Source organism: Streptomyces sp. NPDC057743, from assembly GCF_042798755.1.
Lineage (GTDB): Bacteria > Actinomycetota > Actinomycetes > Streptomycetales > Streptomycetaceae > Streptomyces.
The window spans coordinates 1-56,445 of the sequence record NZ_JBHVJX010000020.1; the positions used below are offsets into that span (position 1 = coordinate 1).

A 56,445-nucleotide genomic window follows, 5' to 3' on the forward strand; every position below is an offset into this window, starting at 1 on the left:
ACCTCGTCCCAGCATGATGCTGGAGACGGGGTATCAACATATCTGGCGTTGACTTTTGGCACGCTGTTGAGTTCTCAAGGAACGGACGCTTCCTTTGGATTCCCTTTCGGGTTTCCGCCGGGCGCTTCCCTTCGGTGTTTCACACTCTATCAGGGCTTTTCCGGCTTCCGGACCACCGCTTTTCTGCAGGCATGCAGAAGCGCATGATTCGAGAATCAGGATCATGACTCTGAGGAGTGCCGCCCACTCAGTTGGTTACGCCGAAGCGCTTCCTGGCTGTCTGGGGCAGGGCCCAGACATTACAGGGGTGGTGTGGGCGAGGCAAATCGATTCCGTGCGGGTGTGGGGTACCGGTGGGGTCGCCGCGGGCAGCAACCGGGCTCTGTCATGCGGAACCGTCAGTTCTTATGACTTACGCTTCTCAACGGTGCGCCGCCCGGGACAGGCAGTGGCGGCGGCCTGATGAATCTTCACCCCTGGGAGGTTTCCCATGACCACCGTGACGTCCCCTCTTGCAGGACGCGCCATCGGGCTGGCGGCAGTGCCGGACCCGGTCTTCTCCGGCGCGATGGTGGGTCCCGGTACCGCCATCGACCCCGTGCGTGAGCCGTCGGAGGCGGTTTCGCCCGTGGACGGCGTCATCGTTTCGCTGCACCCGCATGCGTTCGTCGTCGTGGACGGCGAGGGGCACGGCGTGCTGACGCACCTTGGTATCGACACCGTGCAGCTCAACGGCGAGGGCTTCGAGCTGCTGGTGAACAAGGGCGACACCGTGGCCCGTGGGCAGGCGGTCGTGCGCTGGAACCCGGCCGCGGTCGAGGAGGCCGGTAAGTCGCCGGTGTGCCCGGTCGTCGCGTTGGAGGCCACCGCGGACTCGCTCGGCGAAGTGCGCGAGGACGGCGAGATCAAGGCGGGCGACGCGCTCTTCTCCTGGCAGTAGGAGCCGGGCGCCGTTGCGAGGCGGCAGGTACGACATCCACCGCGGCGGCCGGGCCCGCCGCAAAACCGGAGACGGGTGACATGGAGACAACGCTGCGGGGCGTCGGGGTGAGCCACGGCGTGGCCATCGGCGAGGTGCGGCACATGGGGACGGCGGTGCTGGAGCCGCCGGCCAAGCAGATTCCGGCGGAGGAGGCGGAGCGTGAACAGGGGCGCGCCCGTCAGGCCGTGGAAGCTGTGGCTGCCGACCTGATCGCGCGGGGCAACCTGGCCGGTGGGGAGGCCCAGCACGTGCTGGAGGCCCAGGCCATGATGGCGCAGGACCCCGAGCTGATGGCCGATGTCGAGCGGCGGATCGCCGTGGGCAGCACGGCCGAGCGGGCGGTGTACGACGCGTTCGCCGCGTACCGGGCGCTGCTGGCCGGGGCGGGCGAGTACCTGGCGGGGCGGGTGGCCGACCTCGATGACGTGCGGAACCGGATCGTGGCGCGGCTGTTGGGCGTGCCGATGCCGGGCGTGCCGGACAGTGACGAGCCGTATGTGCTGATCGCGCGGGACCTGGCGCCGGCGGACACCGCGCTGCTGGACCCGGCACTGGTGCTCGGTTTCGTGACCGAGGAGGGCGGGCCGACCAGCCACAGCGCGATCCTTGCGCGGGCGCTGGGGGTGCCGGCCGTGGTGGCGATGCCGGGTGCCGGTGAGCTCGTCGAGGGCACCGTGATCGCGGTGGACGGCAGCACCGGTGAGGTCTTCGTCGATCCCAGTGCAGAGAAGCGGGCCGAGTTGACGCAGGCCGCCGAGGCGCGGAAGGCGGCGCTGGCGGCGTCGTCCGGTCCGGGCGCGACGTCCGACGGGCACAAGGTGCCGCTGCTGGCGAACGTCGGCGGGCCGGCGGATGTGCCGGCGGCGGTGGAGGCCGGCGCGGAGGGCGTCGGGCTGTTCCGTACGGAGTTCCTGTTCCTGGACGACAGTCAGCGGGCGCCGTCGGAGGAGAAGCAGGTCGAGGCGTATCGGGAGGTGCTGGCGGCGTTCCCGGAGGGGCGCGTGGTGGTCCGCGTGCTGGATGCCGGGGCGGACAAGCCGCTGGACTTTCTGACGCCGGCGGACGAGCCGAACCCTGCGCTGGGCGTGCGGGGGTTGCGGACGCTGCTGGACCACCCCGAGGTGCTGCGGACGCAGCTTTCGGCGCTGGCGAAGGCCGCCGAGGGGCTGCCGGTCTACCTTGAGGTCATGGCGCCGATGGTGGCGGACCGGATCGATGCGAAGGCGTTCGCGGATGCCTGCCGGGAGGCCGGGCTGCAGGCGAAGTTCGGCGCGATGGTGGAGATTCCGTCGGCGGCGCTGCGGGCGCGGTCGATCCTCCAGGAGGTGGAGTTCCTGTCGCTGGGCACCAACGACCTGGCGCAGTACACCTTCGCGGCGGACCGTCAGGTGGGCGCGGTGTCGCGGCTTCAAGACCCTTGGCAGCCGGCGCTGTTGGACCTCGTGGCGGCCTCGGCCGAGGCGGCGAAGGCCGAGGGCAAGAGCTGTGGGGTGTGCGGTGAGGCGGCCTCCGATCCGCTGTTGGCGTGCGTGTTGACGGGGCTCGGGGTGACCAGCCTGTCGATGGGTGCGGCGTCGCTTCCGTATGTGCGGGCGACGCTGGCCAAGCACACGCTGGCGCAGTGCGAGCGGGCGGCGGCCGCGGCGCGGGCCGCGGACACCGCGGCGGATGCCCGGGCGGCCGCGCAGGCGGTGCTCTCCGGGGAGTGATCCGGGCGGCGCGCGGCGCCGTGTGAGGTGTTTGGGGACGGCCGTCCCGCCGGTGTGGCGGGGCGGCCGTTTCCTGTGTGGGGGCCCGGCCGGGTCAGGGGTGGCAGTGCGGGGCGGGTGGGGGTGGCAGGGGCAGGCCGGGGGCGTGGTCGACGCCGGGCTCGGGCGGGATGAGGTCGTCGGTTTCGGGGTCGGTGCAGTAGGCGTCGAAGATTTCGGCGGCGGTGATGGGGGCGGGCCAGGCGTCGCGCAGGCGCCAGCCGCGGACGGTGGCGGGGGTAGTGGGGTCGCCCGTGGGGGTGTCGGTGGTGGGGGTGTCGGTGGTGGGGGTGGTGCGGCAGACGAGGGCGCCGGTGTCGGGGCTGGCCAGGGCGGCGGCGAGGACGGTGCAGAAGACGAGCGTCTCGGATTCGGGGAGTTGGGGTGGGCGGCCGGGTGGGGCGGTGGTGACCTGGAGGTAGGCGCGGAGGGGGCCGGTGGTGTCGGGGAGGGTGCAGACGAGGTGGTGGGTGCCCTCCCCCAGGGCCGTCAGGAGGTGTTGGAGGGCGGTGGTGGCGCGGGTGAAGGCGGCGTGGGCGAGGTCCTGGCCGCAGGTGGTACAGCGGCCGGCGCGGGCCAGGAGGGCGGTGGCGCGGTCCCAGGACGCCTGGCGGGCGGCCTCCTCGGTGAGTAACGGCAGGAGGTGGTCGAGCGGGGCGCCGTCGTAGGGGATGGTGGCGCCGGTGCAGGCGACGGCGGCGGTGTAGCGGCTGCGGCTGCCGGGGTCGTCGGGGTCGAGGCCGTGGTCGGCGCAGTAGCGGGCGTAGGCGGCCGGGTCGAAGAGGCAGAGGGTGGTGTGCACGCCCTGGGCGGCGAGGGTGCGCAGCAGGACCTCCAACTGGCGGAGGTAGCCGCGGTGATCGTCGAACGGGAAGGTGCGGTAGCGGCGCATGGCGGCGAAGGCGCGGGCGTCGGCCAAGACGGCGGCGGTGCTGGGGAGTTCGCGGCGCAGCGGGTGGTTGGCGGGGTGGGGCGTGGGTCGGGTGGTGGGCGTCATGGCTTCCCCCTGAAGTGGGTGCGCGGCGGGGTACGCCGTGCACGGTCGGTGTGGGTCGTCGAGCAACCTCGTCACCGAGAGTAGTCGGGGGGTCTGACAACGGCGGTCCGGCGCCGGGGCGTTGGGGCCGCCGGCGCCGGGGCGCGGTCAGGTGGCGCGGTCGGCGGCGATCCGCTCGTAGAAGCGGAGGAGTTCGAGGTCGTCGACGGAGCCGGGATTGACGGCCTTTTCGAGGGGGGTGCCGGCGAGGAGGCGCTTTACGGGGACCTCGATGCGCTTGCCGGTGAGGGTGTGCGGGACGCCGGGGGCCTCGATGATCTCGTCGGGGACGTGGCGCGGGGAGAGCTGTTCGCGGATGGTGCGTTTGATGCGGTCGCGCAGGGCGTCGTCCAGGGTTCTGCCCGGGGCGAGGTGGACGAAGAGGGGCATCCAGTAGCCGCCGTCGGGGAGTTCGAGGCCGATGACGAGGGATTCGCGGATCTCGGGGAGGCGCTCGACGACCTCGTAGATGTCGGCGGAACCCATCCGGACGCCCTGGCGGTTGAGGGTGGAGTCGGAGCGGCCGTGGATGATGACGCTGCCGCGGGAGGTGAGGGTGATCCAGTCGCCGTGTCGCCAGACGCCGGGGTACATGTCGAAGTAGCTGTCGTGGTAGCGGGTGCCGTCGGGGTCGTTCCAGAAGCGGGTGGGCATGGACGGCATGGGCTTGGTGACGACGAGTTCGCCGACCTCGTCGGTGACGGGCTTGCCCTGGGGGTCCCATGCCTGGAGGTCGGTGCCCAGGCAGGCGGCCTGGAGTTCGCCGATGTGGACGGGGAGGGTGGGGACGGCGCCGGCGAAGCAGCTGCACACGTCGGTGCCGCCGCTGACGGAGGCGGTCCACAGGTCGGTGTCGGTCTCGGCGAAGGTGTCGTGCAGCCAGCGGAAGCCGTCGGGCGGGAGCGGGGAGCCGGTGGTGGCGACGCAGGTGACGGTGGACAGGTCGAGGTCGCGGGCGGGGTGCAGGCCGGCCTTGCGGCAGGCCATCACGTAGGCGGCGGAGGTGCCGAAGACGGTGGCACGGGTGGCGGCGGCGACCTGCCATTGGGCGCCGACGTCGGGGTGGCCGGGGCTGCCGTCGTAGAGGACGATCGTGGATCCGGCCAGGAGGCCGCCGACCAGGAAGTTCCACATCATCCAGCCGGTGGAGGTGTACCAGAAGAAGCGGTCGTCGGGGCCGAGGTCGCAGTGCAGGCCGGTCTGCTTGAGGTGTTCGAGGAGGATGCCGCCCTGGGACTGGACGATGGCCTTGGGGAGGCCGGTGGTGCCGGAGGAGTACAGGACCCACAGCGGGTGGTCGAACGGGACCTGTTCGAAGGCCGGTTGGGTGTCGTCCGAGGTCAGCTCGGACCAGTTCAGGGCGCCTTCGGGGGCGGGGGTGCCGAGCAGCGGGACGTGGACGACGGCGCGCAGGGTGGGGAGTTCGGCGCGGAGTTCGGCGACGGTGTCGCGGCGGTCGTGTTCCTTGCCGCCGTAGCGGTAGCCGTCGACGGTGAACAGGACGACGGGCTCGACCTGTTGGAAGCGGTCCAGGACGCTGCGGGCGCCGAAGTCGGGGGCGCAGGAGGTCCACACGGCGCCGACCGCGGCGGTGGCGAGGAGGGCGACGACGGCCTCGGGGATGTTGGGGAGGTAGCCGCTGACGCGGTCGCCGGGGCGGACGCCGAGGCGGCGGAGGGCGGCGGCCAGCGAGCCGACCTGGGTGCGGAGTTCGGCCCAGGTGAGGGGGGTGGGCTGCTGGCGCTCGTCGACGTGGAGGAGGGCGGGGGTGTCGGCGCGGGCGGGGTCCTCGGCGGCGCGCAGGGCGTGTTCGGCGTAGTTGAGGGTGGCGCCGGGGAACCAGCGGGCGCCGGGCATGGTGCGGTCGGCGAGGACGGTGTCGTAGGGGGTGGCGAAGCGGACGTCGAACCACTGGGCCACCGCCCCCCAGAAGGTGGGGAGTTGGTCGACGGACCAGCGGTGCAGGGCCGCGTAGCTGGCCGCGGGGTCGCCTGGGGTGGGGGCGGGTGCGCCGTGGTGGGTGGCGGCCCAGGCGTGGAAGCGGGTGACCTGTGCGCCGGCGATCCGGTCCGGGCCGGGCTGCCAGAGGGGTTCCGGTGTCGGCTGGGCGGCGGAGTGCGGTGCGGTGGTCATGATGCGGCTCCTGGCGGTTACGCGTCGTGGGCGTCGGTCGCGCGCCGTGGCGGGGGTCGCCCGGTGGTGCGCGTGATCGGCTGGTTGGGACGATGCCACGTGATCGAGTCGGGCACCAGGGTGGGCTGGTCACATTCGAGGGTGGTGGGGCGCTTCCGGGGTGGGGCGGGCGTTCGGGGATGTGGTGCGGGCGGGATGTGGCCGGTTGGCCGTGGTCAGGTGAACGGCAGTTGAACGGTTCCCCCGCGCGGGGTTGTCGGTGGCAGGCTGACCGGCATGAACGGGCGTGATCTGGTGCGGTCGGTACGGATGGTCAGGGCGGTCGGGCCGGCGCAGGGGCTGCGGGCCGTGCGTGCGGCGTGGCGCCGGAGCAGAGCGGATGCGCGGGCGTTGCCGCGGCGGGGTGCGGAGCGGGCGCGGGTGCCGGGGACGGCCCACGGGGCGGAGCCGTTGCCCGGTGGTGGCGTGATCCACTTCGCGCGGTCGTCGCTGCGGGTGCGGGTGGCGGTGGGCGGCGCGGTGTTCTGCGGGTGGGACGGGGCCTGTCCCGAGCCGTCGTACGCGCTGGCCGGGGCGTGTCCGGAGGTGGATCCGCGGGTGGTGCTGGAGCCGGACACGGAGGGCGGCTGGCGGGTCGTCTCGGAACGGGTGCTGGTGGTGGTGTCGCGGTTCGGTGCGGTGGAGGTGCGGACGCCGGGCGGGGCGATGCTGCGGCGGGAGTTGCCGCCGCGCTGGTGGGACCGGGTGGAGGCGTCCGGGGACGGTGCCAAGGGGGACGGGGCCGAGGGGCTCGGGGGCGAGGGGGCCGCGGGGACGCGGTGGGTGCAGCGGTCGGAGGTGGCGGCGGACGCGCGGTTCTTCGGGCTGGGCGGCCGGTCGGGCGGTCCGCGGCTGCGGGACGGGGTGTACCGGCTGTGGAACACCGATCCGGGCGGCGCGTTCGGGCCGCAGGACGATCCGCTGTATCTGGCGATGCCGGTGCAGTTGGTGGTGGCCGACGCGGGGACGCACCTGGTGTTCCACGACAACTCCTGGGACGGCCGGGTGACGCTGCGCGAGGGCGCGGAGGGCGCCGGTTCCGGGCATGACCGGCCGGGCACCTGTGAAGTGCGGGTGGACGGCGGGCCGTTGCGCTACTGGGTGTTGGCGGGGACGCCGGCGCGGGTGCTCCAGGGATGGACGGCGCTGACGGGTGCGCCGGCGCTGCCGCCCCGTTGGGCGTTGGGGTATCAGCACGCCCGGTGGGGGTTCGGCGGGGCGGACGAGGTGCGGCGGGTGGTGGCCGGCTATCGGGAGCGCGGGTTGCCGCTGTCGGCGGTCCATCTGGACATCGACCACTACGACGGGCATCGGGTGTTCACCGTGGACCGCGAGCGGTTTCCTGATCTTCCGGGGCTGGCCGGGGAGTTGCGGGAGCAGGGGGTGCGCCTGGTGTCGATCGTGGATCCGGCGGTGAAGGCGGAGCCGGGGAACGCGGTGTACGACGGCGGGGCGGCGGTGGACGCCTTCGTGCGGGACGCGCGGGGGCGGGTGGTGCGGGGCGTGGTGTGGCCGGGCGAGTCGGTGTATCCGGACTTCACCGATGCGCGGGTGCGCAAGTGGTGGGGGGCGCTGTATGCGGAGCGGTTGGGGCAGGGGTTCGCGGGGTTCTGGCACGACATGAACGAGCCGGTGTCGTTCGCGGCGTTCGGGGAGGCGACGCTGCCCCGGTCGGCGCGGCACGACCTGGAGGGGCGGGGCGGCGACCACCGGGAGGCGCACAACGTCTACGGGTTGGCGATGGCCCGGGCCGCCTTCGAGGGGCTGTGTGAACTGCGGCCCGGGGAGCGGCCGTTCCTGTTCTCCCGGTCGGGGTGGGCGGGGTTGCAGCGGTACGGGGGCACCTGGTCGGGGGACGTGGCGACCGGGTGGCCGGGGCTGCGGGCGTCGTTGGCGCTGGTGTTGGGGCTGGGGTTGTGCGGGGTGCCGTACAGCGGGCCGGACGTGGGCGGGTTCTCGGGGGTGCCGTCGCCGGAGCTGTATCTGCGGTGGTTCCAACTGGGCGCGTATCTCCCGCTGTTCCGGACGCATTCGGCGTTGTGGGCGGGGCGGCGGGAGCCGTGGGAGTACGGGGAGCAGGTGACGGAGCACGCGGCGGCGGCGCTGCGGGAGCGGGAGCGGTTGCTGCCGTACTTCGTGACGCTGGGGCAGTTGGCGCGGCTGTCGGGGGCGCCGTATGTGCGTCCGGTGTGGTGGGGCGCGCCGCGGGACCGGGCGTTGCGGGACTGCGAGGACGCGTTCCTGTTGGGGGACGCGTTGTTGGTGGCGCCGGTGTTGGAGGCAGGGGCGGTGCGGCGGGCGGTGCGGCTGCCGCGCGGGCGGTGGTACGACACCGCTACCGGGCGGGCGTACGACGGTCCTGGCCGGGTGTGGGTGGCGGCGCCGCTGTCCCGTATTCCGGTGCTGGCGCGGGCCGGTTCGGTGGTGCCCGTGACAGGCGCGGACGGCGGGATGGAGCTGGAGGTGTGGGCGCCGGTGGCCGGGCGGCCGGGCGCGGGGTTGGTGGTGCCGGACTGCGGGGACGGCTGGCGGCGGCCGGAGGTGGCGCGGTTCAGCACGCGGCTGGAGGGCGGCAGGGTGGTCGTCGAGCGGCGGGACGGGCGGCCGGTGGGGTATCCGGTGCGGGTGCGGGGGCTGGACGGGGAGGGAGACGGCTAGGGTCTGTCCGACCCTGACCCATCGGAGGGGCCCTAACGGGGCGGTGGGGCGGGCCCGTTAGGGAGGCGGGGCAGATGGCTTCCCCCGTGCCCGCCGCGCCTGGTAGACGAGGGGCATGCCGAGACTTGCTGCTACGTGGCGCGGCCTGGTCGCCGCTGCCGCCGCCCTGTTGACCGTGGTCGCCGTCCCGTCGAGCGCCCAGGCGGGCGGCGGCGCACCGCCGCCGTCGCCGTCCCACGGCGCCCAGGGTGGCGTGCAGGCCCATGACCCCAAGGCGCCGCCGGAGTTCGTGGCGCTGCGCGATGTCGACCCCACGATCATCCAGGAGATCCGGTACGCCACCCCGCACGATTTCCTGGGCGTGCCGGCGACGGGGTACCGCGAGCCGATGTGCATCCTGACCCGGGACGCGGCGCGGGCGCTGCACCGGGCGCAGCTCTCCTTCCTGCGCCGCGGCTATTCCCTGAAGGTCTATGACTGCTATCGGCCGCAGCGGGCGGTGAACCACTTCGTGGCGTGGGCGAAGGACCTTGCCGACCAGCGGATGAAGGCGGAGTTCTATCCGCGGGTCGACAAGTCGGTGCTGTTCCGGGACGGGTACATCGCGCAGAAGTCCGGGCACAGCCGGGGCAGTACGGTCGATCTGACGCTGGTGCCGCTGCCGGCGCTGCCGACCCGGCCGTATGTGCCCGGGGAGCCGCTGACCTCGTGCTTCGCCCCGAAGTGGGCCCGTTTCCCGGACAATTCGCTGGACATGGGGACCGGCTTCGACTGCTTCGACACCCTCGCGCACACCCTCGATCCGCGGATCCGGGGAAAGCAGCGGGCGCACCGGCTGTTTCTGAAGGCGGGGTTGGAGAAGGCCGGATTCGTCAATTACGCGCCCGAGTGGTGGCATTACACCTTCACGCCGGAGACGTTCCCTGACACCTATTTCGACTTTCCGATCGCGCGGAGTTCACTGACGCGGCATTCGGTGAAGTGACGTTACGTCAAGAACCGTTACCGATCCCCCCGTTGGCACCATGGCCTTCGCACGCTCCGGAAGGATGCGTGAACAGTGCGTGAACGAGGCGCCACGGGTGCCCGCGGGGCGGCATTCTGCTGCTCGTGCCTGCCTGGACCGACCAGCTCCGCTTCGCCTTCCAGCCCGTGGTGAACCTCGCGACCGGCTCGGTCGCCGCGCTGGAGCCGCTCGCCCGCCACGAGGACGGTGAGGTCGATGTGTTGACCTGCGCGCGCCGCGCCCCCGATCTGGACGCCGAGGTGGCCGCGCTCGCCGTCCGGGCCGCGGCGGAGCAGCAGACGCTGCTGCCGCTGCACGTCAATGTGTGCGCCGGGACGGTCGCCCAGCGGCCCGAGTTGATGCCGTTGGGCAAGGCGGTGCGGGACGTGGGGCGGCGGCCGTGGGAGATCACCCTGGATCTGGTCGGCCCGTTCACCGAGGTGCCCGAGCGGGAGCTGCGGGCGGCGGTGGCGGGGCTGCGGGACGAGGGCTACCGGATCTGCGCGGACGGCGTCGGGGACGGCGATCTGCCGCTCCGGCTGCTGGGCGAACTGGCCCCGGATCTGGTCAAGTTGGACCGTTCACTGTGCGTACGGCTGGAGCGCGATCCGGGGCGGCAGGCGGCGGTGGCCGCGATGCGGCAGCTCTGCGAACGGGTGGGCGGGCTGCTGGCGATCGAGGGGGTGGAGACCGAGCGGCAGTACGCGGCGGTGCGGGAGGCCGGGGTGCAGTTGGCGCAGGGGCATCTGTTCGCGCCGCCGTCCCGGCGGGCGACGGCGGAGGTGTATCTGCCGGTCCCGCAGCCGGCGCCGGTGGGTGGCCGGCCGGCGCCGTACCGCCCGCCGTCCGGCCCGCCGGTGGCGCAGTTCCTGCAACCGGCGGCGCTGCTGCCGATGTCGGCGTCGGCGGGCGCGGTGCGCAACCATCTGACCGGCTCCCCCGAGGTGTCGGGGGTGTTGCTGGTGGACGCGGACGGGGTGCCGGTGCGGGCGATCCACCGGGACCGCTTCCTGCTGTCGCTGTCCGGGCGTTACGGGCACGCGCTGTACGCGGACCGGCCGGCGCTGCGGCTGGCGGACCGGCCGCGGACGGTTGGGGTGGACGCCACCGCCTGGCAGGTGCTGGACGTGATCGCGGACGGGGAGCGGGCCCGTACCGGGGACGACGTGGCGGTGGTGGACGAGCGCGGCCGGTGCATCGGGGTGGTGCACCTCGCCGACATCCTGCGGGCGCTGGCCGAGAGCCGGGTGGAGGAGGCGGCCCGGCTCAACCCGCTGACCCGGCTGCCCGGTTCGGACGCGGTCAACGGAGAGGTGGACCGACGGATCGCCGAGGGGCGGGAGTTCGCGCTGAGTTGGCTGGACGTGGACGGGTTCAAGCAGGTCAACGACGGGGCGGGGTTCGCGGCGGGCGACGAGCTGATCCGGGCGGTGGGCCGGACGCTTGCGGAGGTGGCGTTGGCGGAGCCGGCCAGCCGGGTGGGGCACATCGGCGGGGACGACTTCCTGGTGCTGGCCGAGCCGGACGGGCTGGAGCCGTTCGCCGCGGCGCTGTTGGACGTGGCCTGGGCGGCGGGTGCGATGCCGGTGACGCTGTCGCTGGCGACGGTGGTCTGTCCGCCGGGCAGCGTCACCGGTCATGGGGCGGCGGCGGCCGCGCTGGCGCCGTTGAAGAAGGCCGCCAAGGAACTGCCGGGCGCGAGCTGGGTGGTGGGGCGGCCGGGGGCGGAGCGCACCGAGGTGCGGCGCGGGGCGGGCGCGCGGGTGCCGGAGCCGACGGACGCGGCGGACCCGGCGAGCGCGCGACAGGCGGCGGGCGCGGGCAGCGGTGCGGAAACCGGGAGCGGCGCACGGCCTTGACGCTCCCCCACCCGCGGAGAACACTTCCGGTTGCCGGTCGCCGGCTGCCCGTGGGCACCGCCGCGTTCAGGCATGGCACGCACCCTGCACGGAGGACCGGGGCCCGCCCCGGGCAAGGGCGAAGGAGCCGCCATGTACGCCAACGGGGACGTCGTCGTCGGTGAGGTGATCGGCACCGCGGTCCTGGTGCTGTTCGGGTCGGGGGTGTGCGCGGCCGTGACCCTGCACCACTCCAAGGCCAGGGGCGCGGGCTGGGTGGTGGTCGCGTTTGGCTGGGGCCTGGGCGTGTTGGCCGGGGCGTACACCGCGGCGCCGCTGTCCGGTGGGCACCTGAACCCGGCGGTGACGCTGGGCTCGGCGGTGGCCGGCGGCACCCCGTGGGCGCAGGTGCCGCTGTATGTGCTGGCGCAGTTGGTGGGCGCGGTGCTCGGGGCGGTGCTGGCCTGGGCGGTGTACTCCGCGCAGTTCGCCGCCAACGCCGAGCCGGACCTGGCGCAGCCGACGGTGGGGGTCTTCGCCACCGGGCCGGAGGTCCGCCGGCCGGTCGCCAACCTCGTCACCGAGGTCATCGCCACCGCCGCGCTGGTGCTGCCGCTGCTGTTCTTCGGCCAGAACAAGGGCATCGGGGTCGGCCAGCTGCCGGGGGCGCGGGTGGGCGTCTACGGCTCCGGGATCAATGTGCTGCTGGTGGCGCTGCTCGTGGTCGGCATCGGGCTGTCGCTGGGCGGGCCCACCGGGTACGCCATCAACCCCGCCCGCGACCTCGGCCCCCGGCTCGCGCACGCGCTGCTGCCGATCCCCAACAAGGGCCCGTCGGACTGGGGTTACGCCTGGATACCGGTGGCCGGGCCGCTGGTCGGGGCGGTGCTGTCGGGGCTGCTGTACGCGGCGGTGTTCTGACGGTGGGCGGGGGCGCGCCCGGGCCACCGGCCGGGGCGGGCCGCGGGATCGGGCCGGGAGCAGCCAGCGCGTCGGGAGGGACGAGCGATGACCAGCCAGCACACCGCGCCGTCGAGGAGCCGGCGGGGCGCGGCGGACGGCCGCTACGTCGCCGCGATCGACCAGGGCACCACGTCCAGCCGCTGCATCGTCTTCGACCGCTTGGGCGCCGTGGTCGCCGTCGACCAGCGCGAGCACCGGCAGCTCTTCCCCCGACCCGGCTGGGTGGAGCACGACGCCGGCGAGATCTGGGCGAGGGTGCAGGACGTGGTGGCGGGCGCGCTGGCCAAGGCGGGCCTGCGGGCGGACCAGTTGAGCGCGCTGGGCATCACCAACCAGCGGGAGACCACGGTGTTGTGGGACCGGGCCACCGGCGAGCCGGTCCACCACGCCGTGGTGTGGCAGGACACCCGCACCGACCGGCTCTGCGCCGAACTGGGCGGCGCGGACGGGCAGGACCGCTTCCGGGAGACCACCGGGCTGCCGCTGGCGAGCTACTTCTCCGGGCCGAAGGCGGCCTGGCTGCTGGACGCGGTGCCGGGGCTGCGGGCCCGCGCCGAGCGCGGCGAGATCGCGTTCGGCACCATCGACTCCTGGCTGATCTGGAACCTGACCGGCGGCACCGACGGCGGGGTGCACGTCACGGACGTGACCAACGCCAGCCGCACGATGCTGATGGACCTGACCACCCTCCAGTGGGACCCGGCGATCCTGTCGGCGATGCGGATACCGGAGGCGGTGCTGCCGGAGATCCGGTCGTCGGCCGAGGTGTACGGGACGGCGGTGGGTCAACTGGCCGGCGTGCCGGTGGCGTCGGCGCTGGGTGACCAACAGGCGGCGGTCTTCGGGCAGGCGTGCTACGGCGTCGGCGAGGCCAAGAACACCTACGGCACCGGCTCGTTCCTGCTGCTGAACACCGGCGACCGCCCGGTCCGGTCGACGAACGGGCTGCTGACGACGGTGGGTTACCGGCTGGGCGGGGAGCGGCCCGTGTACTGCCTGGAGGGCTCGATCGCCGTCACGGGCGCGCTGGTGCAGTGGTTCCGCGACCAGCTCGGGCTGATCGCGTCGGCGGCCGAGATCGAGCCGCTGGCGGCGAGCGTCCCGGACAACGGCGGCGCCTATGTCGTCCCGGCGTTCTCCGGCCTGTTCGCGCCGTACTGGCGCGCCGACGCCCGCGGGGTGATCACCGGGCTGACCGGCTACGTCACCAAGGCCCATTTGGCGCGGGCGGTGTTGGAGGCGACCAGTTGGCAGACCCGCGAGGTGGTGGACGCGATGGTCCAGGACTCGGGGGTGCCGATCACCCGGCTGAAGGCCGACGGCGGGATGACCGCCAACGGGCTGCTGATGCAGCATCAGGCCGATGTGCTGGGGGTGCCGGTGATCCGCCCGGTGGTCGCCGAGACGACCTGTCTGGGCGCCGCGTACGCGGCCGGACTGGCGACCGGGGTGTGGCAGGACCTGGACGAGCTGCGGTCCCATTGGCAGCCGGACGCCGAGTGGACGCCGCGTCTGGACGCGACGGTCCGGGAACGGGAGTACGCCAACTGGCGCCGGGCGGTGGCGCGGAGCCTGGATTGGCTGACGCCTCACGGCGCTCCGGGCCCCGATCCGGCGCCCTGAACTGGCACCCTGATGCGGGGTCCCGATCGGGGCCCGACCCGGCCCGGCGCGCACCGCCGCGCCGGTCGAGAGGCGTACGGCCCGTGCCCCGGGCGGCGGGGTACGGGCCGTACTTCCGCGCCCTGTCAGGGAAGCGCGGGGCGGGGGCCGCCCGAGGCCCCGAAGGGTCAGGGCAGCGCGGGCTCCGGCTGCTGGGCGCTGCGCTGCATCGCGTGCTCGACGACGGCGATCAGCACGTCCCGCGCGGAGCCCTGGACCCGGGCGTCGCAGAGCAGCACCGGCACCCCGGGGTCGAGGTCCAGGGCGTCCCGGACGGACTCGACGGGGTAGCGGTCGGCGCCGTCGAAGCAGTTCACGGCGACGACGAAGGGCAGGCCGCGGCGCTCGAAGTAGTCGATGGCGGCGAAGCTGTCCTCCAGGCGGCGGGTGTCGGCGAGCACCACCGCGCCGAGCGCGCCGCGGGCCAACTCGTCCCACAGGAACCAGAAGCGGTCCTGGCCGGGGGTGCCGAAGAGGTAGAGGACCAGGGCGTCGTGGACGGTGATCCGGCCGAAGTCCATCGCCACCGTGGTGGTGGACTTGGCCTCGACGCCGTGCAGGTCGTCGACCGGCCGACCGGCCTCGGTCAGGTGCTCCTCGGTCCGCAGCGGCCGGATCTCGCTGACCGCGCCCACCAGGGTGGTCTTGCCGACGCCGAAACCGCCGGCGACGAGGATCTTGAGCGTCACCGGCTCGGCCGGGACAGACCGGCGACGGCGCTCAGCACGCCCGAAGACCATCGATTCCTACTCCTGACATGCCGGGGACGCGGTGAACCGAGGGGCACCGGGGCAGCGCGAGGCGGCCCGGATGCCGGGCGGCCGCCGAGGGCGGTCCGCCAGTGCACCGTACAACGTCGGCCGCACGACGCCCACTTGAGGTGTGGACGGACCGGTTCCGGCCACCGGGCCAAGGCCGCCAACCGCCCCAAATGGGGCCGTCCTGCGGGTGGTTCAGCCCAGCCGGTTGACGGCGAGATGGTCGAGGACCTTCGGCGCGACGAGCCCGGGGACCTCCTCGGGCAGCCAGTGGCTGACGCCCTCCAGGGCCTCGAAGCGGTACGGGCCGTCGACCCACTCCCCCGTCGACTCGGCGGCCCGCCGCCCCAGGGCGATGTCCTCGCTGCCCCACAGGAAGAGGGTGGGCGCGGCGATCCGCCCGGCGGGGACGGAGATCACCGCCTCGGGGGCGCGGTACCAGTTCAACGTCGCGGTCAGCGCGCCCGGTTCGGACAGTCGCCGCACGTTGGCCTCGACCAGCTCCGCCGGGACCTTGCCGCCGTAGACGGCGCGCAGCCGGGCCGCCGCGTCGGCGAGCAGCGCGAACTCCGCCGCGCCGTCGTCGCGGCGGAAGAAGCGGACGTAGTCCAGCCGGTGGTGCTGTTCGGGGTCGCCGGCGGCGGCGCGGTTGAGCGCCTCGGGGTGCGGGGTGGCGAGCACGGTCAGCGACGCCAGCCGCTCGGGGTGGGCGCCGGCCAGCGCCCAGGCGACCAGGCCGCCCCAGTCGTGGCCGACGAGGTGGAAGCGGTCGGCGCCCTGGGCGTCGGCGAACGCGAGGGCGTCCGCGACGAGTTCGGGGACGGCGTAGTCGGCGATCCGCGGCGGGCGGGCGGCCGGCGAGTAGCCGCGCTGGTCGACGGCGAGGGCGCGGTAGCCGGCGGCGCCGAGGGCGGGCAGCAGCGCGCTCCAGGAGTCGGCGAACTCGGGCCAGCCGTGCAGCAGCAGGACGAGCTCGCCGTCGGCCGGGCCGCAGGCCAGCGCGTCGAAGGTGTGCGGCCCCACGGTGATCCGCGGGCGCTCGAAGGGGGTGGCGTCGGCCATGACGGCGGCTCCTGGGTCGGATACGGGGCCGCCCGCCCTCATATGTGGGGCGGGCGGCGGGAGTTGGCGTTGGCGGGCGGACAGGCCCTAGAGGGCGCGCAGGCCGTCGATGACCTCGCGCAGCACCTGTTCGTCCGGCAGCTCGGCCGGCGGCACCGGGCGGGTGACGTGCACCAGCCCGGCGTCCAGCAGATCGCCGATGAGGACCCGGACCACGCCGATCGGCAGGTCGAACTCGGCCGCCAGCTCGGCGACCGACTGCGGCGCCTCCCGGCACAGCTCGACGATGTCCACGTGCTCCGGGGAGAGCGTCTGGTCGACGATCGCCTCCTCGGCCCGGCTCTCCGCGATGACCAGCGCGATCAGGTCCAACCGCCCCTCGGCGTCGGTGCGGGTGCGCCCGCGCGTCATCGCGTACGGGCGGACGACGGGGCCCGCGTCGTCGTCGAACCACCGGGCCGGATGCCGTTCCGGCGTCGGCGCGTCCTCCTGATCGGTCATGGCGTCACCGTAGTCGTACTCGGCCGGCCGGTCAGGACCGGGGCGCGGTGCCCAGGTGTGTGCCCACGCGCTTGACGAGCAGGGTCATCTCGTAGGCGATCAGCCCGACGTCGGAGTCGGCGTCGGCGAGCACCGCCAGGCAACTGCCGTCGCCGGCCGCGCTGACGAACAGGAACGCGTCGTCCAGCTCGACCAGGGTCTGGCGGACCTGCCCAGCGTCGAAGTGCCGGCCGACGCCCTTGGCGAGGCTGTGGAAGCCGGAGGCGACCGCGGCCAGGTGCTCACTGTCCTCGCGGGTGAGGTCCTTGGAGGCGCCGGTGGCCAGGCCGTCGCTGGAGAGGACCAGCGCCTTGCGGATGCTGCCGACCCGCTCGACCAGCTCGTCCAGGAGCCAGTTCAACTCCCCGGATCCGTGCGGCGAGACTGCGGTGGAAGCGGATGCCTTCGGTGCGGTCATGGACCGTCCTCTCCCGATGTGGTTCGTGGTGCGGTTGCGCCCCCGGTGGCGCCGTCCTCGGCGTCCGGGGGTGTGGGGGCGTGCGGGGCCTCGTCGTTCTCCCGGCGGCCGCGCTGCCAGCCGCGCTGGAGCGAGGACATCCGGGCCCGGACCGCCGCGGCGTCCCGGTCGTCGTCGGCCGGTGCGGCCGGCCGCTCCGCCGGGACTTCGGCGGTCGGGTCGGTCTTGAGCTGGGGGGCGAGGCTGGCCTGCCGTACCCGGCGGGGCAGGCCCTTGGGCGTGGTGGCGGGCCCCTCGGTGGCGGGCCGCTCGACGGCCGCCGGCTTCCCGGGGGCCAACGGGCCTTCCGTTCCGCCCCGTTCACCCGGTTCGCCCTGTTTGCCCGGGGTCTGGGCGTCGCCGCCCGCGGACCCGGCATCGTCCTGGGCCCGGGCGTCGTCCACGGTGCGGCCGTGGTCGGAGACCAGGACCGGCGGACGGGGGCGGCGCGGCAGCGGGGCGAGGCCGCCGGACGGCGTCTGGTCGCCGGCCTGTTGGTGCTGCTCGCCGGAGGGGACGGGGGACGGCTTGGGCACGGCCCGCGGGCGGCGCGGGGCACCGGCCGGCCCCCGGTTTCCGCGGCTACGGGCCCGCTCGCGGAACGCGGCGCCCTCCTCGTCGGCGTCCGCCGCTTCCCGGCCGATCTCCGGTAGCGGCGCCTTGAGTTCGGCCGGGCCGTCGAGCTCGCCCCGGCGGTCGCGCCGGGGCAGCGGCACCGGCACCTGGGCGAGCGGATCGCCGGCCTCCACCTCCGGCGCGGCCCCGGCCCCGGCGGTCTCCTGGGCGCTCTCGCGGCTGCCCTCGCCGGTCTCGGTGAGCAGCGCCCCGGGGACGAGGACCACGGCGGTGGTGCCGCCGTACGGCGAGGGCTGGAGGGAGACCCGCACGCCCTGCCGCTGGGCGAGCCGGCTGACCACGAACAGGCCGAGCCGGTCGGTGTCGGAGAGCTCGAACTCGGGGGTCTCGGCGAGCCGGAGGTTGGCGTCCAGCAGTTGCTCGGGCGCCATGCCCAGGCCGCGGTCGTGGATCTCCAGGGCGTAGCCGTTGGAGACCCGCTCGCCGTGCACCTGGACGGCGGTGTGCGGCGGGGAGAACACGGTGGCGTTCTCCAGGAGTTCGGCGATCAGGTGGGTCAGGTCGGAGACCGCGGGGCCGTCCACCGCGAGCCGCGGCAGCCGGCGGACCTCGATCCGCTCGTAGTCCTCGACCTCGGCGACCGCCGCCCGCACCACGTCCATGAGCTGGACCGGCTTGCGCCACTGCCGGGAGGGGGCGGCGCCGGAGAGGATGACCAGACCCTCGGCGTGCCGCCGCATGCGGGTCGTCAGGTGGTCGAGCCGGAACAGGTCGGCGAGCTCGTCGGTGTCCTCGGTGCGCCGCTCCATGGCGTCCAGGAGGGTCAGTTGGCGGTGCAGCAGGACCTGGTTGCGGCGGGCGAGGTTGACGAACACCTCGGAGACGCCGCGGCGCATGTCGGCCTGTTTGACGGCGGCCTCGATGGCGGCCCGTTGGAGGGTGTTGAGCGCCTGGCCCACCTGGCCGGTCTCCTCCGGGCCGAACTCCAGCCGGGGCGCCTCGGTTTCCACGTCGACCCGCTCGCCGGCCGCCAACCGGCGCATCACGCTGGGCAGTCGGACGCCGGAGACCTCGTGCGCGGTCTTGCGGAGCCGGGTCAGGTCGCGGACGTGCCGGCGGCCGATCCGCAGCGAGACGACGACCGAGACGAGCAGGGCGAGGAAGCCGAGGACGCCGGTGGCGACGGCCTTGACCACGATCCGGGTGGCGATCGGCGCGACCCGCTCCTGGTAGCGGTCGCCGGCGTCCCGGCCCATCTGGCCGAGGTCGCCGAGGACCTTCTCCGCTGCGGTGTTCCAGCGGTCGGCGTCGATCGCGTGGGCGGCGGTCGCCGGGTCGGCCAAGACCACCCGGTTCTCGTAGGAGATCAGTTCGCGGGTGGCGGCGGAGTGCCAGTAGTCCTCGTAGATGTTGCGGTCGCCCGCGGGCAGCAGCGAGAGGTTGGTGCTGTAGAGGATGCGGCGCTCGGCGATCCGGTCGATGAGGTCGCGCTGGTCGCGCTTGGTGATGCTGCCGGAGGCGAGGATCGCGGACATCAGGGCGTCCTCGCGGGAGAGCGCCTCGCGGGCGCGGGTGACGTTGACCAGCGCGCGGCCCTGCTTGTCCATCTCGACGTTCTCCAGGGCGTGGAGGGCGGCGAGCAGGTCGTAGCCGGGGTCGACCACGGCGTCGTAGGACTCCATGGCCTCGCTGCGGCTGAGCCGGTTCTCCTCGACCTGGGTGCGCAGGGTCTCCAGGCCGTCCAGGCCCTTGACGAGCGCGTCGACGCGGCCCGCGGCCTCGCCGGAGAGGTCCGAGCGGACGTCCTGGACGTCCACGTCGTCGTGCAGGCGGGTCACCGCGTCGTCGGTGGCGCGGGCCTGGCCGCGGAGTTCGGTCAGCGCGTTGGCGCCGCGGCGGTCGGCGAGGTAGAGCAGGCTCTGCCGGCGCTCGCGCTGGAGGGCCTGGATGACGTCCTCGACCGGGTAGCCGAGGCCCCGCACGACGTTGCCGACGTCGAGGAGTTCGTTGGCCTGCCGTCCGGTGACATAGGTCGTCACGCCCCACATCGCCGTCAGGGACACCAGCGGCACGAGCAACAGCGCCACGATCTTCCGGCGGACCGACCTCCCGCGAAAGCGCATGGCCTCCCCTACGTCAACCCCGGCGTACGCGGGGGTGGTGTTCCGTCAACAGCGGCGCGAGCCTACTACTCTCGGGGGGCCGATCCGTAGGCCCGGCGGAGCGGCGGGGGCGACGGGCGGGGCGGGATCGTCACGAGTTGTCCGGCGATGCCCGGGCGGGCGGGGAACGAGTGTGGCCACGACCACCCGGGCGCGCGGCCGTTGCGGCCGCTCCCGGATGCCTTTGCACACCCCGCTGCGTGGCGGGGGTGGGGGATCCTGGGGTGGACAGCGGGCCGATCGGTGTGGCATGTATCCGATGAAATCCGGGCAGCCACCGAGGAGTCGGGCAGGCCGGGGCGGGGCCCGGGCGAGTGCGGGGAGTGTGACGCGATGGGCGGCGACAGGCGTCCCTTGTGGCAGGAGGAGCCGGCGACCCGGCGGCGGATGGCCGACCCGGTGCGCACGGCGGCGGTGCGGGCGGTCATCATCGTGGCGGTCACCCTGGTCCTGGCCATGGTGGCCTTTCTGTGCACGCTCGCGCGGTCGTGGTTCGCGTTCCCGGCGGTGCTGGTCACGGTCGCCAGCACGATCGTCGCCACCTGGGCGGTGCTGGACGTCTGGGTGACCCGTCAGGTCTGGGTCCAGCGATTCGGGGTGCGGTCCGAACCGAGCAGCACCGCCCGGGAGTTGCGGCGGGAGCGCCGGGAGGCGCGACGCAGGGGGCGCGGGCGGCCGGCGGAGGAGCCCGCGCGGACGGACCGCGCGGCGGCCTGACCCTCCGGGCGGCCGGCCGCTGCCACGTCAGGCCACCGCCTCCTCGCGCACCGCGGGTCGGACGTGGATCATCCCGTCCAGGACGTCGACCTCGTGGGTGCGGACGGGGCGGCGGGCGGGCAGACAGGTCGGCGCGCCGGTGCGCAGGTCGAACAGCGCGGCGTGCAGCGGGCATTCGACGTGGCAGCCCTCGATCCAGCCCTCGGAGAGCGAGGCGTCCTGGTGGCTGCACAGGTCATCGACGGCGTAGAGCCCGTCCTCGGTGTGGAAGACGGCGATGGCGGGTGTGGTGGCGTCGATCTCGATCCGGACGGACTCGCCGACCGGCAGTTCCTCGATGCGGCAGACGGCAAACATCTGGCCCCCCTCGCGCTGATCGGTATCATGACCTCGTTGTGAATCGCGCATCGCATCTCGCGATGCGCAACAGAATCCAAGCCGAGGAGCGCCCCGTCAAGGGCTTCCCGGACAGCGGCCCCAGGACGTACCCGTCGGGGCAACGGGTGGTGAGGCGGAGAGCCATGGCGAACACGACCGATACGCCCCAGGACCGCGCCGAGGAGCGGCGCCAAGCGGGCTCCGTGCAGTCCGTGGACCGCGCGGTGAGCGTGCTGGAGAGCCTGGCCCGGCTGGGCGAGGCCGGAGTGACCGAACTCGCCGACGAGTTGGGCGTCCACAAGTCGACGGCCTTCCGCATCCTGGGCGTGCTGGAGCACCGCGGCCTGGTGGAGCAGGAGAAGGAGCGCGGCAAATACTTCCTGGGCGCGGGGGTGTTGCGGCTGGCCGGCGCGGCCGCGATCCGGCTCGACATCTCGCAGGAGGGGCAGCCGGTGTGCCGGGCGCTGGCCGACGAGACCGGGGAGACCGCCAACATCGCGGTGCTGGACGGCGATGCCGCGGTCAACATCATGCAGGCCCGGGGCTCGGCCGCGGTCACCGCCTTCAACTGGCTGGGCCGCCGCACCCCGTTGCACGCCACCGCCAGCGGCAAGGTCCTGCTGGCCCACCTGCCCCAGGAGCGCCAGGACGCCCTGCTCGGCCGCAAGTTGGCGCGGTTGACCGGGAACACCCTGACCACCCCGACCGCCGTGCGCGAGCAGCTCACCGCCGCCGTCGCGGACGGATTCGCCCGCACCGTCGAGGAGTTCGAGACCGGACTGAACGCCGTCGCGGCGCCGGTGCGGGCCTACGACGGCACGGTGACCGGGGCGATCGGGGTCTCCGGGCCGGCCTACCGGATGGCGCCGGAGCGCCTCCCCGGGCTGGCGAAGGCGACGGTGGCGGCTGCCGCCGACCTCTCCCGCCGCTTGGGGTACGGCGGTTGAGACCGGCGCGGCGGCCGCCCCGGCTCAGCCGCCCGCCGAATCGGCCGCCGCCGGCGCCGCCGGCTCCTCCGGGCGGCGGTACATCCGGGTCGCGGTGATCTGCCCGTGCACCGCCTCCTCGGACGCGTCCGCCTGCGGCAGGCCCGGGCGCAGATGCTCCTCGACGCTGATGTACTTCAGGCCGGCGCGCAGGTCCGCGTCGTTGCGCAACCGGATGACCAGCGGGAACTCCGCGAGCGCGGTGGTGTCGAACAGGCCGGTGGTGTAGAGGAGTTGGACGCCCAGCGCGTCGGCGACGGCGCGCTGGAGCTCCAGCAGGTAGGTGGCGTTGGCGCGGCCGATGGGGTTGTCCAGGAACAGCGTGCCGGCGTGCCGCTGCTTGTCGCGGCCCCGGTCGTTGCTGCGCAGCGCGGCCATCGTGCAGTACAGGGCGATCGCCGCGGTGAGCAACTGGCCGCCGGAGAACACGTCGCCCATCTGCCCGACCGGCACCCGCTCGGCGCGCAGCACCGCGTCCGGCTTGAGGATCTCGACGGCCACCCCGCGCGGCTGGAGCGCGGCCTGCACCCCGCGCAGCAGCAGGGACATCCCGTCCCGGCGCAGATCGCTGTTCTTCTTCACCGCCGCGCGGGTCGCCTCGTCGATGACCTCGCCCAACCGCTCGGTGAGCGTGGCCTGATCGGGGTCCTCGAAGCGGATCCGCAGGAACTCCTGGCCGGACCACTCCCCCAGCCCCTCGGGCAGCCGGGAGAGCCGCTGCGCGGAGCGGAGCGTGGTCAGCGAGGACTCCACCAGGCCGCGCAGCCGGTCCACGATGGAGTCGCGGTTGCGCTCCAACTGCGCCAACTCGTCGGTGAGCACCCGCAGTCGGGGCGCGAACGCCTCCGCCCACTTGGCGGCGTGGTCCGGCAGCGCCGCGGCCGGCAGCTCGCGGATCTGCTGACGGGCGGGGGTGCGCACCTGCTCGTAGCGGGTGGAGTTGGCGTGCCGGACGAGGACGTCGGCGGACTCGCGGACCGCGGACTCGGCGGCGGAGAGGTCGGCCGCACAGCCACGCAGCGAGCGCCGGGACTCGGCGGCCGCCTGCCGGGCCTCGGCGAGGCTTCCGGCGTACGGCTCGATCGACGACTGGGCGCCCTCCGCCCCCCTTTCAGCGTCCGGGTGGTCCCGCAGCAGATCGCGCAGCAGCGCGGCGGTCTCGTCGAAGCCGCCGGCCGCGTCCTCGGCCGCGCGGTGCGCGCGGAGCAGCTCCTCGTGCTCGCCACGGGCGGCCTCCAGCGCCTCGGTGGCGGTGGCCAGTTCGGCACCCGCGGTGCGCAGCAGCTCCTTGGCCCGTTCGGCGTCGGCGGGCACCAGCTCCTCGGGCAGCTCGGTGTGCGCCTCGCCGTCGGTGGGCGCCAGTCGCTCCGCCTCGCCGCGCAGCCGGCCGAGCTGCTCGCTGGCGGTCGAGGCGCGGGTCTCCAGCATCTGCACCAGCGACTCGGCGCGGGCCGCGGCGGCCTGTCGGGACGGGCCGTCGGCCGCGTCCGGGCTCTGGAGCAACTGCTCGGCGCGGGTGCGGACCTTGTTGGTGAGGCGGTTCAACTCGGCCAGCGCGGCGGACTCGTCGCCCTCCGCGCGGGCCTGCTCGGCACGGAGATCGGCGCCCACGCCGACCTTCTCGTAGAGCTGGGAGGCCGCGCGGTATGCCTCGCGGAGCGCGGGCAGCGACGTGGTGGACTCCTCCGGGGAGTCGCCCAGGTCGTCGGGGACGCCGGCGATCTCGGCGCGCTCGGCGCGCAGCGCGCTGGCGGTGCGGCGGGCGTCGTCGGCGGCCCGCTGGGCGGCCCGGCGGTCCTCGTCCGCGGCCCGGGCGCGGTCCACGCACTCCTCGGCGCGGGCCTCGAACTCCGCGGCCTCGTCGGCCAGTTCCCGCATCCGGGACTGCCAGCCGGCACGCTCGCGGAGCCGATGCGCGAGGCCGGCGAGCAGGTCGGCGGCGCGCCGGGCGCGCTGGGCGGCCTCCTGTCGCTCGTCGCGCACCCGGGTGGCCTCGGTGGCGGTCTCGTCGGCCTCGGCGCGGGCCGCGCGGGCCTCGGCCAGCTCGGCGGCGGCCTCCTCCGCGGCCGTCCGGGCGGCCTCGGCGGCCTCGGCGAGCTCGGTGAGCCGGCCGGCCGGGCAGCCGGCGCGCCAGGAGCCGAGGCGGGCGGCGAGCGCGCGGTCGCCGGCGAGCCGGGCGGCCAACGCCCGGATCTCCTCGTCCCGTTCGGTGGCCCGGGCACGGAGCGCGCGCCGCTCCTCGTCGGCGGCGGACTCGTCGTGCATGGCCGGGTTGGGCGGCACGAGGAAGACGCCGCTGTCCTCGGCGTCCTGCGGCCCGGTGGGCGCGAGCAGCGCCGCGGCGGTGCCCACCGCCACGGCGGACCGCGGCAGCAGCGCGGCCTGGGCGAGCACCTCGCGGGCCCGGGCGTGGGTGTCCGGATCGGTGATGATCACGCCGTCGACGAGCTCGGGGCGGGCGGCCAACACCCGGGCGTGGTCGGCCGGATCGACGGACTGGGCGAGATAGCGCCAGCCGGGCAGCGCGGGGACGCCGTGCTCGCCGAGGAACTCCACGGCGGCCAGCACGTCAGGGCCGGGCGGCAGCAGCCCGCCGTCGCCCAGCGCGCCCAGGATGCGGGCGTCGTCGGCGGCGGCCGTGCGCAGCTCGAACAACTGGCGCTCGGCGGCCGCGACGCCGCTCTCCAGCAGCTCGTGCAGGGCGTCGGCGCTGCGGTCCAACTCCTCGGCGGTGAGCGGCCCGGCGGGGCGGCGCGGGGCCGCGGAGGGGGCGCCGTCGGCCGTGCGGGGACCGGGCAGGGCGATCGCCGATGCCTCGGGGAGACCGAGGAGTTCGGTGAGCCGCTGCTCGGCGCCGATCGACTCGGCGGCCCGACGCTCGGCGTCATAGGCGCGCTCGGCGGCCTGCGCGGCGTCCTCGGCGCGGGCCGCGGCGAGCTCGGCGGCGGAGTGCCGCGCGGTGGCCTCGCGGGCCCGGTCGGTGGCGTGCCGGGCACTCTCGCGGGCGACGTCCCACGCCTCGACGGCGGTCTTCTCGGCGTCGGACGCGGCGAGCGCGGCGCGGGCCGGGTCGGCGTCCGGGGCGGAGTCGTCGAGCCAGCCGGCGCGGACCGCCTCGGCGGTCTCCTCGGCGACCTCGGCGAGCCGCTGCTTGAGGTGGTCGGCCTCGCTGCGGGCGCGCTGCGCGTGGGTGGCGGCGGCGGTGGCGTCGCGGTGGGCCGCCTCGCCGGTCTCCTGGAGGGCGACGGACCGCTCCTCCTCCTCGCCCGCGAGGCGTTCGCTGGCCTCGGCGGCGCGCTGCAGGGCGCGCACCAGGTCGCCGGCGGCGGTGGCGCGGGCGGCCAGCGCCGGGGCGGCGTCCCGCTCGGCCTCCCGGATGGCGGCGGCGACCCGGGCGGAGCGGTCGGCGGCGGCGCGGTGCCGCAGCGCGATCTCGGCGGCCTGCCAGGCGCTGTGCAGGGTCCGGGCGTCGTTGAGCTCGCGGCGCTGGGCGGCGGCGCCCTTCTCGGCCGCGGCCAGCGCCAACGAGGCGTGCCGGTAGGCGAGTTCGGCGGAGACCAGGGCGCGGCGCTCGCGGGTGCGCTCGGCGTCGGTGACCCGGTGCGCGGCGCCGGCCACCGCCTCGGCCAACTCGGCGGTCCGGCCGCGCTCCTCGGTGCCGCGGGCGTGCAGCCGCTGGGCCAACGCGCGGGTGCGGCGCTCGGCGCCGGTGTGCACCTCGCGGGCCAGGTCGCGCGCCTCGGCGGCCTCGGCGATCTTGGAGAGCAGGTCCAACGAGCCGGCGGTGAAGTCGCGTTCGGCGGTCAGCTCGGCGCGCCGGCCCAGCTTGTGGGCGAAGCCGTGGACGAGGTCGGCGAGACCGTCGGTGTCCCGGGTGTCGGTGACCGCGCGCAACAGCAGGTCGGTGAAGTCGGAGTCGTTCTTGACCGCGAAGAGGCCGGCCGCCTCGCCCTCGTCGGCGTTCATCTCCCGCTGGTAGCGGAAGAGTTCGGGATCCAGGCCGAGGTCGCCGAGGTGTTCGTTCCAGCGCTCGTGGACCTCCTCCCAGACCACGTCGAGGCCCGGGTAGTTCTTGCCGGCCTCGGTGAGCGCGTCGCGGAAGCCCTTCATGGTGCGGCGCCGGCCGCGCGCGCCGGAGCTGCCCTCGCCGCTCTCCGTACGGGGCCGGACCAGGGTGGCCTCGGCGACCGGGAGGGAGTCCAGGCTCATGCCGGGGCCGGGCCGGAAGCTGTACCACGCCTCGGCGAACTTGCGGGGGTCGTTGGAGACTTGCCGGCCGCGCCACTCGCTGACCTTGCCGACCACGACGGACTCGCCGGTGACGACGTGCTGCCACTCCAGGGCGACATGGCCGCAGTCGTCGGCCAGCAGGAACTTCCGCAGCACGCCGGAGCTGGCGCCGCCGAGGGTGTTGCGGTGGCCGGGCAGCATCACCGAGAAGATCAGCTTCAGCAGGACGGACTTGCCGCCGCCGTTCTCCAGGAAGAGCACGCCGGCCGGGGCCGGGCGGCGCGGCGGGCCGACCGGCTCGTCCTCGAAGAAGTCCGCCTGGGCGGGGGCCGGCTGCGGCACCGGCGCGCCGACCCCGCGCAGGTCCAGCACGGTGTCGGCATAGCGCGCACCGGCCGGCCCGATGGAGTAGAGGCGGACCCGGGACAGCTCGTACATGGCGGACTCTCGTTGGTGTGTGGGTGGGTCGGTGGTCGTGGGTGGGCGGCGGCGTCAGCCGGAGTGGAACGGCAGTCCGGCCTCGGCGACCAGGTCGAGGTCCTCGGTCTCCTCGCCGGGCAGCAGCGAGGCGCTGCCGTCGGAGACCGGGACCACGCCCAGGTCGAGGAGTTCGGCCATGGCGGCGGTGCCGGCCATGTCGCGGACCTGGAGCTGGTAGCGGGCGGTGGTGCGGTAGGTGCCGCCGGCGTCGTCGCCGGTGCGCTGGAGGAAGCCGGAGTCGACGAGGAAGGTGACCGCCTTGGCGATGATGCCGGTGGTCGAACCGGCCAGCCGCCGGGCGTCCTTGGTGGCGCCGGTGGCGCTGCGCCGGGTGTAGACCCGCCAGGCGGACTCCAGGCCGGGGGCGTCGCTGACCGGGTCGGTGTTCTCGCCGTCCTGCTCGGCGCGCTCCTCAAGCCGGCGGCACGCCTGGCGGACGAAGGCGTCGACGCCGTTGACGGTGATCCGGCCGATGTAGCCGTCGTCGGCGAGGTCCTCGGGGCGCGGGAACGCCATGGCGGCGATGGCCAGATGGGCCAGGCCGTGCAGGAAGCGGTCGGCGGAGTCGGCCGAGGCGCGGCGGGCGTAGTCGCCCATCCGGACCGCGAAGACGGAGTCCTCGGCGGCGGTGACGGCCATCCCGGCGCGGGTGGAGACCTCCAGGACGATCAGGCCGAGGCCGCTGGCGACCGCGTCGGCGAGGCGGGCGAAGGCGGGCTCGTCGCGGTACCGGCGGAGCAGGTCGCCGTAGTCGGCGTCGCGGGCCGGCAGCAGCTTGGGCTGGAGACCGTAGGAGACCAGCCGGGCGGCGTCGGCGGCGTCGGCCGGGGTGACCGGCGCGGGGCCGGCCGGGGTGGCTTCCGGGGCGTCGGCCGGCGCGCCCCAGGCCGTCTCGCCGGTGCCGGGCGCCGGGTCGGGCTGCGGCACCTCGTCGGCGTCGTACTGGGTCACGGGGCAGGCTCCTTGCGGGGGACGGTCGGGGGTATCTCGTGGTGGGGCGGGGGCGGCGGCGCTATCCCAAGGGGGCGCGGTGCGGCGGGCATCAGGCCACCTCCGAGCGGTCGGCGGCCATCCCGGCCGCGTCCAGCAGGGCGGTGCCGACGATGAGGTCGGCGCCGCCGAACTCGGGGTCTGTCAGCTCGGTGCCGTCGTCCACCGCGAAGAGCAGCTGCTGCTCGCCCTGGCGGTAGGCGGTGCCGACCGGGGGGCTGGCGGCGTGCACCGCCAACAGGGCGACCAGATACGGGAGTTCGGGATCGCCGCGGCGGGCCTCGGCGAGCAGGCCGGAGAGCCGGCGGGGGGCGTCGGCGGGGAGGTCGAGCAGGGCCATCGCGGCGTCGAGCTGCGCCTCGCTGAAGCGGCTGTCGTCGGGGGTGGCGATCAGCTCGGGCTCGGGCATCTCGGCGCCGAGGTGCTCACGCTCCACGGGCGGGGTGAGCAGCACCTCGACCAGATCGGCGACGCGGACGGCGGCGGGGGTACGCAGGCCGGTACCGCGGGCGAAGAAGGCGTCGGTGACCCGGGTGGCCTGCTCGACGGGGAGCGGCAGTACGGGGGCGACGAGTTGGCCGTACAGGTCGAGGCCGGTGCGGGCGGTGGGGGCGGCGAACGCCTGGCGGTCCTGCTCGGCACGGAAGAGCGGGCCGGCCTCCAACAGGCGGGACTGGAGCTGGGTGTGCCGGCGGATACAGTCCTTGACGATGTCCACCAACTCGGCGGCGCGCCGCTTGTGCTCGCCGGTCTTCTCGTCGACGGCCTCGGCCTCGTCGCGGGCCTTGCGGATGTTGGTGAGGATGGCGTTCTCGTGGCGGTAGCGGTCCGCCACGTGGTCCAGCGCCTCGCTGATCATGTCGGGGACGGTGCGCAGCCAGTCGACCGAGCGGACGTTGCGCCGGGTGGCCTCCAGGGTCTTGCGGAGGGTCTCGGCGTACTGGACGGTGCGGTAGCGCGCCTGCTCGGCGGCGAGCTGGGCGTCGGCCAGCCGGCCGCGGCTGATCAGCACCTCCAGCTTGACCTCGGCGGCGATCTGGGCGCTGGTGACGTCGGTGTCCAGGGCGCCGACGAGGACGTTGACCGCCTCGTCGGTGGCGCGGAGGTAGACGCTGCCGCCGGCGCCGGGGACCTCCTCGATGAGCTTGAAGTCGTAGTCGCGGCGGACGTACTCGCCGTCGGCGGTGAAGGTGCCGTAGACAGCGCGGAAGCCGCGGTCCACGCTGCCGACGTTGATGAGGTTCTCCAGCACCCAGCGGGCGACCCGTTCGTGCTCCGCCGCGGGGCGGTCCGGGGCCTGGGCGGCGACCCGCGGGAGGACCTTGGTCACTATCTCCTCGTGGTCGGCGCCGGTGTCGAAGTCCATGTTGAGGGTGACCAGGTCGATGACGGCGAGCGCCACCTCCGCCATCGCGTACACCCCGAACTCGCCCGCGAGGTTGGCCTTGCGCGCGTCGAGGTCGTGCAGCGGCGCGGTGCACGCCAGCGCGCGCAGGCGGCGGGCCAGTCCTTCGTCGGCGGCCGGGCCGGGCGCGGGCCGGCTCTGGCCGTTGAGCTGGGGCGCAGCCGCGCCCGGGGCGGAAGAAGTCACGTCGCACAGCGTAGGCGCTGCCACTGACAACGGACGAAACGGCACGGATCCCCTCATGGGCGGACCGCGCCCGGGCCCGTTGACGGACCCGTGAGCCGGCCGACCGGCCATTTTACCGGGGGCGTCGCGGGCTCAGTGCGTGGCCCCCTCCGCGACCCGCAGGTCGGTGCGGGTGCGGGCGGCGGTGGCGACGATCTCCCGCAGCGCGGCGGCGACCGCGGCGACCGGCAGCGACGGCTGGGCACGGTCGATGACCTGCTCCGGCGCGTACGGGACGTGCACGAACCCGCCGCGCAACTGGGGCAGTTCGGTGGCGATGAGGTGCGCGAGCCCGTAGAAGACGTGGTTGCAGACGAAGGTGCCGGCGGTGTTGGAGACCGAGGCCGGCAGGCCCGCGGCGCGGACGGCGGCCACGCACGCCTTGATCGGGAGAGTGGCGAAGTAGGCGGCCGGGCCGCCCGGCACGATCGGCTCGTCGATCGGCTCCGCGCCGGCGTTGTCGGGGATGCGGGCGTCGTCGACGTTGAGGGCGACCCGTTCGACAGTGATGTCTGGGCGCCCACCGGCCTGCCCGACGCACACCACCACATCGGGATGAATCTCCGCAATCGTGGCGCGCAGTGCCGTGATCGATCCGCCGTAGACGCAGGGCAGTTCGGCGATGTGGAGCTCCACCCCGTCGAGCGGGGCGGCCGCCGCGGCGCGCACCGCATCCCAGGATGGATTGGTGGACTCGCCGCCGAAGGGCTGGAATCCGGTCAGCAGGACGCGGGTAGGCGCGGTGGTGGGGGTGGTCATGCGGTCCTTCCTCGTGGGTGCGGGCGGCGGGGCAACGGGCGGGCTCTGGGGCCTGTCCGATGGGTCAGGGTCGGATGGCCCCTAGAAGGCGAACAGCGCCATGATGACGATGTTGCAGCCCAACAGGACGCCGGCGGTGGGCAGTTGGGCCTTGATGGGGCCGTACTGGTCCTTCAGTTCGAGTAGCGCCGCCGGGACGATGTTGAAGTTGGCGGCCATCGGGGTCACCAGGGTTCCGCAGAAGCCGCAGAGCATGCCCAGCGCCAGCACCGCGGCCGGGTTGCCGTGGAAGTACCCGATCAGCACGGGCCAGCCGACCGCCGCGGTCATCACGGGGAAGGCGGCGAAGGCGTTGCCCATGATGAGCGTGAAGGCGAACATGCCCACGCAGTAGACGACCACCGCGACGTAGAGGGAGTCCTTGGGCAGCAGCGCGGTGGCCAGTTTGCCGACCTGACCGCCGACCCCGGAGACCTGGAAGATGGTGCCGAGCGTGGCCAGCATCTGCGGCAGCAGCATCGCCCAGCCCATCGCCTCCAGCATGGTGCGGCCGGACTCCACGGGCACCGAGAGCCGCTTCTCGCGCAGCAGCACCATGCCGACGACGAGCGCGACGACCGCGCCGATGCCGAGGCCCAGAATGGTCTCGCTGCCCTCCTGGAGGACCGGTTGGCCCCCGAAGGAGAGGTGCTTGACGCCGATGGCGCAGGCCATCGCCACGGCCGGGATGGTCAGCGCGGGGAGGAAGAGCTTGTTGCCCAGACGGGCGGCGCTGGCGGCGCGCTCCTTCGGGGTGGTGGTGCGCGGGGTGCCGCGCCCGGTACAGCCGAAGCCGGCCAGGGCGGCCATCACCAGCACCGCGACGCCCAACGGCTCGGCCGGCGCCCGCTTGGTGACGACCCAACTGCTGTAGATGAACCCGGCGCCGACCAGGCCCCAGAAGGCGCCGGTGCCGAAGCGCTTGGGGTTGCCGCGGTCGGTGACCATCTGGCCGGCCATCACCAGGAAGCTGAGGCCGACGAGCCAGTAGAACCACTCAGCCTTGATCATCGGGTGGCCTCCGCTACGGGGGTGGACTGGGCGTTGGCGGCGAGCAGTTCGCGCTCCAGATAGCGGTCCAGGCGCAGCAGCCGCCAACCGTGGACGACGAAGGCGCACACCGCGGTGGGGATCGCCCACAGCGCCAGGTGCAGCGGTTCGAGGTGGGTCCCGTAGGTGGTGTTGACGAACCCGGTGATCAGCAGGATGGAGCCGACGGCGAGGAAGACGTCCTCGCCGAAGAAGAGGCCGACGTTGTCGGCGCTGGCCGCGAACGAGCGGACCTTCTCCCGGGTGTGCGCCGGGAGTTGACCGTGCCGGCGCTCGGCGGCGCCCTCCGCCATCGGGACGGCGAGCGGCCGGACGGTCTGGGCGGGCCCGAAGACGTTGGTCAGTCCGACGGCGGCGCCGATCTGCCGCAGGCCGAGGTAGAGCGCGAGGAAGCGCCCGGTGGTGAGCCGGCCGAACTTGGCGATGAGGGTGCGAGCCTGCTCCTGGAGGCCGTAGCGCTCCAACAGGCCGATCACCGGGAGGGTGATCGCGAAGATGGTCACCGCGCGGCTGCCGGCGAAGCCCTCGCCGAAGGCGGCCAGCACCTTGGTGGGCGTCAGCCCGCCGAGCAGCCCGGTGAGGATGCCGGCCACCGCCACGACCAACAGGGGATTGCGTTTCGTGGCGAAGCCGAGGACGACCACGAGCACGCCGAGCAGCACGATCATGGATCCGCCTTCCGCGTACGGGGAGTGCCCCGCGTGCGCGCCGGCCGCTGGGCGGGGGGCACGGACGTCAAGGGAGCGACAAGAGATTGCAGCGGAGGCTATGCGATTGTTGAACGATCCGACAAGGGGTCGGCGCCGACGAAATGGGAGCGCGGTCAGCCCTCGGCAATGCGCTGGGCGTACGCCGCCGACAACTGGCCGCGCGAGTCCTCCAGATAGGCCCGCAGCAGCCGCTCGCCCGCGAGTGCGTCGCCGGCCAGCAGCGACTCCGCGATCTGCCGGTTGCGGACCAGATAGGGCGCGTAGAACCGCTGCGGGTCGGCCATCACATGGAAGACCAGCCGCAGTTCGGCCAGCACCCCGCGCATCAGCTCGTCGGTCCGCGGGCTGCCGGCGAGCGCCACGATCGCCTGGTGGAAGCGGAGGTTGGCGGTCGACAGCTCCTCCCAGACCCGGTGCGCCGCCGCCTCCTCGCCGGCCCGCACCGCCGCCTCGATCGCCGCCACCGACGCGGTGACCTCGGGCCCGTACGGACCCTGCCCCAGCCCACGCACCGCGGCGCACTCCACCAGCGCCCGGACCCGGAAGATGTCGTCCAGGTCCTCGACGGTGACCATCCGCACGAAGACCCCGCGATTGAGCCGGTGTTCCAGCAGCCGCTCGTGGGTGAGCAGCCGGAACGACTCGCGCAGGGTGTTGCGCGAGACGCCCAGCGCGCCGCCGATGCTCTCCTCCGACAGCCGCGCCCCGGGCGGGAAGTAGCCCTCGGTGATCCGGTCCCGCAGGATGTCGGCGACCCGCTCGGCCGTGCTGGCGCGGCCGAGCAGCGCGCGGTCCTGCTCCAGCCCCGCGACCTCGGCGAGCCGCCGCCGGTCGTTCTTCGTCACTCCGCCCGCCATACCGCCTACCGCTCCGTCCGGTTCGAACGGGCCGCCGGCCCGTCCCGCTGCGATGTCAGCCGCAGTCAATCCCAGAAGACGGGACGGGACAACACACCTCTTGTCGGATCGTTCAACGATCTGTACGTTGGCTTGCGCTTCGGCACTCCCGCATCCGCCTCCCGCATCTGCGCACCCGGAACGGACATCCATGAGCCACCCGGCGGCCCCTGGCCTGATCGACCTCAACGCCGACCTCGGGGAGGGGTTCGGCCGCTGGCAACTCACCGACGACGAGGCGCTGCTCTCCGTCGTCACCAGTGCCAACGTCGCCTGTGGCTTCCACGCCGGCGACCCCTCCACCATGCGCCGGGTCTGCGAACTGGCCGCCGCCCGCGGCGTGGTGATCGGCGCCCAGGTCTCCTACCGGGACCTGGCGGGCTTCGGCCGCCGCGCGATGGAGGTGCCCCCGAAGGAGCTGGCCGACGAGATCACCTACCAGATCGGCGCGTTGGAGGTCTTCGCCCGGGCCGCCGGCGCCCGCGTCGGCTACGTCAAGCCGCACGGCGCGCTCTACAACCGCTGCGTGCACGACGCCGAGCAGGCCGCCGCGGTGGTCGCCGGCATCCGCGCCGCGGGCGGCCGACTCCCGGTCCTCGGACTGCCCGGCTCGCTCCTGCACCGCGCCGCCGAGGAGGCCGAACTCCCCGTCGTCGCCGAGGCGTTCGCCGACCGCGCCTACACCGACCAAGGCACCCTCGTCCCGCGCCGGGAGGCGGGCGCGGTGGTCCACGACCCCGACGCGGTGGTCAAACGCGCCGTCGGCCTGGCCCGCGACCACGCCGTCACCACCCGCGACGGCGCCCGGATCGCCGTCGCCGCCCGCTCCCTGTGCCTGCACGGCGACACCCCGGGCGCCGCGGAGCTGGCCCGCCGGGTCCGGGCCGAACTGACCGCGGCCGGCGTCCGCATCCGGAGCTTCGTGTGACGGCCCAACGCCCGGGCGCGGCCCGGCCGTTGCCGCTGCGGGCCCGGCCCGTCGGCGAGCACGGCCTGCTGGTCGAGTTGACCAGCGACGAGGACGTCGAGGCGCTCCACGCCGAACTGCTGCGCCGGGCCGCCGACGGCACCCTGCCCGCGGTCCGCGAGGTGGTCCCGGCCGCCCGCACGGTCTTCCTCGACGGCCTCGCCGACCCCGGCGCGCTGGGCGCGGAGCTCGCCACCTGGCGCGTCCCGCCGCCGACCGCCGGCGACCGCCCGGCCGTGGAGATCCCGGTCCGCTACGACGGGCCCGACCTCGCCGAGGTCGCCGCCCTGTGGGGCGTCACCCCCGACGAGGTGGTCCGGCTGCACTCCGGCACCGCCTTCCGGGTCGCCTTCTGCGGATTCGCGCCCGGCTTCGGCTACTTGACGGGGCTCGCCGAGCAACTGCACGTGCCCCGTAAGGAGACCCCCCGCACCCGCGTCCCGGTGGGCTCGGTCGGCCTGGCCGGCCCGTACACCGGGGTCTATCCGCGCGCCTCCCCCGGCGGTTGGCGGCTGATCGGCCGCACCGACGCCGTGCTCTGGGATCCGGAGCGGGAACGGGCGGCGCTGCTCGCCCCCGGCACCCCCGTCCGCTTCGTCCCCGAGGACGCGCCGCTGCCGGCCCCGCGCACCGCCCCGTCCCGCTACGCCCCCGAGGAGCCCACCCGATGACCGACCGCGCCCTGACGGTGGTCCGGGCCGGCGCGCTGACCTGCGTCCAGGACCTCGGCCGCCCCGGCCATGCCCACCTGGGCGTGCCCCGCTCCGGGGCGCTGGACGAGCCCGCGCACCGACTCGCCAACCGCCTGGTGGGCAACGGGACTTCGGCCGCCACCCTGGAGACCACCCTCACCGGGTGCGCGGTCCGGCTGCGTGCCACCACCACCGTCGCGGTCACCGGCGCCGCCTGCCCGGTGACGGTGGACGGCCGCCCCGCTCCCTGGGGCGCACCGTTCCGCGTCCCGGCCGGTGCGCTGCTCCAGGTCGGCACCGCCACCCACGGGGTGCGCTGCTACCTCGCCTTCGCCGGGGGCGTGGACACCGAGCCGGTGCTCGGCAGCCGCGCCACCGATCTGCTCTCCGGACTGGGCCCGGACCCGCTCACGGACGGCGTGGTGCTCCCGTTGGGGCCCCCGCAGGGGCCCCCGGCCGCCGTCGACGCGGTCCCGCACGCCGGCCCGGCCGCCGAGCTGGTGCTGCCGTTCCTGCCCGGGCCGCGCGCCGACTGGTTCACCGCCACCGGGCTGCACACCCTGGCCACCGGACGGTTCCGGGTGTCGCCGGCCTCCAACCGGATCGGGCTGCGCACCGAGGGCCCGCCCCTGGAGCGCGCCCGGGACGGCGAACTCCCCAGTGAGGGCATGCCGTTGGGCGCCCTCCAGGTACCGCCCGACGGGCTGCCGGTGCTGTTTCTGCACGACCACCCCACGACCGGCGGCTATCCGGTCGTCGGCGTCGTCCCGGAGCGGTGGCTGCCCGCCGCGGCGCAGGCGGTGCCGGGGACGGCGGTGCGGTTCGTGCGGCTGGGCCGGCGGCCGGGCGCGACGGCGCACACCGGCTGACGGCCGGGCGCGCCACCGGACGAACTCCACCCCGCGCGCCGGCCGTTCACCCTCCGCGCCCCACCCTCTCCCGCATCGCCGACACCCCACCCGGGCACTGTCCGTAGCGGATCAACCGCACCGAGCGACCGGCTCGGGCTCCGCACGGAAGGACCCTCACCACCCATGCGCCTCGTTCCGCGCCTGACCGCCGCCCTCAGCGGGCTCGCCCTCGCCCTCGGCGGCGTCGTGGCCCTCGCCCCGGCCGCCCACGCCACCCCGCAGACCTGCTTCTACACCGTCCTGGAGCAACACCCCGAGGCCAACCCGGAGGTGGTCGAACGGGCCTGTACCAACGTCGCCGCTGCGCTGGGCGCCCCAGGGGGCCTGCGCGCCTGCTACACCGAACTGCGGCGGGACTACGTACCCGCCGTCCTCGCCTTCGAGGCGTGCCGCCGGGCGGCGCAGGTATAACGGCGGCACATCCGGCGCCCGGACGCGGACCCAGCCGATCCGCGTCCGGGCGCCCGGACGGCCTCCGGGCGCGCGCAAGGGGGGCGACGCCGGGCCCTACGGCTCCCCGTACCCGCCGCCGCCCGGCGTGCGGATCACCAACACGTCGTCCACCCCCACCTCGGCCGTGTCACAGCCCCGCAGCTCCTCCCTCGAACCATCCGCCCGCTCCAGGAAGTTGGCGCCCAGTGCGCCGGGCCCGCCGCCGGCCATCCCGTACGGCGGCACCCTGCGGTGCCCGGAGAGCAGCGCGATGGTCATCGGTTCCAGGAACCGCAGCCGCCGCTCCGCCCCACGGCCGCCGTGCCAGCGACCGGTGCCGCCGCTGCCGTCGCGCAGCGCGAAGCCCTCGACGCGGACCGGATAGCGCCACTCCAGCACCTCGGGGTCGGTGAGCCGGGAGTTGGTCATGTGGGTCTGGACGGCGTCCGCGCCGTCGAAGCCGTCGCCGGCGCCCGCGCCGCTGGCCACCGTCTCGTAGTACTGCACCCGCGCGTTGCCGAAGGTGAGGTTGTTCATCGTGCCGGAGCCCTCGGCCTGGACGCCCATCGCCGCGTAGAGCGCGCCGGTCACCGCCTGGGAGGTCTCCACGTTCCCGGCGACGGTGGCCGCCGGGTAGACGGGGGCCAGCATCGAGCCCTCCGGGATGCGCACGTCGACCGGCTTGAGGCAGCCGCTGTTGAGCGGGATGTCCTCGGCGACCAGGGTGCGCAGCACGTACAGCACCGCGGCCAGCACCACCGAGCTGGGCGCGTTGGCGTTGCCGGGCAGCTGCGGCGAGGTGCCGGCGAAGTCGAGCACGGCGCTGCGGGCGGCCCGGTCGACGGTCAACGCGACGCGGATCTCCGCGCCGCCGTCGGTCTCGTAGCGGCAGTGCCCGTCCGGCAGCCCGGCGAGGATCCGGCGCACCGACTCCTCGGCATTGTCCTGGACGTGCCCCATATAGGCCCGCACCACGTCGAGGCCGAACTGGTCGACCATCCGCCGCAGTTCGCGGATGCCCTTCTCGTTGGCGGCGATCTGGGCGCGCAGGTCGGCGAGGTTGACGTCCGGGGCGCGCGACGGGTACGGCCCGGAGCCGAGCAGTTCGCGGGTCTCCGCCTCGCGCAGCCGCCCGTCCCGGACCAGCAGCCAGTTGTCGAAGCGGATGCCCTCCTCCTCGATGGTGCGGCTGAACGCGGGCATCGAACCGGGGGTGATGCCGCCGATCTCGGCGTGGTGGCCGCGGGAGGCGACGAGGAACAGCAGCTCGGTGCCGCCGGGGTCGAAGACGGGGGTGATGACGGTGACGTCCGGCAGGTGGGTGCCGCCGTGGTACGGGTCGTTGACCGCGTAGACGTCGCCGGGCCGCAGGGCGGCGCCGCGGCGCCGCAGCACCTCCTTGATGGACTCCCCCATCGACCCCAAGTGGACGGGGATGTGCGGGGCGTTGGCGATCAGATTGCCGCGCGCGTCGAAGAGCGCGCAGGAGAAGTCCAGCCGCTCCTTGATGTTGACGGAGTGCGCGGTGTTCTCCAGGCGGACGCCCATCTGCTCGGCGATGGCCATGAAGAGGCTGTTGAAGACCTCCAGCATCACCGGGTCGGCGCCGGTGCCGACGGCGGTCCGGGCGGGGCGCGGCCGGGCCCGGGTCAGCCGCAGGTGGCCGCGGGCGCCGACGGTGGCCCGCCAGCCGGGGTCGAGGACGGTCGTGGCGTCCTCCTCGGCGATGATCGCCGGGCCGGTGAGGGTGTCGCCGGGCCGCAGCTCGGCGCGGCGGAAGAGGCCGGCCTGCCGCCAGCGCCCGTCGACGTGCATCCGGACCGTCGCGACCGGCGTCAACGCGCCCGCCCGCTCGCCCAGTTGGACGTCGTGTTCGGCGGCCCCGCCGGCCGCGCCGCTCGCCTCCACCGACACCGCCTCGGCGACCAGCGGCTTGTCCATGGTGAAGGCGTACCGCTCGCGGTGCGCCCGGACGAACTCCGCGGCCATGGTGGCGGCGTCGGCGAGCGGCACGCCGATGGTGGAGTCGGTGCCGGCGTAGCGGACCAGGACCCGGGCGCGGGTGGTCAGCGACTCCTCCGGCACGCCGTCGGCCAGGAGTTCCCGCCGGGTCTGCCGGGCGAGGTCGTCGCAGACCGCGCGCACCCGCGCCATCGCCGCGGCGTCCTCGAACGGCTCCTCGACGGCCTGTTCGCGCATCGCGGTGGCGTCGGCGACCCCGATGCCGTACGCGGAGAGCACCCCCGCCAGCGGCGGCACCAGGACGGTGTCGACGCCCAGCGCGTCGGCGACCGCGCAGGCGTGCTGGCCACCGGCGCCGCCGAAGCTGACCAGCGTGTAGCGGGTGATGTCCCGGCCGCGCTGGACGGAGATCTTCTTGACGGCGTTGGCCATGTTGAGGACCGCGATGTCCAGGAAGCCGGCGGCGACGTCCTCCGGGCCACGGTCGTCGCCCGTCTCCGCGGCGGCGCGGGCGGCCAGCTGCGCGAACCGCTCCCGGACGACCCCGGCGTCCAGCGGCTGGTCGCCGTCCGGGCCGAACACCGCCGGGAAGTGGTCGGGTTGGACCCGGCCGAGCATCACGTTGGCGTCGGTGACGGTGAGCGGGCCGCCGCGTCGGTAGCAGGCGGGGCCGGGGTCCGCGCCGGCGGAGTCGGGGCCGACCCGGTAGCGGCGACCGTCGAAGTGCAGGACGGAGCCGCCGCCGGCGGCGACGGTGTGGATGTTCATCATCGGGGCGCGCATCCGCACCCCGGCGACCTCGGTGCCGAAGATCCGCTCGAACTCGCCCGCGTAGTGCGAGACATCGGTGGAGGTGCCGCCCATGTCGAAGCCGATCACCCGGTCCGCGCCGCCGTCCGGACCGTCCGCGGCGTCCGCGCCGGCGGCCTCCGCGGCCGTCCGCACCATGCCGACCACCCCGCCCGCCGGGCCGGACAGCACCGCGTCCTTCCCCCGGAAGTGGCCGGCCTCCCGCAGCCCCCCGTTGGACTGCATGAACAGCAGCCGGATACCGGGGAGTTGGGCTGCGACCTCGGCGACGTAGCGGCCCAGGATCGGCGAGAGGTAGGCGTCCACGACCGTGGTGTCGCCGCGCGCCACCAGCTTCATCAGCGGGCTGACCTCGTGCGAGCAACTGACCTGCGTGAAGCCGGCCTCCCTGGCGAGCTCGGCGACCGCCCGCTCGTGCGCCGGGTAGCGGTAGCCGTGCATCAGCACCACGGCGGCGCTGCGCAGACCCTCGGCGCGGGCCCGCCGCAACTCCTCGCGCACCGGCCCCCGTTCCAGCGGCCGGACCGGCTCGCCACGGGCGCCGACCCGCTCCGGCACCTCGATCACCCGGTCGTAGAGCGCCTCCGGCAGCACGATCCGCCGGTCGAAGATCCGCGGCCGGTTCTGGTAGGCGATCCGCAGCGCGTCCCGGAAGCCCGCGGTGGTCAGCAGCACCGTCGGCTCGCCGGTGCGCTCCAGAAGGGCGTTGGTGGCGACGGTGGTGCCCATCTTGACGACCGCGACCCGCTCGGCCGGGACCGGCTCGTCCGGGCCGAGCCCCAACATCATCCGGATCCCGGCGACCGCGGCGTCCCGGTAGCGCTCGGGGTGGTGGGAGAGCAGCTTGCCGGTGACCAGGTGCCCATCCGGCCGCCTGCCCACGACGTCGGTGAAGGTGCCGCCGCGGTCGATCCAGAACTCCCAGCGTCCGGTCATCCCGCCATTGTCGCAGCGCCGCCCGGCTCGGTCAGGGCCGCGAGGGCGCTGCGGGTGGCGTTTTCGGCCGCCGCGTCCAACAGCCGCACGGAACCGGCCAGCCCGTACCGGCACTCCTGGACGGCCAGGGCCAGCAGGCCGGGCAACAGGTCGGTGCACCGGTCGGCCACCCACCGGGTGCCGCGGGTCGCCATCCACACCATCGAGCCGGTGCGGGTCGGCGGCGGGCCGTCGAGGGTGAGCGGGGGCGGCGGCCCGTCGGCGAACCCGCGGGCGGCGAGCACGGTGTGGAAGCCGCGGGCCAGCAGCCGGTGGCCGCGCTCGCTGGGGTGCAGCCGGTCCACGCTCCAGGTGGCCCGCTCCGCCACCCAGGGATGGTCGGCAAGGTGCAGATGGACGCCCCCGTAGCGCGCGGAGACCGCGTGCACCACGGTGTTGACGGCCCGCATCCGGCGCGCCAACGGGCGGGCCAGCGGGGCGGGTAGCCCCAGCATCCGGCCGGGGTCGGGCAGGCACGCGGTCAGCACCACCGTCCCGCCGGCGCTCAGCGCGCCGTGCGCCCGGTCCAGCGCCGCCGCGACCCGCTCGATGGCGAACGTGGCGCGCAGGGTGTCGTTGGCGCCCGCCAACAGGGAGGCGTAGCGCGGGGCGAGTGCGCGCGCCACCGGCAGTTGCTCGCGCGCCACCTCGTCCGCCAACGCGCCGCTGCGCGCCAGGTTCACCAGCGCGACGCCGCCGGGCCGCTCCCCCAACGCCTCGGCGAGCAGCGCCGCCCAGCCCCGCCAGCCGCCGCCGGCCACCGGGTCGCCGAGCCCCTCGGTCAGCGAGTCCCCGAGGGCCACGAACCGGGGCGTCACCGCGGGCCCCGGGGCGCCACCGGGCGCGCCGGTTCCACCCCGGCCGGCCGCGGCGCGTCATGGGCGGCCAGGAAGGCGGCCACCGCGGGCCGCCAGCCGTAGTCCTCGGCGCACAGCCGGGCGGCGGTCCGGCGCGCCGACTCCGGCCGCGCCAGCACCCGTTGCACCCCGTCCGCGAAGGACGGGCCGTCGTCCAGCGCGGTCTGCCCGCCGTCGGCCACCAGCCCGGCCAGCGCCGAGGCCGCGCTGGCGACCACCGGGGTGCCGCAGGCCAGCGCCTCCAGCGCGGCGAGCCCGAACGTCTCGGCCGGCCCCGGCGCCAGGACCACATCGGCGCTCGCCTGGAGCGCCGCCAACCGGGCCGGGTCGGCGAGGTGCCCCAGGAACGCCACCGGCAGCCGCGCCGCCCGCGCCCGCGCCTCCAGACGCGCCCGCAGCGGCCCCTCGCCGGCCACCACCAGCGCCGCGTCGACGCCCCGCCGCCGCAGCGCCTCCAGCGCCTCCAGGGCCCGTCCCGGCCGCTTCTCCGTCGACAGTCGGGAGCACAACAACAGCAGGACCCGGTGTCGCCCGGCGTACCGGCCGCGCAGCGCGGCGCTGCGCAGGTCCGGGCGGTGGGCGACCAGATCGACGCCGAGCGGGGCCCGCACCACGTTCCGGGCCCCGGCCCGCACGAACTCCGCCGCCGCCCACTCGGTCGTGCACACCACCCGGCTGTAGGCGTACGCAGTACGGGAGTTGACGCGGTCGGCGAGCGCGCGGGCCAACGGGCGCGGCACGCCCCAGGTGGCCAGCACCCCGTCCACGCTCTCGTGCGACACCATCACCGCCGGGACCCGGGCCCGCCGCGCCCACTGCCCCGTCCACCGCAGTGTGGTGCGGTCCGAGACCTCCAGCCGGTCCGGCGCCAGCTCCTCCAGCAGGCGGCTCAGCCGGCGGCGGTCGGTCAGCACCCGGTAGCCGCCGCTGCCCGGAACCACTGCCCCGGGGAGGGTCAACACCCGCCCCTGGGCGGTCTCCTCGTCCCGTATGCCGCGCGGGCCCAGCGCGTTTGGCGGGCCCGGCACGACGAGCACCGGCTCGTGGCCTGCGGCCCGGTAGCCGGCGCCCAGTTCGCGCAGCGCGGTGCGCAGCCCGCCGGAGGCCGGGGTGACGAAGTTGGCGAGCCGGACGATCCGCAGCCCCGCCCGGCCGCCCCGGGCGCGACGGGCGGTCACGCCGCCACCGCCGTCCGGTCGGCCAGCACGTCCCCGTAGTGGCCCAGCAGTTGGTCGCCGACCGCCTCCCAGGTGCGGGTCGCGACCGCCTGCCGGCCCGCGGCGCCGTACCGCACCCGCAGCTCCGCGTCCCCGCCCAGCGCCCGCACCGCGTCCCGCAGGGCCCCGCCGTCACCGGGCGGGACCAGCAGTCCGGTCCGCCGGTGGTCGACGAGGTCCAGCGGCCCGCCGGCGGCCGGCGCAACCACCGGCACCCCGGAGGCCATCGCCTCCTGCACCGTCTGGCAGAACGTCTCGAACGGGCCGGTGTGCACGAAGACGTCCAACGAGGCGTACAGCCGGGCCAGTTCGTCGCCCGTACGCCGGCCCAGGAACCGCACCCCGGGCAACTGGGACCGCAGGGCGGCGGCGCTGGGTCCCTCGCCGATCACCACGGTGCGGACCCCGGGCAGCCGGGAGGTCTCGGCCAGCAGCCGCACGTCCTTCTCCGGTGCCAGCCGCCCCACGTACCCCACCAACAACTCCCGCCCCGCCAGCAGGGAGCTGCGCAACACCGCGTCCCGGCGCCCCGGGTGGAACCGCTCCGAGTCGACCCCGCGCGGCCACAGCCGCACCCGGGGCACCCCGTGCTCGGTCAGGTCCCACAGCGCCGCGTGGGACGGCGCCAGAGTGAGGTCGGCGGCGGCGTGCACCGCCCGGATCCGCCGCCAGGCCGCCGCCCCGCCGCGCCCCAGGTACGTCCGCGCGTACCGGGCCATGTCCGTCTGGTAGACCGCGACCGCCGGCACCCCCCGCCGCGCCGCGGCCGCCATCCCCCGCGCCCCGAGGACGAACGGGCTCGCCAGGTGCACCAGATCGGGCCGGTGCCCGTCCAGGGCCGCGGTCAGCCGCCGCCCCGGGAGCGCGATCCGCACCTGCGGGTAACCGGGCAACGGCATCGAGGGCACCCGCACCACCGGGCACAGGCTCTCCTGTGCGTACGGGGCGGCGGCCGGCGCGGAGTTCGCCAGTGGCGCGATGACCAGCGGTTCGTGTCCGCGCCTAACGAGGTGGCGGGCGGTCTGGAGGGCGCAGTGCGCGACGCCGTTGACGTCGGGCGGGAAGGATTCGGTCACGAGGACGACACGCATACCGCTGTTGTCGACGCACCGTGCGTGGACCGGGCCAAGGGGATCTTTCCAACCGGCGAACGTCCCATGAGCGTTCGCCCCCCACCCCGGTCAGCGGGGTCCCGGCCGCCTCACACCGCGGGGGCGTCCGGTTCGATGCGGGCCCGCACGGCGGTCTGCACCTCGGCCTCCTCGGCCGGGTCGGCGGCCAGCCGGCGGAGCTGCTCGACGACCCGGTCGTCGGCGGTGGCCGCGTGCCGGGCGGCCAGCTCCCGGGTGGACTCCTCGCAGTCCCACAGGCACTCGACGGCGAAGCCGGCCGGGAACCCGGGGTCGGTCGCGGCGAGCGCGGCGGCGGCCCGGCCGCGCAGCTGGGAGGAGGAGGTCTCGCGGTAGAGGTGGCGCAGCACGGGCGCGGCGCAGGCGATCTGGAGGCGGCCGGCGCCGTCCACCAACTCCCACAGCGCGCAGGCGTTCGGCCCCTCCTCCCGCACGGTGCGGCGCAGCGCGGCCAGCACCAGCTCGGTGTCACGGCGGGCGCCCCGACGGGCCAGCATCGCGGCGGCGGACGCGCCCAGTCGGTCGGTGCGCGACGCCCAGATCCGGGCCCGCTCCACCGCGGCCACGCTGCGCATCCGTTCGTACGCGCAGAGCGCGGCGGCGATCAGCGGCTCGGCGGAGAGCGGATCGGTGACGGCCTCCTCGACGAGGTCCAGGACCGCCGCATCGCCGCGCTCGGCGAGGTGGTGGAGGACGGCGGCGCGCGCCGCGTCCGGCCCACCGCGGCCGGCCCGCAGCAGCTCGGCGCGGTCCTCGGGACCGGCGACGGCGCTCAGGCAACGGGCGGCGGCGAGATAACGGTGCTCCTCGGGGCGCGGTTCGAGCTCCTGTTGGGCCCACTCCAGCACCTCGGTCACGCTCCAACCGGGGCGCGGCCCCCGCGGCCGCAACTGCCGCTGCCAACGGTCGAAGGACCCGTCCTCCTTGGCGGCGGCCAGCCGTGGGCCGTAACGGGCGTCCTCCGCCCACAGCCGCCACGGCCGGGGCTCGAAGGCGTCGCGCACGGCGGTGGCCAACTCGGCCGCGCCCTGGGCGGTCTGGGGGAAACGGGCCAGCACGGCGGGGGCCAGGCTCATCAGCCCGGCGTCGTCGTCGCGCAGCGCCAGCTCGTCGAGGGCCCAGCGCCAGTTGCTGCCGACCGCGGCGTAGCTGCGCAGCAGCAGCCGGGCGGCGTCCCTGCCGTAAGAGGCGAGGTGGCCGAGGACGGCGAGGGCGAGGCCGGTGCGCTCCTCCCCGGTGTCGGTGCGGTCGTCGGGGTGGAAGAGGTGGCGTTCGATCTCCTCAAGTCCGCCGTCGAGCTGCATGTAGAGGCGCGCGTAGTAGAGCGAGCGGTTCTCCACCTGCCAGTCCCGGCGCGGGTCGCGCAGCACACTGGCGTTGAGTGCCGCGAGCGCCTCGGCCCGCGGCGCCGCGAGGGCATGCAGGGTCCCGTCGCCGCGGCCTCGCTGGAGGAGGCCGAGCAGGGTGCCACTGGGCGCTATGTCTGGATCGAACATGAGGTCAGCATCCGGTGCGGGGGGCAGGCTGGCAACGGGATTTCCGCTGACCGGCATTCTTGCCGGTGGCCGCGGGCCCTATGCGTCGTTCCCCCCGTGGATCGGTGGGGTAGACAGCTCTACGGCGGCCGCAGCCTAGCGTGGAACGTTTCATTCCACCGATTCGGGCCCGGTTGCCAAAGGAAGGCCGTTGGCATATGCCGGTTGCACCACCGTATCGGGTAATGCCAAATCCCTTACGCACCGTCGCAGCCTGTGCAAGAGTCGTAACCGGCCCATACGTTCCGGCGCCGCCTGATCACGGAGTACGTCATGCCGCCCCCTCTCTTCGCGGATCACCCAGCCGATCGGACCCCCGAGCGCGACGCGGTCGAGGCACTCATCTCGCAGGCCCGCACCCTGCGCGGTGGCCTCGACGCGGTGCGCAGAGAGTCCTCGGTCGCCGGTGACCTCGCCGCCGACCCGCAGCTGCGCTGGCAGCGGGCGCTCTGCGAGCTCGCCGTCCATCACCTGGACGACCTCGGGGGCCATCTCGACCAGCTCAGAGAGGGCCTGCCGACCGTGCTCGCCGGGGAGGCGGGGGCGCTCGCCGGGCTGCCGGCCGCCCCGCCCGCACCGGCGGCGCCCGCGCACGCGCCCGGCGCACTGCTGCGTCGGGTCGGCAGCGCCGAGTGGAATCTGCTCACCGACGAGGTGACCTGGTCCGACGAGCTCTTCACGATGTTCGGCCGCGACGAGGCCGACGGCCCGCTGACGCTGGACGAACTGCCGTCGCTGGTGCACCCCGACGACCAGGAGCAGTTGGCCGTGATGGTCACCGACTGCCTGGTGGACGGTCGGCCGATCGACGGCGAGTTCCGCATCGTGCGCACCGACTCCGGTATCCGCACGGTCCACATGGTCGGCGAACCGGTGCTCGACGCCGACGGCGGCACCGCCTGCATGTGGGCCGTGCTCCGCGACGTCAGCGAGCTGCGCCGCAGCCAGATGGCGGTGCGCGAGACCGGCGACTCGCTCCAGCGCGAGCAGCACATCGCACAGACCGAGCACCGGCTCGCGGTCGAGCTCCAGGAGGCCGTGCTGCCGCCGTGGCGCGGCCCGCTGCGGTTCCCCGGGGACGGCACGGTCACGCTGGACCTCGCCGGCCGCTATCTGCCCGCCGGCACCTCCGCCCTGATCGGCGGCGACTGGTACGACGCGCTGCAACTCCCGGACGGGCGCACGCTGTTGAGCGTCGGCGACCTCACCGGGCACGGCGTGGCGGCGACGTCGGGGATGGCCATGGTGCTCGGCGCGCTGCGCGGGATGGCCGTGGCCGGGCACCGACCGGGCCAACTGATGGGATTCCTCAACCAACTACTGGACACCGCCACCCAGCCGGCGTTGGGCAGCGCGGCATGCTGCCAGTTCGATCCGGCGACCCGGACGCTGGAGTGGGCCCAGGCCGGGCACCCCGCGCCGCTGCTGTTCCGCGGCGGCACGGGGCGGGCGCTGGACCCGCCGGAGGGCGTACTGCTCGGCGCCACCTCCGGCGCGAGCTACGGCCAGCGCACCGAGCGGCTGGAGCCCGGCGACCTGCTGGTGCTGCACACCGACGGCCTGGTCCCGCGCCGCACCCACGGCCCGGAGAGCACCCACGAGGGCACCGAGCGGCTGCTGGCCCTGGCGCCGCGGTTCGCCGCGGCCCGCAGCGCGCAGGACAGCGTCCGCACGGTGGTCGAGGAGTTCGGCGCCACCGAGCGCGAGGACGACGCCTGTGTGCTGATCGCCCGGGTCGGCGACTGACACGCAGAGGCGCGGCCATCGAGGGCGGGCCGGCGACGGCAGCGCCGCCCGCCCCGAGGGCTCGACACACCCTGCGGGGTGACAGTGCACCCGCTGTGTCATTTTTTGCGGCATGACGCCATGTGCCAGCGGGGGCTGCTCAGTTGAGGAGTCGGTCGGACGGCGAGTAGGCGGACGGGGTAGACGGCGGCGGGGCGGTCAACGGCTCGATCGGCATCGGCGGGCCGATCGAGGGTACGGCGGAATTGTCGTAAGCGTTGGCGTTGGCGTTGCCGTTGGTGTCGGCGGTCTTGTCGTGGGCGGGGGCGTCAACGGGCCTCAGGGGCCGCGGACATGGGGGACGACGACCTGAGGCCGGGCGTGGGTCTGCCCGACGGATTCCCGTGGGTACCCGGGGGTGGGTGGCACGGCTCAGACCCCGAGGTTCGGCTCCCCGGCCGTCCTGAGGCCCGGCGACAGGCCCGCCCCCTTCCCCTTGGGCTTCGGCTTCGGCTTCGGCAGGACCTGCTGGAGCTCCTCGCGGAGGTCCTGGATCTTGCCGCAGCCGGCGTACTGGCCGGTGAGCCGGAACATCTCCCGCAGCCGGTCCCAGGTGCGGTGCGAGGAGTTCTCGCCGATGGAGACCAGCGCCAACCGGGCGTAGCGGTCGGCCCGTTCAGGATCGTCGCCGATGAAACAGGCCGAGGCCATCGAGATGTAGTCGAAGATCTGCGACCGCTGATGACCGGACTTGCGCAGTTGGAGCGCCTTCGTGGCGTGGTTCTGCGCGATCTTGGCCGCGGCGGGGTCGTGTTCGGCCAGGGTGCGGAACGCCAGCGCCTGCATGCCGTGCAGATCCGCCTCGTCGAACATCTGCATCCAGGCCGGCGGCGGCACATCGCCCTTGTCCGAGACGAACAACTCCTCGGCCTCGCCGAGCGTGCGGCGCATCGCCTGGCCGTGCCCCTTGGACGCGTGCGCCCACGCCTCGATGGTGTGCAGCATGGCGCGGGTGCGCGGCAGAGTCTCCTGGCCCGAACCGGACTTGGCCAGCTTCATCAGGTCGAGGGCGTCGTCCGGGCGGCCCAGGTGGACCATCTGCCGGGCGGCCCGGGAGAGCGCCTCGCCGGCGCGCGGGCGGTCGCCCCCCTCGCGGGCCGCGTGCGCCGCGATGATGAAGTACTTCTGCGCGGTGGGCTCCAGGCCCACGTCGTGGGACATCCAGCCGGCCAGCACCGCGAGGTTGGCCGCCACGCCCCAGAGCCGGCGCTGGAGGTGCTCGGGGTGACGGTAGGCGAGCATCCCGCCGACCTCGTTGAGCTGGCCGACCACGGCCTTGCGCTGGAGGCCGCCGCCGCGGGCCGCGTCCCACCGGCGGAACACCTCGACGGAGTGCTCCAGGGCGTCGATCTCCTGTGACCCCACGGGGGCCGCCTCGTAGCGGTCGAGGCCGATCTGGTCGAGTTCGTGCAGGGATTCGTGGGCGAGCGGATCGTCGTGGCGGAGGGCGAGCGGAGCGGGGTCGGTGTGCAGCCAGTCGTGCAGGGCACCGGTGAGTGCGGAACCCGCGGCGAGCGCCGCACCGGCCCCCACCAAGCCGCGTCGATTGAGCATGAGGTCCATTCCCGTGAATTCCGTGAGGACCGCTGCGGTCCGCTCGGGCGCCCACGGCAGACCGTCCATGGCCTGCCGCTTCCCCGCGCGACCGGTCCGGGCGAACCCGAGGTCCTCGATGGTTACGACACGGCCGAGGCGCTCGGTGAAGAGGGAGGCCAGCACCTTGGGCACCGGATCCCTGGGGGTCTCCCCCATGTCGATCCAGCGCCGCACCCGCGAGGTGTCGGTCGCCAGTTGCGGATGGCCCATGGCCGCCGCCTGCCGGTTGACCAGCCGCGCGAGTTCGCCCTTGGACCAGCCGGCCAGGCCGAAAAGGTCCGCGAGACGAGTGTTTGGCTCCCTGCTCACGTCAAGCCCCCAGGTTCCTCGACTGAGTTGACAGTAACGGCCGGTGACGTGCGCTGCGAGCATTCGCCAGGGTTCGCCAGGGTGCGCCAGATGGTCTGCCACCCGCACCCGCGTGTTCGGTAGGTATGCAGCCCCCGGCCCGGTGGCGGGACCGCATTCCCCAGGGTGCGTGCCCTGCACGGGGACCCGCGGACGGCCGCCTGTACGGGGCCCGTTCACGGGTTCCCGCCACCGGGCCGGGAGCGCACGCAACTCGTCGGCGCACGAAGGGATCTGTCTCACCCATGTATGCAGCATCGTCCGCCGTGACCGCCCCCACCCGGACGTACCGCCCGCACCCTGCCGGCAGCGGGCCGTATCTCGATCCCTCCCCCTCCGCGGGGGCGGTGACCGGTCTGGCCGGCGGCCGGAACCGGCGGGCACAGGGGTTGGGCACCCAACCGCTCAGCGGGAGACTCGACTTGTCCGGCCCCCAGGGCGCCCAGCTGCGCGCCGCCGTCGCCTCGGTGCACCGCATCTGTCCGGAGTTCAACCCGGTCCAGGTGCTCCGCCGGGGCGGGAAGACCGTGCTGCTCCTGGGGACGACCGGCCGGATGAGCGCCGTCGCGAAGTGTTTACTGGACCACTCCCCGGCGTGGGTCGACAGCTTCCGGCAGGAAATAAGCGCGTACCGGGCGTTCGTCCGGCACCGTCCGCCGGTCCGGGTGCCGCGGCTGGTGGCGGCCGACCCCGACAACTGCACGCTGGTGCTGGAGCGGATGCCCGGCCGGGTGGCGGCGCTGGCCCGGCACCCCTCGGAGGCGCCACCGCGGGCCGACGTCCGGGCCGCGCTGGGCGCGGTCTGCCGGGTCAACTCCTGGCGCCCGCCGGCCGGTTTGTTCGACGCCCCGCTGGACTACGCGGGCCGGATCGGGCGCTACCACGACCTGGGGCTGCTCACCGACCGGGACCTGGGCGACCTCCAGAAGCTGCTGCACGGACTGGCGCACACCCAGGGCCAGTTCTGCCACGGCGACGCCCTGTTGAACAACGTCCTGCTCTCGCCGGCCGGTCCGGTGCTGCTGGACTGGGACAACGCCGGCTGGTACCTCCCGGGCTACGACCTGGCGACGCTGTGGGCGGTGCTCGGCGACGCCCCGGTGGCCCGCCGCCACATCAGCCAGCTCGCCCAGGCGCCGGGCACCGCCGCGCGGGACGCCTTCCTGGTGAACCTGATGCTGGTGCTCACCCGCGAGATCCGGCGGTACGAGACCGCGGTGCAGCGGACCATGCGGGAACCCGCGCCGGCCACCCCGCCGGCCTCGGGGCACCCGGGTGCGCCGACGCCCGGTGAGGAGCAGCGGCTGCTGCTGCGCAGGTTGCACGACGACGCGCAGATGGCGCGGCGGGCGGTGCGGGCGGCGGTCGGCACCCGCTGACCCCCGGCCCCGAAGGGGCACTACGTGAGCGGCGCGGCCCGGTTGGGCCGCGCCGCTCACGTATGCATTGGTCCATTCCACTGACGCCCCGCAGGTCCCGGGCCGGGCCCGGGAAGGCTCCTGGCGGTGCTGCCCTGACATGCGGAATCCCGTCTGGGTGAGGGGTTTGACGGCGCGTCGGCAAACCTATGGTCTCGACCGACCCCGGGGCTTACTCTCGGGTTCTCCCGCACGGCCGCGGCCTGGCCGATTCGCGCTCCACCGGGCAGGCCCTGGCACACCACCGTCACACCGCCCCGACTCGGGCCGGCTTGAGGAGGCCGTTTTGCGAGGATCCGCATCTGAAGGCGCGCCGAGAACCCGCCACTTGGCGCTGCGCAGATCCGCCACCGCCGTCGCGGCGGGGGCGCTGCTGCTGCCGTTGGTCTCGGCGGCCCCGTCCGCGGGCGCCGGGCAGCCCCCGTCCGCCGCGCTGCAACGCGCCTTCGACGACGCCGCCGCGCGCTACCACGTACCGCGCAGCGTGCTGCTGGGCGTCTCGTACCTGGAGTCCCGTTGGGACGGTCACGGCGGCGCGCCGAGCGTCTCCGGGGGCTACGGGCCGATGCATCTGACCGACGCCCGGGCGGCCGTGGCGGGGGCGCCGGAGTTCAGCGCGGACACCGGGGACGCGCGCGGCGATGCGGCCCGGCCGCGCCGGACGGGGTCGGCGGTGCGGCGGGCGGCGCTGCCCGCCGAACTCCCGGCCCGTTTGCGGACGTTGCCGCGGGCCGCGCGGCTGGCCGAGCTGCCGGCGGCGAGGCTGCGCACCGATCCGGCGGCGAACGTGCTGGGCGGCGCCGCGCTGCTGGCCGCCACCCAGCGCGAGCTGGGGCTGCCGGCCAGCGCGGACCCCGCCAAGTGGTACGCGGCGGTGGCCCGCTACGGCAGCACGGACGACGCGGCGAGCGGCGCGGCCTTCGCCCGGGACGTCTTCGACGTGATGCGGCGCGGGCAGGCCCGCACCACGGACGCGGGGCAGCGGGTCGCGCTGGCCGCCGCGCCCCGGCTGACCGCGGACGCCGCCCAGGAGAAACGTCTCGGCGGGGCCGTGGTGCAGCGCGCCTCGGCGCCCGGTTCCGGCGGGGCGCTGGAGTGCCCGTGGACGGTGGCCTGCGAGTCCTGGCCGGCGCCGTACCAGCAGTACGACAACGGGGCCAACTACGGGAACCACGACCTGGCCGACCGGCCCAAGGAGCAGCGGATCGACACCCTGGTGATCCACGACACCGAGGGCTCCTGGGAGACCACGCTCCGGCTGATCAAGGACCCCAAGTACGTGTCCTGGCACTACACCGTCCGCTCCTCGGACGGGCTGATCGCCCAGCACGTGCCCACCAAGGACGTGGCCTGGCACGCGGGCAACTGGTACGTCAACTCGCACTCGATCGGCATCGAGCACGAGGGGTTCCTCGCCGCGCCGGACGCCTGGTACACGGAGGCGATGTACCGCACCTCGGCGCGGCTGGTGAAGTACCTGGCGAAGAAGTACGACATCCCGTTGGACCGGCAGCACATCCTGGGCCACGACAACGTGCCGGGCACCATCCCGTCGACGATCCCGGGGATGCACACCGACCCGGGCCCGTATTGGGACTGGGCGCACTACTTCGCCCTGTTGGGCCGGCCGTTCAAGCGGACCGCGGGGTCACACGGCGGGCTGGTCACCATCCGCCCGTCCTACGACGCCAACCGGCCGGTCTACACCGGCTGCGAGAAGTCCGGTCAGCCGTGTGCGGAGCACGGTTCCACGGCGGTGCGGCTGCACACCGCGCCCAGTGAGAGCGCGCCGCTGGTGCGGGACATCGGGCTGCACCCGGACGGTGCGGCGACCACGACCGGGGTGAACGACACCGGGGCGCGGGCCTCTACGGGGCAGCGGTTCGCGGTGGCGGGTCGGTCCGGGGACTGGACGGCGATCTGGTACCTCGGGCAGGAGGCGTGGTTCCACAACCCGCGCTCGCACCCGACGGCGGTGAACGCCAAGGGGCTGGTCGCCACCCCGAAGGAGGGTCGGGCGGAGATCCCGGTCTACGGGCGGGCCTATCCGGAGCAGTCGGCGTATCCGTCGCAGGTGCCGGTGCAGGCGGTGACCCCGCTGCCGTACAAGCTGCTGGCGGGCCAGAAGTACGCGGTCGGCGGGCGGGTGCGGTCGGACTACTTCTTCTCGCCGACCTTCGACATCACCAAGCACGCGGTGGTGCGGGGCGACGACGTCTACTACGAGATCCAGCTCGGGCACCGGGTCGGCTATGTGCGGGCGGCCGATGTGGAGGTGCACTCCTCGCGGTCGTAGCGCCCGGGAGGGTCGGGACGCGCACGCGCCCGGTGGTCGGCCGTGGGGCCGTCCGCCGGGCGCGGGTCCGTGCGCCGTCGGTCGTGCCGGGTCAGCCCTGCTGGAAGAGCTCCGCGGGCAGCGGCTTGAGCAGCGCGTAGAGGTCGTCGGTGATCGGGCGGTCCCAGCTGGCGATGGTGACCAGCACGCCGTCGCTGCGGTCGAACTGCACGCAGGAGATGCGGCTCTCGGAGCACTTGATGCGCTTGACGATCAGGAGGTTGTCCTGGTGCATCACGGGGGTGTCCTCGGTCTCCACGACCGTCACCGGCTCGTCGTTTTCGAGCGCCGCGAGGAGCTGGGCCACCTCGAAGGGGACCTGACCCTCCTCGCACTCGCGGGCCGGCGAGCCCTCCGGGAGGTTGCCGATGATCATCGCCGGGCCGCGGCCGCCGAACAGGTCGTAACGGAGGAACACGCCCTGGCAGCTCCCGTCGGGCGCGGGCAGCAGCCCGGCCCCGAGATTGCCGGGCCAGTCCCCCGGGTCCATGGCGAGTACGTCGAAATCTGGACCGGCGGGCGTGGCTGCGCTGCGGCGACGGAGGAAGGACATGTCGCCATCGTACGTGGCCCGGCGCGCCGGGCGGCGCGGACGTCGGGCCGCCGCAGGGGCGGTGCGGGGGTGGTCAGTCGGCGGCGGTTGTGGTGGGGTCGGCCCCGTCTTGGCGGCGGCGGTGGTGGTGGCGAGCGACCCGGGCGCGGTTGCCGCAGGACGGGTTGCACCACTCCTGGCGGGCGCGTTCCTTGACGAAGTACCGCACGCAGCGCGGGGCCGGGCAGGCCCGCAACCGGTCGCGGTCCGGGCCCCCGAGGAAGGCGAGGGCGGCCCGGGCCAGGGCGGCGGTGAGCCGGTCGGCGGCGGGCGGGGTGCCGGTCGGTAGGTGGCGCAGGACGGGGGGTGCGTCGGGCTCCCAGGTGAGGCGGGGGGCGGTGGGGACGCGGGCCGCGGCGGCGTTGAGTCGGGCCAGTGCGGTGTCCTCGGGGAGGAGTCGGTGTGCGTCGGCGGAGCTGGGCGGGCCGGGGCGGACCGCGCGGGCGAACAGCGAGCGGACCGCGGCGCGGAGCTCGCGGACGGCGGTGAGCAGGGACTCGTCGGCCGGGGGCGGGCCGTCGGCGCAGTCCAGGGCGTCGCTCCGGTCGCGGAGCCAGGTGGCGAGGCCGGCGGTGTCGGCCAGGTCGTCGGCGACGCCGCCGTGTCCGTCGTGGCGGAGGGTGACGGCGAGGTCCAGGGCGAGCCGTGTTGCGTCCATAAGGCTAATGGTACGGTCGCGCTCAACCATTAATCACCCGAGGGGGAAGCATGGCCGATCTCCGGCAACTGCTGCGCGATCTAACGGTGTTCGGGGGTGAACTGCCCACCTTCGATCCGGCCGCGACGCCCGACGATCCGGTGGAGCTGTTCACCACGTGGCTGCTGGGCGCGATCCGGGCGCAGGTCCCCGAGCCGCACGCGATGACGGTCGCGACCGCCGACGCGGACGGCGTCCCGTCCGCCCGGACCCTGATCCTCAAGGACGTCGACGCAGCGGGCTGGCGGTTCGCCGCGCACGACGGCAGCGACAAGGGCCGGGAGTTGGCGGCCCGCCCGTACGCCGCGCTGACCTTCTACTGGCAGCCGCTCGCCCGCCAGGTGCGGGTGCGCGGCCCGGTGGTGCGGGAGGGCGCGGAGCGGTCCGCCGCGGACTTCCTGGCGCGGAGCGCGGGGGCGCGCGCCGAGGCCCTGGTGGGCCGGCAGAGCCGGCGGCTCGCGTCATTGGCGGAGCGGGACGCGGCGGTGGCCGACGCCGCTCAACGGCTGGCGGGCGACCCCGGGTTGGTGCCGCCCGAGTGGACGCTGCACACCGTGCGGGCGGACTCCGTGGAGTTCTGGCAGGGCGCCAGGGACCGCAACCACACCCGGCTGCGCTACCGCCGCGCCGACGGCGCCTGGACGAAGGAACTGCTGTGGCCGTGACACCCGGAGCGACGCCGCCCGCGCCGCTCACCGCCGACGCCGTGCGGGCGGCGGTCGAGACCGGTCAGGCGCGGCTGCACGCCCTGCTGCCCGACCTCACCGACGCCGCGGTGCGCGCCCCCAGCGCCCTGCCGGGCTGGTCCCGGGCCCATGTCCTCGCGCACATCGAGGGCATCGGCCTGGCGATGGCCCGCCAGGCCCGCCGCGCGCTACGCGGCGAGTTGATCGACCTCTACGACGGGGGCTTCCCGGCCCGCACCGCCGCGATCGAGGCGGGCGCCGGGCGCGATGCGGCGGCCCTGCGGGCGGCGGTGGCGGGGGCGTTGTCGGAGGCGTCGGCGGCCTGGGCGGCGGTCGGTCCGGACGACTGGTCCCGGCCGGTGCGCTACCGCGACGGCGTTCTACGGGACGCCTTGCTGGCCTGGTGGCGGGAGTTGACGCTGCACACCACGGACGCGCTGCTCGGCCCCGGCCCGCAGCAGTGGCCGCGGGAGCTCTGCCACCACCTCCTGGACTACCTGGCGCCCCGCGCGCCCGAGGGCGTCCAGCTGGTCCTGGCCCCGGTGGACGACGCGAAGGCAGCACGCCCGTACGGGCCGGCCGACGCCCCCGTGGTGACCGTGCGCGGTCCGCTCACCGCGCTCGCGGCCTGGCTGGCCGGCCGCACCCCGCACGCCCACCTGGAGTGCGACGGCTGCGACGGGCCGCTGCCCGAGCTGAGGCCCTGGCCGTGACCGGGCGACCGACGCCCACGCACCTCAACTACTGGCGGGCGAGCCTTGATTCGTTCCCCGAGGAGGTGTGGGAGCGGCCGGAGTGCGAGGTGCTGATCCTGGCCGACAACCGCCTCACGACGCTCCCGGCCGGGCTCGGTCGGCTGCGCCGGCTGCACACCCTCGACCTCGGCCACAACGCCCTCACCGCCCTCCCCGCCGAACTCGGCGCGCTGTCCGGGAGCCTGACCCGCTATCTCTACGTCCACGACAACCGGCTCACCGCCCTGCCGGACGCGCTCTGCCGGCTGGACCGGCTGGGCTACCTCAACGCCGGGGACAATCCGCTGGGCCGACTGCCGGCCGCGCTCGGGGAGCTGGCCGGTCTGGTCGAACTCCGGGTGCAACGGGCGCAGTTGACGGCACTGCCGGCGTCGGTGGGGCGACTGGCCCGGCTGCGGGAGCTGTGGCTGGGCGGCAATGCGCTGACCGGGCTGCCGGACGGGGTCGCGCACCTCGGCGCGCTGCGCGTCCTGGAGCTGCGGGACAACGCGCTGCCGCAGGTCCCGGGGGCGCTGCGCGGGTTGCCCCGACTGCGGTGGCTGGATCTGCGCGGCAACCGGATCGGTGAACTGCCGCACTGGGTCGCCGCGTTGCCGTCCCTGGAGAAGCTGGACCTGCGCTGGAACGCGGTGGACGACGCGGCCGCGCCGGTCCGGGCCCTGCGGGAGCGGGGGTGCGTGGTGCTGACCTGACGGCCCGGCCCGGCCCGCGCCGCGAGGGCGGGGGCCGGCGCCGTGGCGACGCGTCGGCGGGGCTCAGGTCAGGTCGAACTCGCCCTCGCGGGCGCCGAGGACGAAGCCGCGCCACTCGGCGGGGGTGAAGATCAGCGCCGGTATCTCCGGACTGCGGCCGTTACGCATCGCGATATAGCCCTCGACGAAGGCGATCTGGAGGTCGCCGCCCACGCCGCGGGTGCTCGATTGCCACTCGGCGCGGGAAAGGTCGAGTTCCGGCCTGGTCCCGCCCGCGAGCCGCTGGTCGGTGATGGTGTCGGCCACGTATCCGCTCCTCCCGATCGTCATCGGTGGCCAGCGTAACGACTGATCCCCGGGGCGGAACAGGGGACGTGCGACGGGTGCCGGGACGTCAGGTGGTGGGGGCCTCGGCGCCCACCAGCCACATGGCGAAGAACTGCGAGCCGCCCCCGTAGGCGTGGCCCAACGCCCGCCGGGCGCCGTCGACTTGGTGTGCGCCGGCCCGCCCGCGGACCTGGAGGGCGGCCTCGGCGAAGCGGAGCATGCCGGAGGCGCCGATGGGGTTGGTGGAGAGCACCCCGCCCGAGGGGTTGACGGGCAGGTCGCCGTCGAGCGCGGTGACCTGGGACTCGGTGAGCTTCCAGCCCTCGCCCTCGGCGGCGAAGCCGAGGTTCTCCAGCCACATCGGCTCGTACCACGAGAACGGGACGTACATCTCGACGGCGTCGATCTGGCGGCGCGGGTCGGTGATCCCGGCCTGCCGGTAGACGTCGGCGGCACAGTCCTTGCCGGCCTGCGGGGAGACGAAGTCCTTGCCGGCGAAGAGGGTGGGCTCGCTCCGCATCGCCCCGCCGTGCACCCAGGCCGGCGGCCGCGGGGCGCGGGCGGCGCCGGTCCGGTCGGTGAGGACCATGGCGCAGGCGCCGTCCGAGGAGGGGCAGGTCTCGGAGTAGCGGATCGGGTCCCAGAGCATCGGGGAGGACTGGACCTTCTCCAGGGTGAGGTCGTGCTCGTGGAGGTGGGCGTAGGGGTTCTTCAGGGCGTTGCGGCGGTCCTTGTAGGCGACCAGGGAGCCGACGGTGTCCGGGGCGCCGGTGCGCCGCATGTAGGCGCGGACGTGCGGGGCGAAGAACCCGCCGGCGCCGGCCAGGAGCGGCTGTTGGAAGGGGATCGGCAGGGACAGGCCCCACATCGCGTTGGACTCGGACTGCTTCTCGAAGGCGAGGGTGAGGACCGTGCGGTGCACCCGGGCGGCGACGAGGTTGGTGGCCACGAGGGCGGTGGAGCCGCCGACCGAGCCGGCGGTGTGCACCCGGAGCATCGGCTTGCCGACGGCGCCGAGCGCGTCGGCGAGGTAGAGCTCGGGCATCATCACCCCCTCGAAGAAGTCGGGGGCCTTGCCGATCACCACCGCGTCGAGGTCGGCCCAGCCCAACTCGGCGTCCTCCAAGGCCCGTTGGGCGGCCTCGCGGACCAGGCCGGCGATCGAGACGTCGCGCCGGGCGGCGACGTGCTTGGTCTGGCCGACGCCGACGACGGCCACCGGTTCCTTCGCGGTCGCTGCG

At 74.7% G+C, this 56,445-nt stretch carries 44 protein-coding genes (1 of these 44 only partly in view); 19 read left to right on the plus strand and 25 right to left on the minus strand.

What is annotated here, in order from left to right; translation table 11 throughout:
* Window positions 1-490: 490 nt before the first annotated feature.
* Window positions 491-940 (plus strand): PTS glucose transporter subunit IIA, encoded by a 450-nt coding sequence (locus ACFVFQ_RS22920; RefSeq protein ID WP_383418960.1) that lies wholly within the window; start codon window positions 491-493, stop codon window positions 938-940.
* An 80-nt stretch (window positions 941-1,020) separates the two neighbouring features.
* Complete coding sequence (gene ptsP, locus ACFVFQ_RS22925; RefSeq protein ID WP_383418962.1) at window positions 1,021-2,691, plus strand: phosphoenolpyruvate--protein phosphotransferase; 1,671 nt, start codon at window positions 1,021-1,023, stop codon at window positions 2,689-2,691.
* A gap of 94 nt (window positions 2,692-2,785) precedes the next feature.
* On the opposite strand, the gene ACFVFQ_RS22930 is transcribed toward ptsP, so the two are convergent.
* Both ACFVFQ_RS22930 and ACFVFQ_RS22935 read right to left on the minus strand, forming a co-directional pair.
* Entirely contained in the window at window positions 2,786-3,727 is a 942-nt protein-coding gene (locus ACFVFQ_RS22930; RefSeq protein WP_383418964.1) for a hypothetical protein, read from the minus strand.
* 147 nt (window positions 3,728-3,874) lie between these two features.
* Window positions 3,875-5,899 carry an acetoacetate--CoA ligase gene (locus ACFVFQ_RS22935; protein ID WP_383418966.1) on the minus strand — a complete coding sequence of 675 codons (2,025 nt, stop codon included), beginning with the start codon at window positions 5,897-5,899 and terminating at the stop codon, window positions 3,875-3,877.
* 276 nt (window positions 5,900-6,175) lie between these two features.
* Here ACFVFQ_RS22935 and ACFVFQ_RS22940 point away from each other — a divergent pair, with 276 nt between their 5' ends.
* The 5 genes from ACFVFQ_RS22940 to glpK all read left to right on the plus strand — a co-directional run bounded on the left by ACFVFQ_RS22940 (window position 6,176) and on the right by glpK (window position 14,026).
* Window positions 6,176-8,596 carry a glycoside hydrolase family 31 protein gene (locus tag ACFVFQ_RS22940; RefSeq protein WP_383418968.1) on the plus strand — a complete coding sequence of 807 codons (2,421 nt, stop codon included), beginning with the start codon at window positions 6,176-6,178 and terminating at the stop codon, window positions 8,594-8,596.
* Window positions 8,597-8,711: 115 nt separating this feature from the next.
* Window positions 8,712-9,581 carry a M15 family metallopeptidase gene (locus ACFVFQ_RS22945; protein WP_383418970.1) on the plus strand — a complete coding sequence of 290 codons (870 nt, stop codon included), beginning with the start codon at window positions 8,712-8,714 and terminating at the stop codon, window positions 9,579-9,581.
* A gap of 125 nt (window positions 9,582-9,706) precedes the next feature.
* Window positions 9,707-11,461 carry an EAL domain-containing protein gene (locus tag ACFVFQ_RS22950; RefSeq protein WP_383418972.1) on the plus strand — a complete coding sequence of 585 codons (1,755 nt, stop codon included), beginning with the start codon at window positions 9,707-9,709 and terminating at the stop codon, window positions 11,459-11,461.
* A 132-nt stretch (window positions 11,462-11,593) separates the two neighbouring features.
* On the plus strand, window positions 11,594-12,361 hold the full coding sequence (locus ACFVFQ_RS22955; RefSeq protein WP_383418974.1) for an MIP/aquaporin family protein: 768 nt from the start codon (window positions 11,594-11,596) through the stop codon (window positions 12,359-12,361).
* Window positions 12,362-12,448: 87 nt separating this feature from the next.
* Window positions 12,449-14,026 (plus strand): glycerol kinase GlpK, encoded by a 1,578-nt coding sequence (glpK, locus tag ACFVFQ_RS22960; protein WP_383418976.1) that lies wholly within the window; start codon window positions 12,449-12,451, stop codon window positions 14,024-14,026.
* A gap of 167 nt (window positions 14,027-14,193) precedes the next feature.
* On the opposite strand, the gene ACFVFQ_RS22965 is transcribed toward glpK, so the two are convergent.
* From ACFVFQ_RS22965 to ACFVFQ_RS22985, 5 genes are all read right to left on the minus strand, one after another.
* The gene (locus ACFVFQ_RS22965; RefSeq protein ID WP_383418978.1) at window positions 14,194-14,805 is read right to left on the minus strand and encodes an ATP/GTP-binding protein; all 612 of its coding nucleotides are present in this window, start codon (window positions 14,803-14,805) and stop codon (window positions 14,194-14,196) included.
* A 213-nt stretch (window positions 14,806-15,018) separates the two neighbouring features.
* Window positions 15,019-15,885: an alpha/beta fold hydrolase gene (locus ACFVFQ_RS22970; RefSeq protein WP_383418980.1), complete on the minus strand. Its 867-nt coding sequence runs from the start codon at window positions 15,883-15,885 to the stop codon at window positions 15,019-15,021.
* An 87-nt stretch (window positions 15,886-15,972) separates the two neighbouring features.
* Complete coding sequence (locus ACFVFQ_RS22975; RefSeq protein WP_383418982.1) at window positions 15,973-16,386, minus strand: DUF742 domain-containing protein; 414 nt, start codon at window positions 16,384-16,386, stop codon at window positions 15,973-15,975.
* 31 nt (window positions 16,387-16,417) lie between these two features.
* Window positions 16,418-16,843: a roadblock/LC7 domain-containing protein gene (locus tag ACFVFQ_RS22980; RefSeq protein WP_383418984.1), complete on the minus strand. Its 426-nt coding sequence runs from the start codon at window positions 16,841-16,843 to the stop codon at window positions 16,418-16,420.
* Complete coding sequence (locus ACFVFQ_RS22985; RefSeq protein WP_383418986.1) at window positions 16,840-19,581, minus strand: nitrate- and nitrite sensing domain-containing protein; 2,742 nt, start codon at window positions 19,579-19,581, stop codon at window positions 16,840-16,842. The genes ACFVFQ_RS22980 and ACFVFQ_RS22985 overlap by 4 nt, the downstream gene beginning before the upstream one ends.
* A gap of 372 nt (window positions 19,582-19,953) precedes the next feature.
* Between ACFVFQ_RS22985 and ACFVFQ_RS22990 the strand changes: the two genes are divergently transcribed.
* Complete coding sequence (locus ACFVFQ_RS22990; RefSeq protein WP_383418988.1) at window positions 19,954-20,337, plus strand: hypothetical protein; 384 nt, start codon at window positions 19,954-19,956, stop codon at window positions 20,335-20,337.
* A 27-nt stretch (window positions 20,338-20,364) separates the two neighbouring features.
* Here the strand turns inward: ACFVFQ_RS22990 and ACFVFQ_RS22995 are convergent, their stop codons facing one another.
* On the minus strand, window positions 20,365-20,694 hold the full coding sequence (locus tag ACFVFQ_RS22995; RefSeq protein WP_383418990.1) for a bifunctional 3-phenylpropionate/cinnamic acid dioxygenase ferredoxin subunit: 330 nt from the start codon (window positions 20,692-20,694) through the stop codon (window positions 20,365-20,367).
* Window positions 20,695-20,858: 164 nt separating this feature from the next.
* Here ACFVFQ_RS22995 and ACFVFQ_RS23000 point away from each other — a divergent pair, with 164 nt between their 5' ends.
* Window positions 20,859-21,662 carry an IclR family transcriptional regulator gene (locus ACFVFQ_RS23000; RefSeq protein WP_383418992.1) on the plus strand — a complete coding sequence of 268 codons (804 nt, stop codon included), beginning with the start codon at window positions 20,859-20,861 and terminating at the stop codon, window positions 21,660-21,662.
* A gap of 24 nt (window positions 21,663-21,686) precedes the next feature.
* Here the strand turns inward: ACFVFQ_RS23000 and ACFVFQ_RS23005 are convergent, their stop codons facing one another.
* The 7 genes from ACFVFQ_RS23005 to ACFVFQ_RS23035 form a co-directional block, all read right to left on the minus strand.
* The gene (locus ACFVFQ_RS23005) at window positions 21,687-26,369 is read right to left on the minus strand and encodes a hypothetical protein (protein WP_383418994.1); all 4,683 of its coding nucleotides are present in this window, start codon (window positions 26,367-26,369) and stop codon (window positions 21,687-21,689) included.
* A gap of 54 nt (window positions 26,370-26,423) precedes the next feature.
* A complete protein-coding gene (locus tag ACFVFQ_RS23010; RefSeq protein WP_383418996.1) occupies window positions 26,424-27,362 on the minus strand; it encodes a hypothetical protein in 939 nt (312 codons plus the stop codon).
* Window positions 27,363-27,453: 91 nt separating this feature from the next.
* On the minus strand, window positions 27,454-28,992 hold the full coding sequence (locus tag ACFVFQ_RS23015; RefSeq protein ID WP_383418998.1) for a hypothetical protein: 1,539 nt from the start codon (window positions 28,990-28,992) through the stop codon (window positions 27,454-27,456).
* A gap of 132 nt (window positions 28,993-29,124) precedes the next feature.
* Window positions 29,125-29,790, minus strand: coding sequence for a pyroglutamyl-peptidase I (pcp, locus tag ACFVFQ_RS23020; protein ID WP_383419000.1), 666 nt, complete (start codon window positions 29,788-29,790; stop codon window positions 29,125-29,127).
* An 81-nt stretch (window positions 29,791-29,871) separates the two neighbouring features.
* Window positions 29,872-30,840 carry a DUF979 domain-containing protein gene (locus ACFVFQ_RS23025; protein WP_383419002.1) on the minus strand — a complete coding sequence of 323 codons (969 nt, stop codon included), beginning with the start codon at window positions 30,838-30,840 and terminating at the stop codon, window positions 29,872-29,874.
* Entirely contained in the window at window positions 30,837-31,547 is a 711-nt protein-coding gene (locus tag ACFVFQ_RS23030) for a DUF969 domain-containing protein (RefSeq protein WP_383419004.1), read from the minus strand. The genes ACFVFQ_RS23025 and ACFVFQ_RS23030 overlap by 4 nt, the downstream gene beginning before the upstream one ends.
* Before the next feature lie 155 nt (window positions 31,548-31,702).
* Complete coding sequence (locus ACFVFQ_RS23035) at window positions 31,703-32,446, minus strand: GntR family transcriptional regulator (RefSeq protein WP_383419006.1); 744 nt, start codon at window positions 32,444-32,446, stop codon at window positions 31,703-31,705.
* A gap of 190 nt (window positions 32,447-32,636) precedes the next feature.
* Here ACFVFQ_RS23035 and ACFVFQ_RS23040 point away from each other — a divergent pair, with 190 nt between their 5' ends.
* The 4 genes from ACFVFQ_RS23040 (at window position 32,637) to ACFVFQ_RS23055 (ending at window position 35,466) form a co-directional block, all read left to right on the plus strand.
* A complete protein-coding gene (locus tag ACFVFQ_RS23040) occupies window positions 32,637-33,413 on the plus strand; it encodes a LamB/YcsF family protein (RefSeq protein ID WP_383419008.1) in 777 nt (258 codons plus the stop codon).
* Between the two features lie 35 nt (window positions 33,414-33,448).
* Window positions 33,449-34,123, plus strand: a complete 675-nt coding sequence (gene pxpB / locus ACFVFQ_RS23045) for a 5-oxoprolinase subunit PxpB (protein WP_383419260.1) — start codon at window positions 33,449-33,451, stop codon at window positions 34,121-34,123.
* Window positions 34,120-35,013, plus strand: a complete 894-nt coding sequence (locus ACFVFQ_RS23050; protein WP_383419010.1) for a biotin-dependent carboxyltransferase family protein — start codon at window positions 34,120-34,122, stop codon at window positions 35,011-35,013. The genes pxpB and ACFVFQ_RS23050 overlap by 4 nt, the downstream gene beginning before the upstream one ends.
* Before the next feature lie 165 nt (window positions 35,014-35,178).
* Window positions 35,179-35,466: a hypothetical protein gene (locus ACFVFQ_RS23055; protein ID WP_383419012.1), complete on the plus strand. Its 288-nt coding sequence runs from the start codon at window positions 35,179-35,181 to the stop codon at window positions 35,464-35,466.
* A gap of 96 nt (window positions 35,467-35,562) precedes the next feature.
* Here ACFVFQ_RS23055 and ACFVFQ_RS23060 read toward each other — a convergent pair whose 3' ends face one another.
* The 5 genes from ACFVFQ_RS23060 to ACFVFQ_RS23080 all read right to left on the minus strand — a co-directional run bounded on the left by ACFVFQ_RS23060 (window position 35,563) and on the right by ACFVFQ_RS23080 (window position 43,934).
* Window positions 35,563-39,195, minus strand: a complete 3,633-nt coding sequence (locus ACFVFQ_RS23060; protein ID WP_383419014.1) for a hydantoinase B/oxoprolinase family protein — start codon at window positions 39,193-39,195, stop codon at window positions 35,563-35,565.
* Complete coding sequence (locus ACFVFQ_RS23065) at window positions 39,192-40,052, minus strand: SGNH/GDSL hydrolase family protein (RefSeq protein ID WP_383419016.1); 861 nt, start codon at window positions 40,050-40,052, stop codon at window positions 39,192-39,194. Before ACFVFQ_RS23065 ends, ACFVFQ_RS23060 begins: the two co-directional genes overlap by 4 nt.
* Window positions 40,049-41,269, minus strand: coding sequence for a glycosyltransferase (locus tag ACFVFQ_RS23070; RefSeq protein WP_383419018.1), 1,221 nt, complete (start codon window positions 41,267-41,269; stop codon window positions 40,049-40,051). The genes ACFVFQ_RS23065 and ACFVFQ_RS23070 overlap by 4 nt, the downstream gene beginning before the upstream one ends.
* The gene (locus tag ACFVFQ_RS23075; RefSeq protein ID WP_383419020.1) at window positions 41,266-42,399 is read right to left on the minus strand and encodes a glycosyltransferase family 4 protein; all 1,134 of its coding nucleotides are present in this window, start codon (window positions 42,397-42,399) and stop codon (window positions 41,266-41,268) included. Before ACFVFQ_RS23075 ends, ACFVFQ_RS23070 begins: the two co-directional genes overlap by 4 nt.
* A gap of 110 nt (window positions 42,400-42,509) precedes the next feature.
* Window positions 42,510-43,934 carry a HEAT repeat domain-containing protein gene (locus ACFVFQ_RS23080; protein ID WP_383419022.1) on the minus strand — a complete coding sequence of 475 codons (1,425 nt, stop codon included), beginning with the start codon at window positions 43,932-43,934 and terminating at the stop codon, window positions 42,510-42,512.
* Between the two features lie 312 nt (window positions 43,935-44,246).
* Here ACFVFQ_RS23080 and ACFVFQ_RS23085 point away from each other — a divergent pair, with 312 nt between their 5' ends.
* Window positions 44,247-45,719 (plus strand): PP2C family protein-serine/threonine phosphatase, encoded by a 1,473-nt coding sequence (locus ACFVFQ_RS23085; protein ID WP_383419024.1) that lies wholly within the window; start codon window positions 44,247-44,249, stop codon window positions 45,717-45,719.
* Between the two features lie 411 nt (window positions 45,720-46,130).
* Here the strand turns inward: ACFVFQ_RS23085 and ACFVFQ_RS23090 are convergent, their stop codons facing one another.
* A complete protein-coding gene (locus ACFVFQ_RS23090; RefSeq protein WP_383419026.1) occupies window positions 46,131-47,663 on the minus strand; it encodes a hypothetical protein in 1,533 nt (510 codons plus the stop codon).
* A gap of 284 nt (window positions 47,664-47,947) precedes the next feature.
* Here ACFVFQ_RS23090 and ACFVFQ_RS23095 point away from each other — a divergent pair, with 284 nt between their 5' ends.
* Together ACFVFQ_RS23095 and ACFVFQ_RS23100 are read left to right on the plus strand one after the other, a co-directional pair.
* Entirely contained in the window at window positions 47,948-49,081 is a 1,134-nt protein-coding gene (locus ACFVFQ_RS23095) for an aminoglycoside phosphotransferase family protein (RefSeq protein ID WP_383419028.1), read from the plus strand.
* A 325-nt stretch (window positions 49,082-49,406) separates the two neighbouring features.
* Entirely contained in the window at window positions 49,407-51,416 is a 2,010-nt protein-coding gene (locus ACFVFQ_RS23100) for an N-acetylmuramoyl-L-alanine amidase (protein ID WP_383419030.1), read from the plus strand.
* Window positions 51,417-51,507: 91 nt separating this feature from the next.
* On the opposite strand, the gene ACFVFQ_RS23105 is transcribed toward ACFVFQ_RS23100, so the two are convergent.
* Together ACFVFQ_RS23105 and ACFVFQ_RS23110 are read right to left on the minus strand one after the other, a co-directional pair.
* The gene (locus ACFVFQ_RS23105) at window positions 51,508-52,008 is read right to left on the minus strand and encodes a hypothetical protein (protein WP_274917296.1); all 501 of its coding nucleotides are present in this window, start codon (window positions 52,006-52,008) and stop codon (window positions 51,508-51,510) included.
* Between the two features lie 73 nt (window positions 52,009-52,081).
* The gene (locus tag ACFVFQ_RS23110; protein ID WP_383419032.1) at window positions 52,082-52,705 is read right to left on the minus strand and encodes an ABATE domain-containing protein; all 624 of its coding nucleotides are present in this window, start codon (window positions 52,703-52,705) and stop codon (window positions 52,082-52,084) included.
* A gap of 50 nt (window positions 52,706-52,755) precedes the next feature.
* Here ACFVFQ_RS23110 and ACFVFQ_RS23115 point away from each other — a divergent pair, with 50 nt between their 5' ends.
* Genes ACFVFQ_RS23115 through ACFVFQ_RS23125 form a run of 3 tightly spaced genes read left to right on the plus strand, consistent with a single transcriptional unit; the run spans window position 52,756 to window position 54,877 of the window.
* On the plus strand, window positions 52,756-53,409 hold the full coding sequence (locus tag ACFVFQ_RS23115; protein ID WP_383419034.1) for a pyridoxal 5'-phosphate synthase: 654 nt from the start codon (window positions 52,756-52,758) through the stop codon (window positions 53,407-53,409).
* Window positions 53,400-54,143 carry a maleylpyruvate isomerase family mycothiol-dependent enzyme gene (locus ACFVFQ_RS23120; protein WP_383419036.1) on the plus strand — a complete coding sequence of 248 codons (744 nt, stop codon included), beginning with the start codon at window positions 53,400-53,402 and terminating at the stop codon, window positions 54,141-54,143. The genes ACFVFQ_RS23115 and ACFVFQ_RS23120 overlap by 10 nt, the downstream gene beginning before the upstream one ends.
* Window positions 54,140-54,877, plus strand: a complete 738-nt coding sequence (locus ACFVFQ_RS23125) for a leucine-rich repeat domain-containing protein (RefSeq protein ID WP_383419038.1) — start codon at window positions 54,140-54,142, stop codon at window positions 54,875-54,877. The genes ACFVFQ_RS23120 and ACFVFQ_RS23125 overlap by 4 nt, the downstream gene beginning before the upstream one ends.
* A gap of 63 nt (window positions 54,878-54,940) precedes the next feature.
* Here the strand turns inward: ACFVFQ_RS23125 and ACFVFQ_RS23130 are convergent, their stop codons facing one another.
* Together ACFVFQ_RS23130 and ACFVFQ_RS23135 are read right to left on the minus strand one after the other, a co-directional pair.
* Complete coding sequence (locus tag ACFVFQ_RS23130) at window positions 54,941-55,183, minus strand: DUF397 domain-containing protein (protein WP_383419261.1); 243 nt, start codon at window positions 55,181-55,183, stop codon at window positions 54,941-54,943.
* Between the two features lie 88 nt (window positions 55,184-55,271).
* A protein-coding gene (locus ACFVFQ_RS23135; RefSeq protein ID WP_383419040.1) for a thiolase domain-containing protein crosses the window boundary here: on the minus strand, window positions 55,272-56,445 show its 3' portion. It continues 8 nt past the right edge of the window; only the last 1,174 of its 1,182 coding nucleotides appear in the window; the start codon falls outside the window, past its right edge — the gene reads right to left on this strand; its stop codon occupies window positions 55,272-55,274.

Excerpts from the sequence above, each read along its gene's own strand:
- ACFVFQ_RS22980 (WP_383418984.1), bottom strand. The coding sequence starts at position 16,843 with ATGACCGCACCGAAGGCATCCGCTTCCACCGCAGTCTCGCCGCACGGA.
- ptsP (WP_383418962.1), top strand. The coding sequence starts at position 1,021 with ATGGAGACAACGCTGCGGGGCGTCGGGGTGAGCCACGGCGTGGCCATC.
- ACFVFQ_RS23055 (WP_383419012.1), top strand. The coding sequence starts at position 35,179 with ATGCGCCTCGTTCCGCGCCTGACCGCCGCCCTCAGCGGGCTCGCCCTC.
- ACFVFQ_RS22995 (WP_383418990.1), bottom strand. The coding sequence starts at position 20,694 with ATGTTTGCCGTCTGCCGCATCGAGGAACTGCCGGTCGGCGAGTCCGTC.
- ACFVFQ_RS22990 (WP_383418988.1), top strand. The coding sequence starts at position 19,954 with ATGGGCGGCGACAGGCGTCCCTTGTGGCAGGAGGAGCCGGCGACCCGG.
- ACFVFQ_RS22955 (WP_383418974.1), top strand. The coding sequence starts at position 11,594 with ATGTACGCCAACGGGGACGTCGTCGTCGGTGAGGTGATCGGCACCGCG.
- ACFVFQ_RS22940 (WP_383418968.1), top strand. The coding sequence starts at position 6,176 with ATGAACGGGCGTGATCTGGTGCGGTCGGTACGGATGGTCAGGGCGGTC.
- ACFVFQ_RS22920 (WP_383418960.1), top strand. The coding sequence starts at position 491 with ATGACCACCGTGACGTCCCCTCTTGCAGGACGCGCCATCGGGCTGGCG.
- ACFVFQ_RS23105 (WP_274917296.1), bottom strand. The coding sequence starts at position 52,008 with ATGTCCTTCCTCCGTCGCCGCAGCGCAGCCACGCCCGCCGGTCCAGAT.
- ACFVFQ_RS23035 (WP_383419006.1), bottom strand. The coding sequence starts at position 32,446 with ATGGCGGGCGGAGTGACGAAGAACGACCGGCGGCGGCTCGCCGAGGTC.
- ACFVFQ_RS23050 (WP_383419010.1), top strand. The coding sequence starts at position 34,120 with ATGACCGACCGCGCCCTGACGGTGGTCCGGGCCGGCGCGCTGACCTGC.
- ACFVFQ_RS23040 (WP_383419008.1), top strand. The coding sequence starts at position 32,637 with ATGAGCCACCCGGCGGCCCCTGGCCTGATCGACCTCAACGCCGACCTC.
- ACFVFQ_RS23110 (WP_383419032.1), bottom strand. The coding sequence starts at position 52,705 with ATGGACGCAACACGGCTCGCCCTGGACCTCGCCGTCACCCTCCGCCAC.
- ACFVFQ_RS22975 (WP_383418982.1), bottom strand. The coding sequence starts at position 16,386 with ATGACCGATCAGGAGGACGCGCCGACGCCGGAACGGCATCCGGCCCGG.
- glpK (WP_383418976.1), top strand. The coding sequence starts at position 12,449 with ATGACCAGCCAGCACACCGCGCCGTCGAGGAGCCGGCGGGGCGCGGCG.
- pcp (WP_383419000.1), bottom strand. The coding sequence starts at position 29,790 with ATGACCACCCCCACCACCGCGCCTACCCGCGTCCTGCTGACCGGATTC.
- ACFVFQ_RS23005 (WP_383418994.1), bottom strand. The coding sequence starts at position 26,369 with ATGTACGAGCTGTCCCGGGTCCGCCTCTACTCCATCGGGCCGGCCGGT.
- ACFVFQ_RS23060 (WP_383419014.1), bottom strand. The coding sequence starts at position 39,195 with ATGACCGGACGCTGGGAGTTCTGGATCGACCGCGGCGGCACCTTCACC.
- ACFVFQ_RS23030 (WP_383419004.1), bottom strand. The coding sequence starts at position 31,547 with ATGATCGTGCTGCTCGGCGTGCTCGTGGTCGTCCTCGGCTTCGCCACG.
- ACFVFQ_RS22945 (WP_383418970.1), top strand. The coding sequence starts at position 8,712 with ATGCCGAGACTTGCTGCTACGTGGCGCGGCCTGGTCGCCGCTGCCGCC.
- ACFVFQ_RS22965 (WP_383418978.1), bottom strand. The coding sequence starts at position 14,805 with ATGGTCTTCGGGCGTGCTGAGCGCCGTCGCCGGTCTGTCCCGGCCGAG.
- ACFVFQ_RS23085 (WP_383419024.1), top strand. The coding sequence starts at position 44,247 with ATGCCGCCCCCTCTCTTCGCGGATCACCCAGCCGATCGGACCCCCGAG.
- ACFVFQ_RS23025 (WP_383419002.1), bottom strand. The coding sequence starts at position 30,840 with ATGATCAAGGCTGAGTGGTTCTACTGGCTCGTCGGCCTCAGCTTCCTG.
- ACFVFQ_RS23115 (WP_383419034.1), top strand. The coding sequence starts at position 52,756 with ATGGCCGATCTCCGGCAACTGCTGCGCGATCTAACGGTGTTCGGGGGT.
- ACFVFQ_RS22985 (WP_383418986.1), bottom strand. The coding sequence starts at position 19,581 with ATGCGCTTTCGCGGGAGGTCGGTCCGCCGGAAGATCGTGGCGCTGTTG.
- ACFVFQ_RS22930 (WP_383418964.1), bottom strand. The coding sequence starts at position 3,727 with ATGACGCCCACCACCCGACCCACGCCCCACCCCGCCAACCACCCGCTG.
- ACFVFQ_RS23095 (WP_383419028.1), top strand. The coding sequence starts at position 47,948 with ATGTATGCAGCATCGTCCGCCGTGACCGCCCCCACCCGGACGTACCGC.
- ACFVFQ_RS23080 (WP_383419022.1), bottom strand. The coding sequence starts at position 43,934 with ATGTTCGATCCAGACATAGCGCCCAGTGGCACCCTGCTCGGCCTCCTC.
- ACFVFQ_RS22970 (WP_383418980.1), bottom strand. The coding sequence starts at position 15,885 with ATGGCCGACGCCACCCCCTTCGAGCGCCCGCGGATCACCGTGGGGCCG.
- ACFVFQ_RS23000 (WP_383418992.1), top strand. The coding sequence starts at position 20,859 with ATGGCGAACACGACCGATACGCCCCAGGACCGCGCCGAGGAGCGGCGC.
- ACFVFQ_RS23075 (WP_383419020.1), bottom strand. The coding sequence starts at position 42,399 with ATGCGTGTCGTCCTCGTGACCGAATCCTTCCCGCCCGACGTCAACGGC.
- ACFVFQ_RS22935 (WP_383418966.1), bottom strand. The coding sequence starts at position 5,899 with ATGACCACCGCACCGCACTCCGCCGCCCAGCCGACACCGGAACCCCTC.